A 56213-nucleotide genomic window follows, 5' to 3' on the forward strand; every position below is an offset into this window, starting at 1 on the left:
AGGGGGGAGGGGGCGACAACGTGGGGGAGGGTGGTGGGGTGTTGGGGGGTGCGGGTGGGGTTTGCGGTTTTTTTTTGGCTTTCCCTTTTTTTCCCTCCCCCCCCCCCCCCCCCCCCCCCCCACGGCCCCGTCGTGCGTCCGGCACCGTGGCATCCGGTTCTGGAAATGTCATCCAACTGTGAGTTAACCGAATGCAGGCTCGGATACGATCGTGGGCCAATGGCGAGTCCGCCAGCTCAGCCCCGCTACCGACCGGCCACTTAGGACCTCATTTGATGCCGACCCGCGTCTCCGTTCACCGTCGAGGAGTGCGGCTGCCGCTGCTCGCTTTTCCGGCCGCACTGGTCGTCACCGGCGGCGCCTGCCTGTGGGTCTCCCTCGCCGCACCGGTCGGTAGCCAGGCGCTCGTGGCCTGGTACGGCGGCGTCCTTTCGTTCCTGCTGTCCGCCGCGATCGCCGTCGCGATCCGCGGGGCGCAGCTTTTGCGCCAGGCGCGGGCGGATTCGGCGGCGCTCGACGCGGAACACGCGCGGCTCGCCGGTGAGGCGCTTCCGGTCTTGGCGCACCGGATTCGCGGCGGCGTCGCCGCGGACGCCGCTGCCGCCGAAGCGGCGCCGTCCTTCGGCATCGCGCACCAGCGCGTCATCCGGGCCATGGCGCAGGAAGTCGCCACCGGCGAACGCATGCGCGCCGCGGCCATGGCCACCTGCGCCAACGCGGCCGGTCGCATGCAGGCGCTGGCGACCAGCACGCTCGCCGACCTCCGCGAGATGGAGAACCGGCACGACGAGGACGTGCTCGCGGACCTGCTGAAGCTGGACCACAGCACGGCGCAGGCCGGGCGGCTCGCGGACAGCATCGCGGTGCTGACCGGCGCCCGCTCCGGCCGCCGCTGGACCAAGCCGATCGTGATGGAGAGCGTGCTGCGCGGCGCGATGGGCCGGATCAGCTCCTACCAGCGGGTCCGGCTGCATTCCACCAGCACGGTCGCGGTGGTGGGTTACGCCGCGGAAGGCGTCATGCACGCGCTCGCGGAGCTGATGGACAACGCGACCCGCTTCTCGCCGCCGGCGGAGGAGGTCCACGTCTACGTGGAGGAGCTCCACACCGGCGTCATCGTCACCATCGAGGACAGCGGCCTGGTCATGAGCCCCGCCGCGCTGGCCCGCGCCGAGCGCGCCGTGTCGGCGGAACCGCTGGACCTGGCCGCGATGTCGGGCACCCGGCTCGGGCTCGCCGTGGTGGGCCAGCTGGCCCGCAAGCACGGCCTGACCGTCTCCTTCCGGTCATCCTCGCGCGGCGGAACCGGCGTCGTCGTCCTGATCCCGCGGCAGCTGATCACGCAGCCCCGGCCGGAGTCCGCGCCCGCCCCGAGGCAGGAGTCGGAAGCCCCCACGATCACCACAGCGCCGGTCGCAGCCGAAAGCGCCGATCCGGCACCGGAAGCCGGCGAGCCGAACGCGCTGCCGAAGCGCCGCCGCGGCAAGACGCTGGCCGCGGCGCGACCGGCCGCCACCGCGCCGGAGGAGTCCGAGCCGCCCCGGCCGCGCCCGGACGCCGGGGCGCGGTTCGGCGCCTTCCGAAACGCCCGCCGCGATGCACCGTCCACTTCGGACGACGACTCTCGATGACGGCCTGACCGCCTGGACAACGGATTGGAGGCGCGGGTCGGTGCCGGGATCCCGGAGCACCGCCCCACAGCTGCGATGACCACGACAACTCGCGACCTCGATTGGTTGCTGGAGAACCTGCTGGAGCGGACGCCCGGCACCCGGCACGCCCTGGTGCTGTCCAAGGACGGCCTCAAGCTCTGCCACACGCCCGGCCTGTCGGTGGACCAGGCGGATCAGCTGGCCGCCATCGCCTCCGGCATCCAAAGCCTGTCCTACGGGGCGTCGGTCGAGTTCGGTGACGGCAGCGGCGGCGTCCGGCAGTCCATGACCGAGTTCTACGGCGGCGTGCTGTGCATCGTGGAGGCCGGGGTCGGCGCGCACCTCGCCGTGCTGGCCGCCGACGACGCGGACGTCGGCGTCGTCGGGCACAACATGAACGAGCTGGTGGAGCAGATCGGCGAGTACCTGAGCTCCCCGCCGCGCGACGACGACCCGGCCGAGGCGTGATGGCCAGGCGGTTGGTCGACGAGGAGGACCCGGACCGGCTCTACACCGTCACCGGCGGCCGCAGCCGGCCCACCGAGGACACCTTCGACCTGGTGACGCTGATCGTCGGCGAATCCGATCCGACCCCGGGAATGCAGTCCGAGCACGCCAAGATCCTGCGTTTGTGCCGCGAGCCGGTGGCGGTGGTGGAGCTGTCCTCGGACCTCGGGCTGCCGGTGAGCGTGGTGAAGATCCTGCTCTCCGACCTGCTCGACATGGGCAAGATCACCGCCCGCCACCCGTCCTCGAAGCGCGTCGAGGCGCAACTGCCCGCCCCCGAATTCCTCAAGCAGGTGCTCGTTGGACTCCGGAACATCTAGTCGCGTCCCGCTTCGCGACACCGCCGCGGACGGCCTGAAGATCGTGATCGTCGGCGGCTTCGCCGTCGGCAAGACCACCATGGTGCGCTCGGTCAGCGATATCCGGCCGCTGAGCACCGAGGAGACGATGACGCAGGCCGGCATCGGCATCGACGAGACCGGCGGTGTCGGCGGCAAGTCGACCACGACGGTCGCGTTCGACTTCGGCCGCATCACGCTGGACGAGCGCCTGGTGCTGTACCTGTTCGGCGCGCCAGGCCAGGAGCGGTTCTGGTTCGTGTGGGACCAGCTGTTCTCCGGGACGCTCGGCGCGGTCGTGCTGGTGGACGGCCGCCGCCTGGCCGATTCCTGGTACGCCATCGACCGCCTCGAACACCACGGGATGCCGTTCGTGGTCGCCTGCAACAACTTCGGCGAACCGGAGCACAGCCCGGCGCAGGTGCGCGACGCGCTCGACCTGTCGCCCGAGGTGCCGCTGATCGACTGCGACGCCCGCGACCGGGAGTCCAGCAAGGCCGTGCTGGTCGGGCTCGTCGAACACCTCCACGCCCTGTCGACCGCCCGGGAGGCCACGCGGTGACCAGTCCCAACAAGTCTTCGGCGGACGAGGACACGCACGCCGGGGCCGCGACGTTCTACGGTCCGCGGTTCCAGAACAACCCCGAGGAGGTCTACCGGGAGTTGCGGCGCGAGCACGGCACCGTCGCGCCGGTGCTGCTCGAAGGCAGCGTGCCGGCGTGGTGCGCGCTCGGCTACCGCGAGGTCCACCACGTCACCAGCAACCCCGACCTGTTCGGCCGCGATTCCCGCCGCTGGAACGGCTGGAACTCGGTGCCCCACGACTGGTCGCTGCGGCCCTACGTCGAGCCCCAGCCGTCGGTGGTCTTCACCGAGGGCGAGGACCACCGCAAGCGCGGCGGCGCGCTGGCCGAGGCGCTGGCCGATGTGGACGAATTCGACCTGCGGTCGCAGGTCGAGCAGATCTGCGACGGCCTGATCGACGGCTTCGCCGGCCGCGGCGAGGCGGATCTGATCGCCGAGTACACGCACCAGATCCCGCTGCTGGCGCTGCTGAAGATCTACGGGCTGCCGGACGAGGAGGCTCCGACGCTGGTCCGGGACGTGGCGCTGTCCGCCGAGGAGGGCGACGAGGCGGTCCGGGCGCACGAGCGGGTCGTCGCGCGGATGCTGGCGCTGGTGGGGGAGAAACGCGAGAACCCCGGCCGCGACGTGCCCTCGTTCCTGCTTGCGCACCCGGTGGGGTTCACCGACGAGGAGATCGCGACGGACCTGTTCATCACGATGGGCGCGGGCTATCTGACCACTTCGGACTGGATGGGCAACACCATCCGGCTGATGCTCACCGACGAGCGCTTCGCGGTGACCCTCGCGGGCGGCCGCCGCAGCGTCGGCCAGGCCCTCAACGAGGTGCTGTGGGAGGACACCCCGACGCAGAACTTCGTCGGGCGCTGGGCGACCCAGGACACGCGGCTGGGCGGCAAGCGGATCCGCAAGGGCGACCTGGTGGTGCTCGGGCTGGCGGCGGCGAACACCGACCCGCAGGTGCGGCCGGACTCCTACGCGGGCGCGGCGGGCAACCAGGCGCACCTGTCGTTCAGCCACGGCGAGCACGGATGTCCGTTCCCCGCACAGGAAATCGCGCGGATCATCACGACGACGGGCATCGAGGTGCTGCTGGACCGGCTGCCGGACGTGGCGCTGGCGGTGGCGCCGGAGGGCCTGGTGTGGCGCCCGTCGGTCTGGATGCGGGGCCTGACGGCCCTACCGGTCACCTTCACCTGGTACTGATCCCAGAGGTGCACGGCCCCGCCGAGCGCCCACCAGCCGCGCTCTGCGTGCCCACGCGGGCACCAACCCCCGCCAGACCGAGGTGGACCGCAATTTCAATGGAAATCAGAGGTTTGATTTCCATTGAAATTGCGGGAGTTGTCCACAGCCTTCGGTGTGTCGTGGGCCGGCGCGCCGGAGGTGTGCAGTTTCAACGGAAACTGTGGATGAACGGGTTCAGCGGGTCCAGTGGTAGCGGCGTTCCGGGCGGCCGGTGCCGCCGTAGCGGAGGCGGACCTCCGCGCGGCCCGAGGCCACGAAGTGTTCCAGGTACTTTCGCGCGCTCACGCGGGAAACGCCTGCGGCGTCCGCGCATTCCGCCGCCGACACGTCGCCGTCGGTCGCGGTCGTCTCGCGCAGGATGCGCTCGACGATCTGCGCCGTCTCGGTGGCCAGCCCCTTCGGCGGCGCCGCTCGGTGGGTCCGGGTGCCGAAGATCTGGTCGACGTCCTGCTGCGCGGCGGGGGAGTCGCCGGGCAGTCCGCTGAGCTTCTGGTGCAGGGCGCGGAAGTTCTCCAGCTGGTCGCGCAGCGCCTCGTAGCTGAACGGCTTGATCAGGTAATGCAGCGCCCCGCCGCGGATCGCGCCGCGCACGGTGTCCAGGTCGCGGGCCGCGGTGATCACGATGACGTCGGGGTCCGCCGACGGGCGAGCGGTGCTCGCGCGCAGCTCCCGCAGCACCGAGAGGCCGTCCATGTCGGGCAGGTAGATGTCCAGCAGCACGAGCTCCGGGCGCAGCTCGTCGACGGCGCGGATCGCGTCCGCACCAGTGTGCGCCACCCCGACGATCTCGAACCCGTCGACGCGGGCCACGTATCCACTGTGGATCTTCGCGACCATGAAGTCGTCGTCCACCACCAACACCTTGATCACGATCCCGGCCCTTCCAGCGGCAGCCGCGCGGTGAACACCGCGCCGTGCGCGTTGTGCACCTCCACCGAACCGCCGCGACGATGACAGATCTGCCTCGTCAACGCCAGACCCAGGCCGCGTTCGCCGCCGCGCGCGGCCTTGGTGGTGAAGCCGTGCCGGAACACCTCTTCGACGATCTCGGCGGCCACCCCGGGCCCGGAATCCCGCACCACCGCGGTGACTTCGTCGGTGCAGCGCAGGTCGATCTCGATCCATCGGTCCGCGTCAGCCGGACCGGCTTCGAGGGCGTCGAGCGCATTGTCGATCAGGTTGCCCAGCACCGTGACGAGGTCGGCGGACAGCTCTTCGTCGATCTCCGGCAGGTAGCTGCCCTCGTTCAGGCGCAGGCCGACGCCGCGTTCGGCGGCGAGGCTGGCCTTGGCGATCAGCAGCGCGGCGGTGGCCGGGTCGTGGACCCGCGCGGTGACCTCGGCGTGCCACTGCTCGCGGGTGTGGCTGACGCGGTGCACGTAGCGCTGCAGCTCCTCGTACTCGCCCAGCTCGACCAGCCCGGAGATGATGTGCAGCCGGTTGCTGAACTCGTGCGCCTGGGCGCGCAGGGTGTCGGTGGTGTCCCGGTGCACCGCGAGTTCTCGTTGCAGGTCCACGAGCTCGGTGCGGTCGCGCATGGTCACCACGGCGCCGACCGACGAGATCGGCATCCGGTTGAGCACCACGACCTTGCCGCGCCGCAGCACGATCTGGTCCACGCCGTCGGTGCGGCCGGTGAGCACGTCGCGGGCGCGGTCGTTGAGGTCCAGCGAGTCGATGTCGCTGCCCACGCAGTCGGCCGGCAGCGACAGCAGGCGCCGCGCCTGGTCGTTGACCAGCGTGATGCGGTTCTGCTCGTCGACGCCCAGCACGCCTTCGCGGACGCCGTGCAGCAGGGCCTCGCGGTGCTCGACGAGCCGGGTGATCTCCTGCGGTTCCAGGCCGAGCGTCTGCCGCTTCACCCGCCGGGCGAGCAGCACCGATCCGGCGATGCCGAGCACCGTTGCGAAGGCCAGCAGGGTCAGCGGGTTCTCCGGCGCCTGGCGCAGTCCCTGCAGCAGGTCCGGCGGATTGCGGCCGGCCGCGACGACGCCGAGGACGCGCGCGTCCTTGGAGATCACCGGCACTTGGGCGACGAGCGAATCGGCGCCGTCCACCTCGATCTCGCCGACCCACGAGCGGCCGCCCAGCGCGGTCTCGGACTTCGGCAGCAGCTGCCCACGCTGGCCGGGATCGGGCGAGGTGAGCACGATGCCGCGCTGGTCGGTGATGATCACGTAGTCGGCGCCGGAGAGGTTGCGGGTGCTCTCGGCGAAGATCGGCAGCGTGTCGCGCTTGTAGGGGTCTTCGAGGCTGACGCGCACCCCGGAGGTGGCGGCGAGGTCTTCGGCGACCGACAGCATCTTGCGGCCCTCGGTGGCGCGGAACGCGGCGTCGGTCTGCGCGACGGAGAACACCGCGATCGAGGCGAGCAGCAGGACGATGATCAGCAGCTGCCACCCGAGCAACTGCCGAGACAACGATCCCTGCACCCGCAACACCGCGCCCGCCTCCTCCACCGCCGGTCCGAACGTTAACCGCCGGGGTTCGGCGAACGCGCGGCACCCCGCCATCGCCGCAGGTCAGCGATCGATTTCCGGGTGTGATCACCGGGTGCGCCGCTCGCGGAGCGCTTCGGTCGCGCCGACGTACTTCAGCCGCAGGCGGGCGAATTCCAGCCGTTCCCGCTCGGGCCGGTCCCCGGGCGATGTGCTCGTGCGCTTCGCGCTGCTGCCGCCGGAATCGGTCCAGCAGCTCGGCGCCGTCCGGGCCGGTTCCGCGGGGAATCGGCCACCGCTCCCGGTTACAAAAGTGACAAAAGTTTCGTTATGCACGCAACGGCGACAGTGCGGTGGTGGCGGGGCAGCATGGCATCACTCGGCTCTCGACCGCGGCGACGAACTCCCCGTGCACGCAGTGCGTTCGTCGCCGTCGGCGGGTCCTCCGGCCGACGAATCCCGGGTGATTCCGCGGCGCGGTGCGCAGGCCGCGGAATCGCGGGAGGAGGAACGGGTGGACACCTGACACCCCCAGGTACCCACCTCGTGGTGGCCCGGTCGCACATCCCCCGGCGACCGGGCCACTGCTTTCCCGCCGGGTGCGGCTCGTCCCCCGAACTCGGGAACCGGTTGCACGGCACGGTGATGCATCCGGCGGCGGTGATCGAGTTGTGGTGGCGTCTCCCACGGCAATGCCCGACTCCAGGGAGGTTTTCCATGCGTCGTCCACTCATCACTGCGCTGCTCGGCGGTCTGGTCGTATTGGGGGCGTCCGGCACCGCCGTCGCGGCTGAAGGGACTAAACCCCTCGGGCTGGACAAGGTCCTCACCGCGACGGTGCTGGACGCGTCCTCGCACGACGGGGAGTCCCACGACGGAACCGCGCACACCACCAACTCGTCGCCGGACGAATCCGAGCCTCAGACCAAGCCGTACCCCAAGCCACAACCGCCGACCAAGCCCCAGCCCCAGCCCGAAACTCAGCCGCAGTCCGAAACTCAGTCGCAGGACTAGCACCCGGGACCGCGTCGCGCCCGGTCGGCTACGGGCGCGGCGCGGCGGTGCTCCTGACGAGCGATTCGAAGGCCGCGACGTCGCCGATGATTTCCTCGGCCCGCTCCGGCGATTCGTACAGTCCGAAGTAGCGTTCGCCCACCTCGGCGGCGTTTTCTGCGGTGACTCCGGTGGCGATCGTGACCGCCGCGGCGTGGACCCCCTTCGGTGCGAGCTCGATGTGCAGCGCGTGCGCCCAGTTCCGCAGGCCCGCCATCGCCAGCCCCACGTTGCCCAGGAAAGGCGCGGGCACCAGCGACGACACCCCGGTGGTCAGCAGCAGCGATCCGCGGCCGCGCGCCACCATGCCGGGGAGCACGTGGCTGACGGCGGTGACCGCGCCCAGCGCGCACAGCTCGAACTGCGCGCTCGCCGCATCGGGATCGGTCTCGGCGGCCGAGGTGATCGGCGCTTGCGGACCGGGGCTGTATTCGAGCACGTCGATCGGTCCGAGCGCGCGCTGCGCTTCGTCGAGCGCGCCGGTCAGCGCGTCGCGGTCCCGCACATCCGCCGGGTGCGCGGTCGCGGTGATGCCGCTGCTCTCCAGGTCCTGGACGGATTCGGCGAGCCGCGCCGCGTTCCGCGCGATCAGCCCGACCCGGAACCCGCGCCTGCCGAACGCCCGCGCGACGCCCATCCCGAGCCCCGGCCCGGCCCCGACGACCACCAGATTCTTGTGCACCAGCTTCCCTTTCCGCGTCACCGCTGGTCACCGGCCGGGTGCTTGTCGTGCCGCTATGGCGGCACAAGGCACACGCGGCCGTCCGCCAGCGGGAACGGCTGAACTTTCCAATGCTTATCTTTTGTGCGCAGGCACATCATTTGGTACCAACGGAGTCGGCACAAGACGGCACATTCCTGTCGGTGACGCACACGGAGGTAACCATTGACCCGCGCCGATGCAGTGGAAGCAGCGGCCTGCCAGGAGGTGCTGGGAATCCTGGCGCTGGTCGGGGACAAGTGGAGCCTGCTGGTCGTCGGGCAGCTCCGGGACGGGCCGCTTCGCTTCGGCGAACTGCACCGCGCCGTTCGCGGCATCTCGCAGCGGATGCTCACTCTGACGCTCCGCAAGCTGGAACGCGACGGCCTGGTCAGCCGCTCCGTGCACGCGAGCGTGCCGCCGCGCGTCGACTACGCGCTGACCGAGCTCGGCGACTCGCTGCTCGGCCCGGCGCTCGCGCTCGGCGAGTGGGCGATCGACCATCGCACCGAGATCGTGGCCAACCGGCTTCGCTACGACGCGCGCTGAGCCGGCCGGCGCGGTTGCGACGATCCGGTGATCGTGGTGATCCGCTGGACGAAGCCCCCTGCGCCAAGGGAATCTGGGGCGATCCGGGGCGACCGAGACTGGAGAGGTCAGGCGATGACGAAGCATCCGCTGGAACCGTTGAGCTCCGACGAGATCGTGCGCAACCGCGAGGTCCTGCAGGGCGCGGGACTCCTGCGCGATTCGATCCGGTTTCCCCTGGTACAGCTGGAGGAACCGGCGAAGGCCGTGGTGCTGGCGGGCGGCGACTTCGACCGCCAGGTGCGTTCGGTGCTGCTCGACACGAAGACGGGGGAGCTGACCACCACCGTGGTGTCGCTGACCGGCGATCGGGTGGTGGAGCGGCACACCGTCGACCCGGTCGAGCACGGCCAGCCGCCGGTGATGCTGACCGAGTACGAGCTGGTCGAGAAGATCGTGCGCGCCGACGAGACGTGGCGGCAGGCGATCCGCGACCGCGGCATCGACGACATCGACGAGGTGCGGGTCTGCCCGCTGTCCGCCGGCTGGTTCGGCGTCGCCGGGGAGACCGGGCGCCGGATGCTGCGCGCTCTGGCATTCGTGCAGAACGACCCGGACGAACTGCCGTGGGCGCACCCGGTGGACGGGCTGGTGGCCTACGTCGACGTCATCGAGCAGCGCGTGCTGGAGGTCGTCGACGACCGCCACCTGCCGGTCCCGGCGGAAAGCGGCAACTACCCCGACCAGGAGCTGTTCGGCCCGCGGCGCGACACGCTGAAGCCGATCGAGATCACCCAGCCCGACGGCCCGAGCTTCGCCGTCGACGGCCACGAGGTGCGCTGGGAGAACTGGCGCTTCCGCGTCGGTTTCGACCCGCGCGAAGGCCTGGTGCTGCACCAGCTGTCGTTCCGCGACGGCGACCGGGAGCGGCCGGTGATCTACCGCGCCTCGGTCGCCGAGATGCTGGTCAACTACGGCGATCCGGCCCCGGCGCGGTTCTGGCAGAACTACTTCGACTCCGGCGAGTACTCGCTGGGCAAGCTCGCCAACGAGCTCACCCTCGGCTGCGACTGCCTCGGCGAGATCCACTACTTCGACGCGGTGGTGGCGCAGGAGGACGGCGCGCCCCGGACGCTGCGCAACGCGGTGTGCATGCACGAGGAGGACTTCGGCGTGCTGTGGAAGCACACCGACGTGTTCACCGGATCGGCCGAGACCCGGCGGCAGCGGCGGCTGGTGATCTCCTTCTTCAGCAGCGTCGGCAACTACGACTACGGCTTCTACTGGTACCTCTACCTGGACGGCACCATCCAGCTGGAGGTCAAGGCCACCGGCATCGTGTTCACCTCGTCCTACCCGGCGGAGGGCTCGCGCTGGGCCAGTGAGCTCGCCCCCGGCCTCGGCGCGCCGTTCCACCAGCACCTGTTCAGCGCGCGGCTGGACATGATGGTCGACGGCACCAGCAATGCCGTCGACGAGGTGCAGGCGAAGCGCGAGCCGATCAGCGCGGCGAACCCGCACGGCAACGCCTTCACCCGCAGCGTCACCCGCCTGGCGCGGGAGAGCGACGCCGGACGGGAGGCCGACCCGGCCAGCGGACGGGCCTGGCACGTGGTCAACACCGAGCGCACCAACCGGCTCGGCCAGCCGGTCGGGTACGCGCTGCACCCGCAGGGCTATCCGGTGCTGCTGGCGGATCCCGGTTCGTCGATCGCGAAGCGCGCCGAGTTCGCGACCAAGCACCTGTGGGTCACCCGGTACGCGGCGGACGAGCGCTACCCGGCGGGGGAGTGGGTGAACCAGAGCCACGGCGGCGCGGGCATCCCGGCGTTCACGGCGGAGGACCGCGGTATCGACGGCGAGGACATCGTGCTGTGGCACACCTTCGGCCTGACGCACTTCCCGCGCGCGGAGGACTGGCCGGTGATGCCGGTGGACCTCTGCGGCTTCACCCTCAAGCCGGTCGGCTTCTTCGACCGGAACCCGACGCTCGACGTCCCGCCCGGCAACGGCACCGCGTCGCACTGCCGCGAGAGCTGACCGGGGGTCGTGAGTGCGGAAGCCGGTTCTTACCGGTTCTCGCACTCACGACCGTCGGTTCCCCGCGCTGATGAGAAGCTGTCGGGGTGAGCACCCCCAAGCGATGCCCCTGCGGCCTCGGCGAACCGTTTGCCGAGTGCTGCGCCCGCCTGCACGCCGGCGAGCGCCGCGCGGCCACGGCCGAGCAGCTCATGCGCTCGCGGTTCAGCGCGTTCGCGGTCGGCGACACGGCGTACCTGCTGGCCTCGTGGCACCCCTCGACCCGGCCGGACTCGCTGAGCCTCGATCCCGACCAGCGCTGGGTCCGCCTCGAAATCCTCGACCGCACCGGCGGCGGGCCGTTCGACGCGGAGGGCACGGTCCGGTTCGAGGCGCACTACCGCCTGGGCGGGCGCGCCGGAGTGCTGACCGAGGACAGCCGCTTCGTCCGGGAGGACGGGGCCTGGTTCTACGTCGACGGCGACCACGACTGACCGCAGTTTCCATTGAAACTGCGGTCACGACAGCTCGGACCCGCCCGCGCGGGGCGCTGTGCTAGGCTCCGCGTCGACATCTCACCGTGGGCACTTCCCATCGTGGACGTAGCCTCGCCGATCAGCTTTCCTCACGTCCGATGACGCGAGAAAGGTGGGAGTCACACCACATCGCAGCAAGGTGTTCTGAGATGGTTGTGACAATCGGGCGAGCAGACCTGCGTTTTGCCTTCGAATCACCGCATTCCGGCTCTCCGCGCGCCGAACTCGGCGCAGCTTCCGGCAATTCTCCGAAACCCGGGTTCTAGGGCGTCTCCGCGACGTCACCGGAACGCCCACATTTCCCGGACCGGTCATGGGATCCGGGCCCGAGGCCGCGTGCTTCGGCTCCCGGATCGCCGACCGGTGCCCGAATTCTCGGAGGTAATCGGAGTGCTGGAGAACAATTCCGCCGACCGGTCAGCGGCGCGACGCCCGTGGCTGGTGCTCGGCATCCTCTGCGTCGGCTTCTTCATGTCGTTGCTGGACGCGACGATCGTCAACATCGCGGTCCCGACCCTGATCGACGGCATCGGCGCCTCGTACGACCAGGTGCTGTGGGTGATCGATGCCTACCTGCTGGTCTTCTCGGCGCTGTTGATCACGACTGGACGGCTCGGGGACACCTTCGGGTACCGGCGCCTGTTCCTGATCGGCATCGCAGCCTTCACCGCCGCATCCGCGCTCTGCGGACTCGCGAGCACGCCGGGGCAGCTGCTCGGCGCGCGAGTGCTGCAGGGACTGGGCGGAGCGCTGCTGTTCCCGCAGGTGATCTCGTCGATCCTGAAGATCTTCCCGCCGCGGATGCGCGGCCGGGCGTTCGGCGTCTTCGGCGCGATCGCGGGTCTCGCGCCGATCCTCGGCCCGGTGTTCGGCGGGTTCGTCGTCGCCCACCTCGGCTGGCGCTGGATCTTCTTCATCAACGTCCCCATCGGGGTGGTCACCGCGGTGCTGGTCCTGGCGTTCGTCCCGGAACTGCGCGTCGCACGCCCGCACAAGATCGACCTGGTGGGCGTCGTGCTCGCCACCGCGGGCCTGAGCGGGATCGTGTTCGGCCTCATCGAGGGCGAGCGCTACGACTGGGGAACGATCAGCGGGCCGATCGGCATCCCGTCGGTCATCGCGGCCGGCATCGTGCTCCTGGCGCTGTTCGTCGGCTGGCAGCACGTTCAGCGCGGTGAGCCGCTGATGCCGCTCGGTCTGTTCGCCGGGCGGAACTTCGCGGCCGGGAACTGGATCGGCTTCGTCTTCCAGCTGGGCATGATCGGCACCGCGTTCGTGCTCGTCCTCTACCTGCAGATGGCGCAGGGGTATTCGCCGTTGGAAGCGGGGTTCGTCCTGCTGCCCAATGCCGTTCTCACCGCGATCGGCTCGGCGTATGCGGGGAGACTGGCCGACGAGATCGGGGGCAAGCGCGTCCTCGCCGCGGGGATGATCATGCTCGCGCTCGGTCTGGTGGTCATCGCCGCGATGGCGGGGCCGGACTCCGGGGCCTGGCCGCTCCTGCCCGGCCTGCTGATCATCGGCATCGCCAGCGGTGCGACGTTCGCGCCGTTGCAGCAGGTCACCATGGACGGCGTCGATCCCAGGTTCGCGGGTGCGGCATCGGGGGTCGCAGGCACCACGCGGCAGGTCGGCGGGGTGCTGGGCACCGCGTTGGTGGGCGCCGTCCTGGCCTCCTGCCTGAACTCGGCCCTGCGCGGCGAAGCGGAGCTGCGCGCGGACCAGTTGCCCGCGGGGTTGCGCGCGCAGTTCGTCGAGAGCGCGGTGGCCGGGGGAGGGCGGTTCAGCCCGCCGTCGGTGCCGGCTGGTCTGTCACCCGAGGACGCCGCCCTCTTCGCGCGGCTGGGCCAAGAGGCGTTCGCGGTGGGGTTCGTCAACGCGATGCAGGTGGTGCTGCTGGCGTCTGCCGGGGTGCTGGTGGTCGCCTCGTTGTTCTGCTTCGCGCTCAAGGGGAACGACCGAGCCCCGCGAGGCGAAGCGGCCAAGGCGGACGCTGGCTGACGTTCGACGGAGCAGCGGGCGCGGCGGAGGCCACGCCCGCTGCTCGGCGGCGAAGGGATCGTGCTCGCGCGGCGCTGCCGGCGTCCGTCGGCTTCGCCCCGTCCGAAGTCGGCCGGTTCGGGCGACGCACGGGCGCGGCCCAGGTCGCGGCGTGGTTCGAACAGGGGAACTAGACTTCGTCGAGTGGCGGACTACCGGATCGACGATCTTGCTCGGGCTGCGGGCACGACGGTGCGCAACGTGCGCGTCTACCAGGACCGGGAGCTGTTGCCGCCGCCTCGCCGGGAGGGGCGCACGGCGATCTACTCCGACGCGCACCTGGTGCGGCTGCGGCTGATCATCAACATGCTGGAGCGCGGCTACGCGTTCGCGCAGATCAAGGAGATGATCACGGCCTGGGAGTCCGGGCGCAGCCTCGGCGAGGTGCTCGGGCTGGAGGAGGTCGTCGGCGCGTCCTGGGCGGACGAGGCGCCCCGCGCCGTCACGGTGGGGGAGCTGCGCGAGAAGTTCGGCAAGCAGTTCTCCCCGTCGAACATCAAGCGGTCGATCGAACTGGGCCTGCTGGAGCGCCGCGGCCGCAGCTTCGTCTCGCCGAGCCCGCAGCTGCTGGACGCCGGAGCGGAGCTGGTCAGCCTCGGCGTGCCGCTCAACGAGGTGCTGGACCTCGCCGAGCAGCTGCAGAAGGACATCGACCACGTGGCGGAGATCCTGGTCGAGGTGGTGCGCAAGCACGTGCTGACCCGCCCGATGCCCAGCGACGACGAGATCCCGTACTACTCCGACGTCCTGCAGCGGCTGCGGCCGCTGGTGATGTCCGCGCTCAACGCGGCCGCGGCGCGCTCGGCGGAGCGGGTCATCCCGGGCGTGCTCGGCGACAAGCTGGTGGAGCTGCTGGTGAACACCGGCAAGCCCAGCGAGGCGTCCTGATCGGCGTGGCCGACCGCTCGTGAGCGGTTCGGATCGCCATGGCACTCCGAAGTGCTCATGAGGCACCCAGATCTGTCCCATGTGGACACCGGCGCGCGACGCCGTGACCTGAGCTCCAGAGGAACCCATGACCAACGCAGCACCCGAGACCGACCCCGTGCCGACCCGGCGGTCCGGCAAGGATCGCGCGGCGCGCCTGCTCACCGAGGTCTTCGCGCCGTGGGTGATCGTCGTGCTGCTGCCGCTCGCGGTGGCCTGGCAGGCCACCCGCGCCCTCGGCCCCACCCTGGGCTGGGGGCTGCTGGTGTCGGCCACGAGCAGCATCCTGCCGATGGGCGTGATCGTGTGGGGCGCGAAGACCGGGCGGTGGGACAGCCACCACGTGCGCGACCGCGCGGGCCGGTTCGTGCCGTTCGTCGCGCTGATCGTCATGAGCCTGATCGGGCTGGGACTGCTGGTCGCGTTCGGTGCGCCGTGGCTGCTGATCGCCCTGGACATCGCCATGATCGCCTCGCTGTTCGTCACGGGCGGCATCACGGTCTGGTGGAAGGTGTCCATGCACTCGGCGGTGGCCTCGGGCGCGGTGGTGATCCTCGCCGTGGTCTACCACCCGGCCTACCTGGTCCTGGTGCTGGTGGTGGCGGCGGTCTCCTGGTCCCGGGCGCAGCTCGGCGACCACACGCCCGCGCAGGTCACCGTGGGAGCGTTCGTCGGCGCGGTCGTCGGCGGCGGCGTGTTCGCGGCGCTGGTCTGACAGCCCGCGGCGGTTTCGCGCGAAAACGCGACCTGGCATGCATGGATGTTGGTGATTTCGCGCGAGATCGCCATCCGGCACGCGTGGGCGTTGGCGATTTCGCGCGAAACCGGCGTTCGCCGTGCCTGGTGGTGGCGGTTTCGCGCGAAAACGACGTCAGGCGAGCCCGGTCGCCGCTAGGGCGTCGGGTCCGGGAGGTCGGCGCGGGCGCGGTCCCGCACGGTCGACACGATCGGCGAGCGCTCGAAAGCGCGGCCGACCTGGATCAACCAGCGCGCCTCGGTGTGCAGGTCGGCGGCCACGCCCCGGTAGGGCGCGGTGGCCGCGCCCGGTTCGGTTCGGTGCCGGTGGCCCGCGGCGTGCGCGTCCAGCGCGGCTGCCAGGCCGGCCGCCTCCACCACCTGGTGGGTTGCCCGCTCGTCGAGCCCGGCCTCCTCGGCGGCCCGGCGGGCCCAGTGGCCCGCCTCGGGGTGGACGAAGGACCGCAGCACCAGCTGCGCGTCCCGGATCTCCACCACCCGCCGGTACAGCGCGAACTGCGCGTTCGAGGCGACCGCGCCTGCGGGCAGGGTGATCTGCGGCAGCTCGTCGGCCAGCCGACGCCACAGCGGATGCAGCTTCCGGGCCTGGAACTTGGCGCGGCACCAGGTGATCGGCATCGCCACCCGAGGGCCCCAGACCGGCATCGTCGCCCCGACGGCCACCAGCGCCACGCACGCCCCGGCGCACGCGCCGCCCAACGGGTCCAGCACGCCCGGGTCGTGCCCGGCCACCGCCGACACGGCGGCGGCGATCTTGGTCAGCGCCCAGCCCGCCGAAGCCACGCAGCCGGCCTGGATCGTGCGCAGCCCGGCGCGCAACCAGCGACGGCTGCTCTGGGCGATGTAGTGGCGCAGGAACCAACCGAACACCGAGGTGGCCCACCCGATGTAGAGCGCGAACACGGTGACGTAGGCGGCCACCGCCGGGCGGTCGGCAAACGCGGACAGGAACTCGGGGTGGAACGGGATGCCGGCGGCGATCATCAACGCCGTCATGGTGGCCGCGGCGACGGCGGCCACCAGCACCTGGGCGCGCATCATCCGCCGCGCCCGCGTGCCGTCGTGCACCAGGTGGGTCAGCAGTCCGTGGACGCACACACCGGCGACCATGGCCAGGATGTTGGCCACCAGCCGGCCGAGGTTCGGCATCGGTTCCCAGGCGGACACCCAGAGCAGCGAGGCCGGGGCCACCAGGGCCGCCGACAGGCCGACGAAGCCGATCGCGCCGCACAGGTAGACCACGCTCGGCGTCAACGAGCGCCGCGACTGCACGAGCTTCGTGATCGCCGCCAGCACGGCAACGATCCCCGCGCCTTGCAGGATGATGCTGATCATCGGAGTTTCTCGGGCCCTCGGCGGCGTGCGCTGTCGAACGTCGCCTGGATCTGGCGGAGCGTGCGGCCGCTCTTCGCGTCGAGCTTGCGCACGCCGCGGATCGGCGCGGGCACGCGGCCCGCGCGGTACAGGTACAGGCTCGCCACCAGCTCCGCTTCCTGCTCGGTGGTGGCATCGAATGCGGAGCGTCCCAGCACGCTCTCGACCAGCTCCCGCGGCAGGTCCGGCACCAGCGCGGCCACCATCGGCGAGTCGGCGAGCCTGGTGTCCGAGTGCCCGCACACCAGGTGGCCGACCTCGTGCAGGATGATGTGCTCCTCGTGCAGCGGGGTGCTGGTCACGTAGCCGATCACGTCCCGGTCGGTGAGCGAGACGAGCGCCCCGCAGGGGCTGTCGAAGTCCACGGTGGACACCTGGCGGAGCTCGATCGGCCGGCCGCGAGCCTCGGCCAGCTCGGCGATGAACGTCTGCAGGTCCCACGGCGCGGGCAGCGGCAGCGCGGCGGCCAGCTCCTGGCACCGCGCCGTCAGATCGCGATGGTCGGATCGTGTCACGTCCCGATCGTGGCTCACCGGCAGCACCAGCCGTGCGCAGCGGAACGATGTCGGATCCGAGTTGTGACCGCGCTCATGACTCATCGCGACCGGCGGTGCTGTTGGAGCGGCGCAGGTCTTCCACCACGCCCCGGATCCGGTCGGCCTGGGCGGCGGTCAGTCCGCGCAGGCTCACGGACTCCACGCCTTCTTCTTTCAGGGCGCGCAGTTCCACCAGCGTGGCCAGCTGCGCCCGGATCTTCTCGCCGTGCTCGCTGTTGTCGAACGTGTCCAATGGCACGCGGAAGAATGCGGCCAGCGCTTTCAGGTGTTGCCAGCCGGGATTGGGCGATTCGCCGGAAAGGATCTTGTAGAGCTGCGATACCGACATTCCCGTCGCCGCGGCGATCGTCTTGACGTCGTACGGTCTTCCCGTTTCGGGGCTGGGGAAGGATTCCCGCAGCCACGCCAGCCGCTCGGCCAGGGCGGCTCCTGGGTCAGCCATCGCACTCACTCCGAAATCACAGCACGCGTGCCCACCACGTCGTTGACGATTTCTCACATTCTAGACTACCGTCTGATCGGATTACACGATCGTGGAATTCCGGGGGGTCCGGAACCTGGGGGTGTGCCAGGCGGCGCACGGGTCGCGCGTCGACCCGTGCCCTGCCTGGCACCAGGGGCTGAACCGGCGGCCCGTCCCGGTGCCTTTCCCGAAGACGCCCGTCGGCTGGGCGTACTGCTGATCGCTACGCCGTCGCGACCTGGCGGGCCGGCGCGGTCGTGGTGGTGGGGAGCGGTCGTTCGCGGAGCAGGAGGATTCCTGCCACGACCACGACCACTCCCGTGGCCGCGTGGATGCCGAAGGCCGCCGCCGGTGTTCCGCCGTGGGTGAGGACCGCGATCGCGTCGCCGAACGCGATCATCGCGTCCGCCAGCGCCACCCAGCCCAGGGCTCGGCGTTGGCGCAGCGCTAACAGGATGAAGATGATCAGTGCGCAGGCCAGGTCGCGCACTCCCTTGACGACGAGGTAGCCCGCCGCGTCGCCCTGCGGCCAGTCGGGGATGCCGAAGCCCTCCGCCGCTCCGGTCGGGTCGATCACGAACCTCGTTCCGAAGGAGACCACGAAGAGGCCGAGCGCGATCATCAGGCCGGTGTTGAAGCGTCGCAGCGCCATGGCTGACTCCCTGTTGTCTAGCGGTGATCTGTTCTCTAGCGACGCTAGCAGTAGCTCTGCTTGATTGTCTAGCAGTGCTAGGATTTGGTCATGTCCGTGAGAGAGCGCAAGGAACGGGAGCGGGCCGAACGGCACCGGCTGATCATCGAGTCGGCGCGCGAGCTCGCCGAAGCCGAGGGCTGGGACGCCGTCACCACGCGGCGGCTGGCGGAGCGCGTCGAGTACAGCCAGCCGGTCCTGTACAGCCACTTCAACGGCAAGGACGCGATCATCGCTGCCGTCGCCATCGAGGGCATCGCCGAAATGACCACCGAGTTCCGCCGGGCTCGCCAGGGGCGTCGCGCCCCCAAGGCGGCGTTGCGCGCGCTGGCCGACGCCTACCTGAACTTCGCCCGGGACCGGCCCGCGCTCTACGAGGCGATGTTCGTGCGGCCCGTCGACATCCCGTTCGGCACGGAGGATTCGCCCGCCGCGCTCAAGGAGGCGTTCGGCGAGCTCATCGCGGTGCTCGAACCGCTGGCCGGTGACCGCGATCTGGAAACCCTCGCCGAGGTGTTCTGGAGCGCCTTGCACGGCCTGGCCATCCTGACCCGCGGCGACCGGCTCCGGGCCAGTCACCACAAGGCCCGCCTGGGCCTGTTGATCGACCAGTTCGCCTAGGGCCCCTCTGCCGGATCGCGGTCGGTCCTGCCGAAGCCCGGTGGTCGTCCGCCGACCGGCGGTAGCCTCGGCCCTTATGGCTTGGCTCCCCGACGACTTCGTCCACCCCGTCCACGTGCTCGTGCCCGGCACCGCGTTCCATCTGCGGCCGATCCGGGAGGAGGACGCCGTGCGCGACTACCCCGCCGTGATGGGCTCCCGAGAGCGCTTGTGGGAGATCTTCGGGCCGGCTTGGTCCTGGCCAAGGGAGACGATGACCTATGAGGAGAACCGCGCCGACCTGCTGCGGCACGAGAAGGAGATAGCCGCGCACCAGTCGTTCAACTACGCGCTGCTGGACGAGGGCGAGACGGCGCTCTTCGGCTGCGTCTACATCGACCCGCCCGAGCGCGCCGGCTCCGACGGCGAGGTGGCCTGGTGGGTGGTGGACGACCTCGTCGGCGGCGAGGTGGAGCGCGCGTTCGACGCGCTGGTTCCGCAGTGGATCGCCGCCGACTGGCCCTTCCGGCAGCCCCGCTACCTGGGCCGCGACATCACCTGGCAGGACTGGCTCGCGCTGCCGCGCACCTCCTGACACGCCCGGAGCGCGCAGTCGGTCGCCGCGAAAGCACCGAGGGGTTTCCGATTTTGCCTAGAATTGGGAAGTTCTGAACCTTGCCCTCTGGAGGAGAGATGACCGTTCTGATCGCTCAGATCAGCGATCTGCACCTGGACGGCAGCCAGTGGGCGACGCAGCGCGCCACCCGCGTGATGGACCACCTCCGGGCCTTGCCCCGTCCGGTGGCTGCGCTGCTGGTGACCGGGGACATCGCCGATCACGGTGCGGAGGCCGAGTACGAGGAGGCGGCGCGGATTCTCGCCGCTCCGTTCCCGGTGCTCATGTGCCCGGGCAACCACGACGCGCGCCCGGAGTACCGGAAGGTCCTGCTCGGCGGGGATTCCGGCGGCGAGCCCGTCAACCAGGCCCACCACGTCGCCGGGACCGCGATCCTGATGTGCGACTCCACGATCCCGGGTCGCGACGACGGGCGGCTCGACGCGCCGACGCTCGACTGGATCGGCGCCACGCTCGACGAACTGCCGCCGGATGTCCGGGCGCTGATCGCGTTCCACCACCCGCCGGTCGGGCTCCACCACCCGTTCATCGACGGAATCCTGCTGGAACAGCCCGAAGAACTGGCCGCCGTGCTCGAAGCGCGCCCGCAGGTCGCCGCCGTGCTGACCGGGCATGCCCACACCGCGGCCGCCTCGACCTTCGCCGGGCGGCCGCTGCTCGTCGGGTCGGCGGTCAACTGGAACCTGCGCATGGCTTGGGAAGGCGACCGCCCGGACGATCGCGACGTGCCGCCCGGCATCGCCTTCCACGTGCTGGCCGACGATGGGCGCCTGACCACCCACTTCCGGGTCGTGCCCTGACCGCGGCGATGGCCAGCGGCTAGTAATACCGGATCGCAGCATCCACTGTGGATTCCCAGTGGGGTGCGGCCGGGCGGCGCCTGGGGGAGGGGGCGGTGCGCCGCCCGGCCGCGTCGGCTCGACGCCTCGGGGTCGGGGAAGGTGGCATCGAGCCGGGTCAGGTGGTCAGAGGCGTTGCAGGGCTTCTAGAACCCGGTGGTGGAGCTCGAACGACGGCGGCTCGTGGATCGGCACCGTGTCCAGTGTGGAATGTTCGGTCGGCTCCCGGGGTTCTCGCAGGTGGTGCCTGCCGGTCGGGGTGTCGTTCCGCTTCGCTTCGCCTTCCACGTGGTCGATCAGCTGCCAGACGTTCGTCGTGCCTTCGCCCGCTCCCGCGTGCTGGGGCAGGCGCCTGCGGTAGACGTACATCAGGGACATGCCGAGCAGCATCGAGCCCAAGCAGGACAGGGTGGTCCAGAACGGGTGCATCGCGCGATTCCTTTCCCAAGCAGGTGAGCGACTTCTTCGAGGGCTGCGGTCTTCGCGCTCAAGGCTCGATACCGGCGAGCCGCCGAGCCTCGCGGTTGCACTCGGGGCAGGTGTCCCAGAACCAGGCCAGCTCGCTGTCATCGGCGGAAAGCTGCTGAAGGCACAGAGTCAGCACCTGCGTCCCGGTCGGATACGAGCAACCACAAGGCTTTTCGTCCAAGCTCGCATGCCGCTGCCCAGCAGCAGGCACCCAATGAAACGGATACATCCACGACCCCCACTCATAGGATGGTGCATCTGGTGTGCACCAGCATGCACCAGATTGTTTTGCCTGCACAATGCCACTATTCGGTGATCCAAAAACGCGAATCCGAAGATAAGATTGGTGCATGACGCGCACCACTGGAGGAAGTCCGAAAGCACGGATCGTCGGCGCTGAACTGCGAAAAGCACGAGAGGCGCACGGCATAGGTGTTCGCGAATTGGCGCGCAGGCTCGGTATGGACCACTCAAAGTTGTCTCGCTGCGAGAGTGGAAGAACCACCGCCACGCCTGAGTTTGTAGCGAGTGTGCTCGCAGCTGTCGGCGTGCCAGAACCCGAACGTGAACGGGTGATCGAGCTCGCGCGTGGAACTGAGCGGACCAACTGGCTCGCGCCTGGTGTTCCTGGTGTGCACCACGAGCTGACCACGCTGATCGAGTTCGAGAAGACTGCCAAGCAGATTACGGAGGTGTCGCCGTTCGTCATCTCTGGCCTGCTTCAAACCGCCGACTACGCGCGTGCCCTGATGAGTGCAGGTGTTGGTGCCCCGCCTGACGATCTAGAAACCCGCGTGACACTACGTGTTGGACGTCGTGACGTTTTGACCCGCAAGGAGGGGCCGCACTTCACGTTCCTCGCGTTGGAGACCGCGCTACGCACCACGATCGGTGGGCCAGCGGTCATGGCTGACCAGCTCCAGCAGATCTTGACCATGTCCGAGTGGTCAAGTGTCACGGTTCAGGTGATCCCAGCCGACCTCGATGTCTGGCATCCCGCACTGCTTGGGTCATACATCTTGTTTGAGTTCCCCAAGTCAGATCCGATCGTTCACTTGGAGCAGTACGCCTCTGCAGTATTCCTGCACGAGCAAGAACAAACGGACGCATATCGCGAGGCGACCGATACGCTGCGCGAGTTGGCGATGAGTCCGGTCGAGTCGGTGAACCTCATTGCCAAGGTCACTGAGGAGATGGAGAGCAAGACATGACTCGAGAACCCAGCAGCTGGCGAAAGGCAAGCCGTTCGCACCAGCAGACTGCGTGCGTCGAGGTCGCGCCGACCGCCGTCGGTGCGGCGGTTCGGGACTCGAAGGACCGGGGTGCCGGGTACTTCACCACGACCGGCCGGCAGTGGCGGTTATTCGTCACCGCCATCAAGGCCGGGCGGTTCGAGCGCTGAGCGCACTGGGCCCGTGCGTACTTTTTGTCGCTATAGCAACCCAAAGTACGCACGGGCCCTGACCAGCTGAAACGGCTACTTGCCGAAGCCCGCCTTGCGGAGGGCGTCGGCCATCGATCCGGACGGGGCATCGTTGCGCTGACCGCGTCCGCCGCGTCCCTGGCCGCCTCGGCCCTGACCGCCCTGGCCGCCGCCCTGGCCGCCCCGGCCCTGACCGCCGCCGCCCTGACCACGCCCGCCGCCGTTGCGGCCGCCGCCGCCCTGGCCGCGTCCGCCGCCCTGGCCCCGGCCGGAGTCGCGGTCCTGGCGACCGCCGGCGCCCGGCTCGTCGTCCAGGCGCAGCGTCAGCGAGATCCGCTTGCGCGGGATGTCCACGTCCAGGACCTTCACGCGCACGATGTCGCCCGACTTCACCACGTCGTGCGGGTCGTTGACGAAGTTCTTCGACATCGCCGACACGTGCACCAGGCCGTCCTGGTGCACGCCCACGTCCACGAACGCGCCGAACGCCGCCACGTTCGTGACCACGCCCTCCAGCGTCATGCCCGGCTTCAGGTCGGCGATCTTCTCGACGCCGTCCGCGAACGTCGCCGTCTTGAACTCCGGTCGCGGGTCGCGGCCCGGCTTGTCCAGCTCCGCCAGGATGTCCGTGACCGTCGGCAGGCCGAAGCTGTCGTCCACGAAGTCCTGCGGCCGCAACGACTTCAGCACCTTCGCGTTGCCGATCAGCCCGGTCATCTCACCGCCGGTGCTGCCCAGGATCCGGTGCACCACCGGGTAGGCCTCCGGGTGCACCGCCGAGGAGTCGAGCGGGTCGTCGCCGTCCGGGATCCGCAGGAAGCCCGCGCACTGCTCGAACGCCTTCGGGCCCAGCCGCGCCACGTCCTTGAGCGCCTTGCGGGTCCGGAACGGGCCGTTGGTGTCGCGGTGGTGGACGATGTTGTCCGCCAGCCCCTCGCTGATGCCCGACACGCGCGTCAGCAGCGGCGCCGACGCCGTGTTCACGTCCACGCCGACCGCGTTCACGCAGTCCTCGACCACCGCGTCCAGCGAACGCGACAGCTTCGTCTCCGAGATGTCGTGCTGGTACTGGCCGACGCCGATCGACTTCGGGTCGATCTTCACCAGCTCCGCCAGCGGGTCCTGCAGGCGCCGGGCGATCGACACCGCGCCGCGCAGCGACACGTCCAGCTCCGGCAGCTCCCGCGACGCGTAGGCCGACGCCGAGTACACCGACGCGCCCGCCTCCGACACCGAGATCTTGGTGAGCTTCAGGTCCGGGTTCTGGCTGATCAGGTCGCCCGCCAGCTTGTCCGTCTCGCGCGACGCCGTGCCGTTGCCGATCGCGATCAGGTCCACGTTGTGCGCCTTGGCCAGCGTCGCCAGCTTCGCCAGCGCCTGGTCCCACTGCCGCTGCGGCTGGTGCGGGTAGATCGTGTCGGTCGCGACGACCTTGCCGGTGCCGTCGACGATCGCGACCTTCACGCCGGTCCGGAAGCCCGGGTCCAGGCCCATCGTGGCGCGCGAACCGGCCGGCGCGGCCAGCAGCAGGTCGCGCAGGTTCGCCGCGAACACCCGGACCGCCTCGTCCTCGGCGTTCTGCCGCAGCCGCAGCCGCAGGTCCACGCTCAGCCGCGTCAGGATGCGGGTGCGCCACGCCCAGCGGACCACATCGGACAGCCACTTGTCGGCCGGGCGGCCCTGCGCGGCGATGCCGAACTGCTGCGCGATCCGCAGCTCGTAGTCGGTCGGGCCCACCTGCTCCGCGCCGTCGTCGGGCTCCAGCGCCAGCTCCAGGGCCTCCTCGTTCTCGCCGCGGAACAGCGCCAGGATGCGGTGCGACGGCAGGTCCGCGAAGCCCTCGGAGAACTCGAAGTAGTCGGCGAACTTCGCGCCGTCCTCCTCCTTGCCCTCGCGGACCTTGGAGACCATCCGGCCGCGCGTCCACACCCGCTCGCGCAGCTCGCCGATCAGGTCGGCGTCCTCGGAGAACCGCTCGACCAGGATCGAGCGCGCGCCGTCCAGCGCGGCCTGGGCGTCGGCGACGCCCTTCTCGGCGTCCACGAACCCGGCCGCGGTCTCCTGCGGGTCGTTGCTCGGGTCCGACAGCAGCCGGTCCGCCAGCGGCTCCAGGCCCGCCTCGATGGCGATCTGGGCCTTCGTGCGGCGCTTGGGCTTGTACGGCAGGTAGATGTCCTCCAGCCGCGCCTTCGAGTCCGCTGCGTTGACCTGAGCCTCCAGCTCGTCGGTCAGCTTGCCCTGCGAGCGGATCGATTCCAGCACCGTCGCGCGCCGCTCTTCGAGCTCGCGCAGGTAGCGCAACCGCTCTTCGAGCGTGCGCAGCTGGGCGTCGTCGAGGGCGCCGGTCGCTTCCTTTCGGTAGCGCGCGATGAACGGCACAGTCGCCCCGCCGTCGAGCAAGTCGACGGCAGACTGCACCTGGCGCTCGCGGACGCCGAGCTCCTCGGCGATCTTCTGATGAACAGTCGTCACGATGCTGATTCCGCCTTCTCTGCGATCTTCGCCAGATCCGACCGAGCATTCTGCCGGACACCGCCCGCGCGCAACGTCGGCACTCACGTCGGCGTGTCGGAACGTCGCCCATCGAGACCGCGCGATCACCCGGGGTGCGTCCGGGTGACCGTGACGTTTTCGCGCGAAACCGGCGTCTTGCCTCAGGAGAAACGCCGGGTTCGCGCGAAAACGCCGTCCTCCGGCGCCGGGGCCTACCGCGATTCGAGCGCGCGGCGCGCCCGCCACCTGCGCAGCGACCGGATGAGTTGGCGGGTCAGGTTGGTGAGCACCAGCGCGAGGCCCGCCCACGGCAGCACCAGCAGCGCGAGCCGGAGCACGCCGACCGCCGCCGCGGCGGCGTCGCCCGCCCGCACCGAGGAGCCCACGCCGTTCCACTGCAGGACCAGCGCTTGCCACACGGTGGGCAGCACGTGCGGCGCGAGCAGCAGGAAGGCGATGATCCAGTACGCCATGAACGGGATCACCAGCACGACCCACACCGTGATCACCCGGCGGACCCACGGCTTGAGCTCCTGCACGCGCGGGTGCGGGCGGCGGCCCGGGAGCAGGCTGCGCAGGACCGGCCCCATCCGGTCGAACAGGTCGGGCACGCCCACCAGGTCGCTCAGGATGTAGTAGCCGTCGAAGCGGACCGACGGCAGGAGCTGCCAGAAGGTGGTCGCCTGCCACGCCAGGAACGCGGCCAGCAGCCACGCCGAACCGGTCGGCGCGTAGGCGGCGATCATGACGAGCATCGCGATCACGTTGAAGTAGATGCCGCCGAGGTCCGTGCGCAGCCGGCCGCCGCGGCTGAGCCGGTAGGAATCGGTGACCGTGCTGTACATCGCGGGCCACACCAGGTAGATGCCCACGCCCATCGCGCCCGGCCGCGCGCCGCCGTAGCGGCAGGCGGCTACGTGACCGCACTCGTGGAACATCCCGGAGACGATCAGCACGCCCAGCACCAGCAGCATCTGCTCCGGCCGGTTGAGCAGCTCCTTCGCGCCCGCGACGACCTGTTCGGCGCCGCCGTTGACGGCCAGCCAGACATCGGCGAAGACGAAGGCCGCGAGGACGACGATCACCACCGGCGGCCAGAACAGCGGCTGGAAGATCCGGGCGATGACCGCCACGGTGCGCTCCGGCACCAGTGCGACGCGGAACCTCAACGCCAGCAACCGATCCCGGCCCTTCGGGATCTTCTCCGGCGGCGCCCCGGACTCCGAAACGGCCACGATCCCGGCGGGCCGCAACCGGTTCTCGACGAGGTAGAACGCCTGCCCGGCGGTGACGGTGCGCGCCGATTCGACGCTGAGGCGCGCGGCGAGTTCCGCGAAGCTGCGCCGCCCGTCGAGCCCCGCCGCCGCCAGGTACAGCAGGTGCGAGAGCTGGAGCACCTGCCCGTCGCGGCGGCGCACCAGGTACGGCGCCTCGCGGTGGCCGGAGCCCTGGTAGCGGCCGATCAGCTCGGTGCCCGCCACGAGCGCGGGCACCGGCAGGTGCGCTACGTCCTCGTCCGCCGGGGGCGACCCGGCCTGGTGCGGGGCGGCCATCGCGACTCCTGATCAGGTCCGAACGTGGCCGACGGGCGCGACATCCTCGCTGGTGGGGGAGGTCGCGCCCGCCGGTGGTGGTGCTGTCGAACGATCCGCGGCGTCAGCCCACGTTGCCGCCGCCGTTGCCGCCGGTGCCGTTGCCGCCGATGCCGTTGCCGCCGATGCCGTTGCCGCCATCGCCGCCGTCGCCGCCGTCGCCACCGAGGCCGCCTGCGCCGCCGGCACCGCCGTTGCCGCCGCCCTGACCGCCACCGTTGCCGCCGCCGGTGCCGCCGTTGCCGCCGGTGATGTCACCGGTGGTGATGACGTTGGCGTCGCCGGTCACGGTGTGGGTGTGCGTGGGCGGGTCGTACGGGGCCAGGACGTCGGTGCCGCTCCAGGGGAGCCAGAACGTCGACATGACCGTGCGCGCCGGCAGGAACTCGACGCGCTGGTCGTCCAGTTCGGCAGCGCTCAGCGACCGAGAGGTCTGTGGCATCTGGTGCTCCTTCTCAATTCGAGGGGATTCACAGGGGAAAACCGGAGTTCGGCCGCCCCGCTGGAGCGCCGCTGCGGCACGATCCCGGCGCACGGGCCAGAACCTAGAAGCACCGGACGCCCGCTGCACTTTGATTCACTCCCACGGGGTGCATCTCGACGGAGCGGGCGGGGATCTGATCCGCCGCAGTCGGCTCGGGGTGTTCATCAGGAGCCCTGGCGGGCCGCCTCTTCGGTGCCGATGCGGCCGCCGGCCCCGCCGGTGCCGCCGACTCCGCCGGTGCCCGCGATGGCGTTGAGGCCGCCCTGGCCCTGTAGCCCGGCCGTGCTGCCCATGCCGCTGCCGTCGCCGCCGTCGCCACCGCCGCCGCCGTCGCCGCCAGGGCCCTCGAGGACGTGGACCGCGGACCGGCCACCGTTCTCGGACATGATCTTGCCGGCGTTGGCGGTCCCGCCGCTGCCGCCGATTCCGCCGGCCCCGCCGTCGCCTTCCACGTCAACGCCCCCGCGGGAGCTGGTGGCGCTCGGCTGGCCGTCGCCGCCCTTGCCACCGACACCGCCCCGGCCGCCCTTGCCGCCTTGCACGGTGATGTCGTCGTCGCCGATGCTGACGATCGTGCCGGTGGGGCCGTTGCCGACGCCGCCGGGTCCGTTGGCCGCGAGGGCGCCACCGCCGCCGTTGCCGCCGACACCGCCGTTGCCGCTGCGCGTTTCCGCGGTGCCGGGTCCGCCGCGGCCGCCCGTGCCGCCGTCGCCGTTGTTCCCGCCGGTGATGGTGATCGTGTTGTTGCCCTCGCCGGGGTTGATGCGGCCGAGGTTGCCGATGCCGCCCTGGCCGCCGTTGCCACCGGCGCCGCCGCGCGCGTCGGCCGGGTTGGTGCTGCCCGGCCCGCCGTCGCCGCCTTCACCGCCGTTGCCGCCGGCACCGCCGAGGATGGTGATCGTGTCGTCGCCCAGCCCGGCGTTGAGCACGCCGGTCTCCGCCACGGCAGGACCGCCGACGCCGCCGGGGCCGCCCTTGCCCGCGCTGCCTCCGGCCCGTGCGCTGGTCCTGGCGTCGGTGCCGCTCAGACCCGCGATGCCGCCGGTTCCGCCGCCGTTCTTTCCGCCGCTGGTGCCGTCGATGTCCCGGTCGCTGCGGGCCCAGCCGAGGTAGCCGTTGCCGCCCTTGCCGCCGGTGCCGCCGCTGCGGCCGGTGATGGTGATCGTGTCGTCGCCCCCGCCGGCGTTGATGGTGCCCGCCAGCGCCCCGGTGAGCACGATCCGGTCGTTGCCCTCGGTGCCGTCGACCGTCATCCCGGCCGGGATTCCCCGGCTGCAGAAGATGTTCACCCCGGAACCGTTGTCGGTCCGGGTGCAGGACGGGGGGGCGGCGTCGGCCGGCTGGACCGCGATGAGGCTGAACGCCGCGGCGAGCACGGCGGCGCCGGGCAGCGGCCATCGCGTTCCGGGGTTGTGGCCGCCGCCGAAGGCGCTCGGCACCTCGGCGGGAAGGGCCCGACGTGGACGGTTACTCATCGACGCAACTCCTAACCGGGTGTGATCATGGCTGGGCCAAACGGTGGCAGAGTTCGAGGCGAAAGAACTACTGACTCGCTGGATTCGAAAGGGTGATTCCGAGTTGCGCGGGATCCGCTCGCGTGCCCTCGGTGGTCCGGGGTGCCGCAAACCTGATCTTGGCGCGGGGCGGTGATCTTCTCGTCGCGCGGAATGCGAGCTATTTCGTTCCGGCAGGTTTGTGTGACCGGATTTCGCCGGACGCGATCGGTCGCCGGATATTACGCGACGCGGTGTTTTTGGAAGTTGATTTAGCTGGAGAACGACAGCTGGGAGTGCGATGTCATTGTCCGGAAGAAAGGATCTCGACCGATTTCAATTTGATATTGCCTGGAGATCACGGACTGCGTTGATGCAGGTGGGAGGGCATGTTTATGGATATTGGTCGGAGTTTTACGGCATGGCCACCCGGGCTGGCGGAGGTTTTCGTGCTGCGCGGCATTGCGGCTGCCCCTACCCTCCGTGCTGATGCCGACTAATCTGGGGCATTGGAACGGGGATCTGGGGGTTTGGACCTTGTTTGGGCATCGATCTCCACTGGATTCCGAGCCCTTTTCCGGACTGAGGGAGGATCAGGTGTTCGAAAAGGATGAAGTGTTGAGTTCGGAGGAGCTCGGCGAGCAGCGCGTGGAGTTCCTGCCCGCGCGCACGGTCATGACCGCGTTCGCGCCCACCGGCGGCCCCGTCGTGATCAACGGCGGCGACGGCGGTGACGGTGGCGGTACCGGTGGCGGTACCGGCGGTGGCGATGGCGGCGACGGTGGCGACGGCGCACCCGACAACGGCACCGGCGGCATCGGCGGTCCGGGTGGCCACGGCGGCCCCGGCATCGGCGGCAACGGCTGGGGCGGTGGCGGCATCGGCGGCATGGGTGGCGGCAACGTGAAGTGGTGGTGATCCGCCCCCGGCTGCATCGGCGGGCCCGCGTAGTTCTCGCGGGTCCGCCGCTTGCCGCCTGATCCCGTGCGGTGATCCGGTTTGAGTACGGTACGCGGATGGCTAAGTCGCGGACGCCGGGCGGCGCGTCGATGGACAGCGAGCAGACCGCGCGCTCCCTGGAACGGGCGGCGCTGGAACTGCTGGCCCGGGACGGCGTGCTCAAGGGTCTCAACCTGCGCGAGGTCGCCGATCACGCCGGCGTGAACCGGGCGCTGGTGTACCACTACTTCGGCTCGCGGCGCGATCTGCTGCGCGCGGCGCTGCGGCACAACGTGCGGCAGCGGATCATGAGCGCGCGGGTGCAGGACGAGCCGTTGGGCTTCGGCGACCGGATGAAGCACGTGCTGCGCGGCTGCATCCGGTACGTGTCGATGTACCGGCTGGTCGCGCTGCTGGTGCTGGACGGCGACTCGACGCTGCGGTTGATGCCCGACCTGCCGCGCACGCAGCAGCGGTTGAAGCAGGACCAGGCCGAGGGGGCGCTGGATTCGGAGATCGATCCGGTGGCGCTGCACGCGATGATGGTTTCGCTGTCGCTCGGGTACGCGATGTCGCGCACGCGGCTGGCCAAGGAGTTCGGCATCGGCGTGCGCGAACTGGACGAGCGGATGCTCGCGGTCGCCGAACGGCTGGGGCCGCAGGCGCCCGAGAAGCCCTGAATTACCTGTTCAGGATGTCTGAGTAGATCATGAAAGAGCTTGCTGTTGAGGGAAAGTCTGTCTCCACAGGATTGACGAAACGTTAAACACGCGCTTTCCTCTGTGGGTCGGCGCGGCCTCGCCGTTGAGGCCGCCGCCGCGAGGAGGCGAGTTCATTGGCGGTTCCCCAGACCACCGAGTTTGCCGGCAGCGGCACGCGCCAGACGCAGCCCGGGAGCGTGCGGGCCTGGCTGGTCGTGGCGATGGTCGTCACCCTCATGGTGATCAACTTCGGCGACAAGGCGGTGCTCGGGCTCGCGGCCGGGCCGATCATGCGGGAGCTCGGGCTCAGCGCCGCCGAGTACGGCGCCGTGGCCAGCAGCTTCTACCTGCTGTTCAGCGTGTCCGCGGTGCTGGTCGGCTTCCTGTCGAACCGGGTCAAGACCACCTGGATCCTGGGCATCCTGGCGGTGCTGTGGTCGCTGACCTCGGTGCCGCTGCTGCTCGCGGCCAGCGTCTCCACCCTGTACCTCAGCCGGATCGCGCTCGGCGCGGCCGAAGGGCCGACCGCGCCGATGGTCGTGCACGCCGTGCAGAAGTGGTTCCCGGAGGACCGCCGGTCGGTGCCCACGGCGCTGACGCAGATGGGCGGCGCGCTGGGCCTGGTCATCGCGTCGCCGACGCTGGTCTACCTGATCACCAACCACGGCTGGCGCGCGGCGTTCGTCGCGTTGGCGCTGGCCGGCGTGGTGTGGGTGGTGCTGTGGACGTTCATCGGCCGCGAAGGGCCGCTGACCACCTATGACGCCGGGCAGCACGGCGTCGTGCAGGCGGGCGGCGAGCCGGACGTGCCGTACCGGAAGCTGTTCTTCAACGGCACCTTCGTCGGCGGCCTGCTGGCCGGGGTCGGCGCGTACTGGGCGCTGGCGATGAACACCGCCTGGCTGCCGATGTACCTGGAGAACGCGCTCGGGTACGAGCCGCACCAGATCGGCGTCGTCGTGGTGATCCCGAACGTGCTGAACGCGCTGGTGATGCTGGTCGTCCCGTGGCTCTCCGGGCGCTGGATGCGCCGTGGTGCCACCGGCCGGGTGGCCCGCGGTGTCGTCGCCGGGCTGGCCGTCACCTTCGCGGGCGGCTGCATGCTGCTCCTGCCGCACACCAGCGGTGCCGCCGCTCTGGTGCTGATGACGCTGGCGTTCGGGCTGCCGAGCGTGGCGTTCCCGCTGGGCTACCTGACTGCCGCGCAGATCGCGCCGGTCCGCAAGCGCGGGGCGGTGATCGCATCGAAGACGGCGCTGGTGACCCTGGCCGGGGTGTTCGCGCCCGCCGTGACCGGCGCGCTCGTCCAGGCCGCCGGTTCGGGCGGGGCGGGATTCCAGACCGCGTTCGGCCTGTGCGCCGGGCTGATGATCGTCGGCGGCCTGCTCGCGGTGCTGGTCGTGAACCCCGAGCGCGACGCCCGCCGCCTCGGCCTGCTGTCGGCCGCAGCCGACCGCCCCTGAGTTTGACGACCTGTGCAGCAGCAAGAAGCACGCACGAGCCGGAGAGTTGAGATCGCGAGGAGGCCGCATGCCGCTGGATTCGTTGTTCTTCCCCAAGGCGATCGGGGTGATCGGGCTGTCCGCCCGGCCCGGGTCGTGGGGGAGCCGGGTGGTGGAGATCCTGCGCTCCGGCGGGTTCGGCGGCGAACTGTACGCCGTGGAGCCCCGCAACCGCGACGTGGACCTGCCGATCCTCGACGACCTGGCGGAATCCGGGAAGCTGCTGGACATCCTGGTCGTGGCCGTGCCGGCCGAGGCCGCCATCGAGGTGATCGAGCGGGCGCGGCGCGGTGGCGTCGGAGCCGTCGTGCTGTTCTCGTCCGGATTCGCCGAGGACGGCGCCGACGGCCGGGAGCGGCAGCAGCGGTTGCGCGAGGCCGCCGGGGACATGCCGGTGCTCGGGCCGAACTGCCTCGGCGTGATCAGCAAGCCCGCCTCTGCGAACGTGACGACCACCGCGTACGTGGCGCGGCCCGCGCCGCCGCCGGGTCCGGTGTCGCTGGTGTCGCAGAGCGGTGCGGTCGGCTTCGTGCTGGCCAGCCTGCTCGACGCCCGAGGTGTGGGCTTCACCTACTACGCCAGCGTCGGCAACGAAGCCTGCCTGGAGGTCACCGACATCGGCGGTTACCTCGTCGAACGCCCCGACGTGCGGGTGCTCGGGCTGTACGTGGAGCAGATCCGCGACCCGGAGGCGCTGGAGCGGCTCGGCAGGCGGGCGGTCGAACTCGGCAAGCGCATCGTGGTGCTCAAGGCCGGTGCCAGCGAGGCCGGGCAGCGTGCGACGCTCTCGCACACCGCGGCCGTGGCCGGGGATCAGCTGCTGTTCGACGCGCTGTGCCGGGACGCGGGAATCGTGGTGGCCGAGGACGACGAGTCGTTCGCCGATCTCGTCGTCGCGCTGCAACGCGAGGTGTCGCTGCCGCCGCGACCGAACATCGCGGTGCTGTCGATGTCGGGCGGCGCCGGGGCGATCATCGCCGACCGGCTGGCCGCGCTCGGCGCGGAAGTCCGGCCGTTGAGCGGGAAGACCCGGGACCGGATCGAGGAGCTGGAGCTCGCGGGCGTCGCGTCGACGGACAACCCGATCGACCTCGGCGGGCAGTTCTACCGCAGCTCCGACGCGTTCGGGCAGCTGCTCGCGCTGCTCGACGAGGATCCCGAGGTGGACGGCGTCGTCTGCTGCTTCACCTTCGGCGACCTGTTCCCGGAGCTGTACCGGGACCTCGCCGAGAAGATCGCCGCGCTGGACTCGCCGAGCTGGCTGGTGTGGGCGTGCCCGCCGCCGGGCGCGCTGGCCGGCACGCCGCCCGGGGTGGTGTACCCGAGCATCGCCGGGCTGATCCGCGCGCTGCCCGGCGTGATCCGCCCGGCGCAGCTGGACGTCGAGATCGGTGAGCAGGACGTGTCGGCGGCGGTGGAGCTGCTGAAACCGCACACCGGCGTGGTCACCGAGATCGATGCCCGCGAGGTGCTGCGCGAACTCGGCGTGCGCTACGTGGACACCGCCGTCGCGGGCGAGGACCTGCCACCCGCCGATCGGTACGTCGTGAAGATCGACTCGCCGGACGCGCCGCACCGCGCTCGCCTCGGCCTGGTCAAGCTGGGCGTCGCGGCGCCGGACGTCGCCGCTACCTGCGCGGAACTGCTTGCCAGGGCTGGCGAACTGGGCCTCGCCGGGGCGCGCGCGGTGATCCAGCCGCAGCTCGCGCACCAGGGCGAGATCGCCGTCGGGGCGGTGCGCGATCCGCACTACGGGCCCGCGCTGCTGATCGGACCCGGCGGCTCGCGCGTCGAGGAGGCGGGGCTGGCGCGCCAGGTGATCCGCCTGCCCGCGCGTCCCGGGGCGATCGCACGCGCCCTCGCCGACGCGGATCCACAACTGTCCACTGAGGAGTTCGCCGCGGTGCTGGCCCGGCTCGGCGAGCTCGTCGTGCGGGTACCGGCGCTCGCCGAACTCGACATCAACCCGCTGCTGCTGACGGCGGACGGCGCGCCCGTCGCCGTCGACTCGCTCATCGTCGTACCGGAGGAAGCATGACCGACACCGCCGAACGCAACCCGCTTGAGAAGCGCCGGCCGACCCAGGTCGTCGCCCCGGGGGTCTACCAGCTGGGATTGCAGGGCAACAGCTTCGTCGTCGAAACCGAGCAGGGGCTGCTGGTGGTCGACACAGGGCCGAGTCCGAAGTTGGTCCCGGACGCGCTCGCCGACCTGCGGCAGCACACCGACGCCCCGATCCGCTGGATCGTCTACAGCCACGGGCACATGGGCTACAACTACGGCGTGCCCGGGTTCCTCGCCGACGCCGAACGCCGCGGCGACCCGCGGCCGACGATCATCGCGCACGAGAACGTGGTCCGCCGCTACCGCCGGTACGCCGAGACGGGCGGGCTGCAGTCCCACCTCAACTCGATGCAGTTCCGCCGCGCCAAGGAGGACTTCCCGGCGGTACCCCCGCAGACGTTCCCGGACCAGACCTACGCCGAGTCGTTGACGCTCGGCACCACCGGCCGCGTGGTGCAGCTGCTCTGGGCGCCGTCGGAGACCGACGACGTGACGGCGGTGTGGCTGCCGCAGGAGCGCATCCTCTACGGCAGCGCGGCGTTGATCGAGTCCATCCCGAACGTCGGCACGCCGCTGCGCACCCTCCGCGACCCCGTGCGCTGGGCCGACACCCTCGACCGGTTCGCCGCGCTCGACCCCGCCGTGGTGGTGCCGGAGTGGGGCAAGCCGCGGCGCGAGCAGGTCGGGGAGATGCTCACCGGGACAGCGCGGGCCCTGCGCTGGCTGCGCGCCGAAGTGGTGGCGCGGCTGAACAAGGGCATGGTGGTCGGCGAGATCCTGCACGACCTCGACTACCCGGCGGAGCTGTTCGAGCAGTCGTGGATGGCCGAGACCTACGGGCACCGCGACTACGTGGTCCGGGACATCGTGCGGTCCGAGACCGGCTGGTGGGACTTCAACCCGACCAACCTGCACCCGTCCCGCCCCGACGTCGCCGCGGCAGCGGTCGCGGACGCGATCACGGACCAGGCGGCGGTGCTGGCCAGGGCCCGCGAGCTGCGCGACGCGGGGGAGGTGCAGCAGGCGCTGCACGTGATCGACCTGCTCGCGCTGGCGCCGGGGAACCAGCCGGAGGTCGTCGAGGCCCGCGAGCTGAAGGCGGAGCTGTGCGAGCTGCGCGCGAAGCAGGCATCGAGCTACGTGTCCCGGAGCCTGTACCGGATCTAGCGCGCAGCTCCGGGCGCAGGTGCCGAGGCACAACGCCACCGACATCCCCACTTGTCACATGCGCCCCGCGGGTTGTCGCCCCCCGCGGGGCGGGGCTTGTGAGCTGAGCCGCTAGGCTGCTGCCGCCGAACGCCGCGCAGTCACAAATCGTGACGGATCAAGCGGCGCGCGTACCCGATAGGGTTAATCCAGGTACCCGCGTACGTACAAACCGCGATGCATGCACACGCTCCGTGCTGGAGTGTGGTGACTCGTGAACCCCGAATCCTCCGACCAACCAAGATCCCCCGAAAACAACGATCACGCCTCCACCCCGAACGAGGCGACTGACCGCGGGTTGCGTTCCGCTGCGCTGCGTGCCGACCAGGCCCTGCGCACGGCAGTGGATCGCGTGCGGCCGGCGGCGCACCGCGTCGGCGAGTGGCTCGCCCCGCTGATCCAGCGCGTCCTGCAGTGGCTCGCACCGCTGCTGCAGCGAATTCAGGAAGCACCCGTGGTGCGGCGTCTCCGGGAGAGGGTTGCGCCGCACGTCGAGAAGCTCCCCGAGTCCGTGCGGCGGGCGCCGCGGACCCGGTCCATGCAGGTGGGCGCCGCCGTCGCCGCAGTCGGCGTGGTGGGCCTCGTGATCGGCAGCGCGACCTCCGGCCCGACCGAGACCGAGGTCCACGAAGCCGCCGTGGAAGCCCCGATCCAGCAGCCGCAGGCCCAGGTCGCTCCCGAGCAGGCCGCCCAGGCCCCGGCTCCCCAGGCCGCGCCCGCCCCGCAGGCGCAGCCGGCTCCGGAGGCCCCGCTGGGCCCGCCGGTCGAGGGCATCGACGTGTCCAACCACAACGGCGACATCGACTGGCGCCAGGTCGCGGCCGACGGCAAGAAGTTCACCTTCGTGCTGGCCACCGACGGCACCAGCTTCACCAACCCGCGCTACAGCGAGCAGTACCACGGCGCCAAGGACGCCGGCCTGATCGCGGGCGCCTACCACTTCGCGCGGCCGGGTTCGTCCTCGGCGGAGGTGCAGGCCGAGCGGTTCCTGAACACCGCCGACTACCAGTCCGACGGCAAGACCCTGCCGCCCGTGCTGGACCTGGAAGTGGACCCGAACTCCGGCGGCTGCTACGGCCTGTCCGTGTCCGACATGCACCTGTGGACCAAGACCTTCAACGACAAGGTCAAGGAGCGCACCGGCAAGGAGCCGATCATCTACGCCAACCCGTCGTTCTGGCGGCAGTGCATGGGCGGCACCGACACCTTCGACGGCCACCCGCTGTGGCTGGCCTCCTACGAAGTGGACAGCCCGGCGGTTCCCGGCGGCTTCTCCGACTGGGACTTCTGGCAGTACACCGACAAGGGCGATGTCGCCGGCATCGGCGGCAACACCGACCTGAACCAGTACCAGCAGGGCTTCGAGCGGCTCAAGCAGCTGGCCGGCTGACCCCCGGCGTTCGCCGGAATTTCGACGGGAGCGGGCCGTCCGCGCAAGCGGGCGGCCCGCTCCTTTTCGTGCGCCGCCCGGCTCAGCGACGTGGCCTCGAGTCAACGGCCTGTTCGCCTCGTCTATCGAGGTGAACGGGCCGTTCGCTCGTCGCCGGTCGTGCGTACTGGTGTTGGGCGGTTGAGGTGAACGGACCGTTTGCCTCGTCTACCGGGGTGAACGGGCCGTTCGCCCCGGGCGGCCGGCGACCCAGAGTCCTGTTTGGACGGAAGTGCGGCATCGTGGGACGCACGAGCCCGGCCTCGGGTTGCTGTCGCGATGGGTGATCTTCGTCGTGCCCCGGATGGAGGGGATTCGCCCGAAGCCCGGGTGCCGGACCGATATCCTCGCCGCGATCGATGATCACCTGATCGGAGGCACGGCATGTCACTCTGGGAACAGCGGGTCACCCGAGCTCGGCAGCTGTGGATCAGCGGTGATCAAGCCGCCGCCGAGCACGAATTGCGGACCGTCCTCGACGACGGCGACTTCGACAGCTCCGTGCACGCGGCGTGCCTGCTCGGCGGTCTGCTCGACGAGCGCGACGACGCCGCCGGTGCCCGCGCGATGTACCAGCGGGCGCTGGACTCCGGGCACCCGATCTACGCCCAGACGGCCGCGATCTCGCTGGGCCTGCTGCTCTTCGACGCCGACGACCTGACCGCCGCCCAGGCGGTCCTGCACTTCTCCGCCTACGGCGCCGACCCGGACGCGGCCGGGCGCGCCAACGCCCTGCTGGCGCAGGTGCTGCACATGCTCGGCGACACCGAGGGCGCGCGCGAGGCCCGAGACCGCGCACTGGCCTGCAACGATCCCGCCGTGGTCGAGCTCGCCCAGGAGCTGGACCTGCCGGGCCCCGGCGAGCGGTCCGCCGACGAGTACCTCCAGGTCGCCTACGAGCAGGCGTGCCTGCTGCTGGACCAGAGCCGGGACCACGACGCCGAGCCGATCCTGCTGCGGCTGCTGGACAGCGGGCACCCGAAGTACGGATCGCTGGGCGCGGCGAAGCTGTACACGCTGCACGTCGACGACTCCGCGATGGCGCGCCGGATGGCCGAGCGGATGATCGCCTACCGCCATCCCGAGCACCTCGGCTGGGGCTACGTGCTGCTCGGCGGCGTGCTGGAGGACCTGGCCGACCTGCCCGGTGCGGCCGACGCGTTCCGGCAGGCAGCCGACGACCCGCGCCCCGACGTGCGGCTGCACGCGCTGATCCACCTGGGCATGGTGCACCGCGAACTCGGCCGGGCCGACCAGGCCCGCGAGACCTACCAGCGGGTGATCAATACCCGCCACCCGCGCTACTCGACCGAGGCGCTCGGCGTGCTCGCCGAGTTGCAGCGCGACGAGGGCGACATCGCCGGAGCCGTCGAGACGTTCGGCAAGGTGGCCGATTCCGGGCATCCGGAGAAGGCGCCGCTCGCCGCGTACAACATGGGCGTCCTGCTCTACGAGCACGGAGACCAGGCGGCCGCCGCCGAGGCGTTCCGGAAGGCCGCCGACGCCGACGACCCGCACGTCGCGCACCAGGCCGAGCTGGCACTGTCCATGATGGACGTGATCGACGCGCAGGAAGCCCCGGAAGGCGGCGACGCCAAGCAACTCGCGCAGCGCGCCCGCGAGGCGGCCGCGGCGGGCGACCTCGCCGCCGCGCGAGCCGCGTACCAGCAGGTCATCGAGATGGAGGTGCGCATCTGGTCGGTGATGGCGGCCAACTCGCTCGGCCTGGTGGAGGCGACCGCGGGCGAGCCCGACCGGGCGCGGCGGGCGCTGCGCTGGGCCGCGACATCCGACGAGGGATCGCTGGCGCAGGACGGCGCGTTCCGCCACGCGCTGCTCGACGAACCGGCCGCGCAGCCGGTGCTGCAAGCGCTGCTGCAGTTCGAGCACGGCGACGGCAGCATGATCGACGCGCTCATCGCCGGCGCGGAGCCGGAGGCCCGCGACCTGGCGGCGGTGATCAAGGCCGAGCACGTGATGACCATCGACGTGCCGGAAGCGGTGGAGATGCTCACCGGGCTCGCCGAATCGCCGAACCGGCTGGTCTGGACGAAGGCCGGTCACCTGCTGGCCCGCTGGCTGGTGCGGGAGCAGCGGCTGGAGGACGGGCTGCGGATGCTGCACCGGGTCGTCGGCGAAGGACATCCCGCACTGCGGCCGTGGGCGGCGTCCGAGCTCGGCGATCTGCTGCTGGACCAGGGAGATCTCGAAGGCGCCATCGCGGCGTTCGAGACCGCGGCGGCCACCGGGCACTCCGTCGTGCTGGGCGAGGTGTTCGGGAAGCTCGCGCTGATGTACCGCACCTGGGACCGGCACGACGAGCTGCTGGACCTCTACCGCCGCACCGCGGCCGGCAGCCACCCCGAGTTCGGTCCGCGGGCGGCGTTCCTGCTCGGCGAGGAACTGGTCGAGGCAGATGACCTGGAGTCGGCGCTGGAGCTGTTCACCAAGGCGGCCGACTCCACCTCCGCCGCCGCGCCGGTCGCGTCCTTCGGCATGCACGCCATCCGGCAGGAACTGGACGCCGCGCGGGCGAGCTTCCTCGCGCTGACCGACGACGAGAAGCCGCACTACACGGCCACGCAGCTGTGCCTGAACCTGGCGCACCGTTACCAGGGCCGGGGCGCCGCCGAGTTCACCGACTGGGCGTTGCGGCTGGTGGTCGAGGCCGGCCACCCGGAACGGGTCCAGCAGGGCTGGCTCTTCCTCGGCGCACTGCGCAACGAGAGCGGCGACGTCGACGGCGCGGTCGAGGCGTGGGAGCACGCGGCCCGGAGCACGGACGACGACGAAGCCGCGGTCGCGAAGTGCAGCCTGGCGGATCTGCTGCAGGACCGGGGAGAGCTCGACCGCGCCGATGCGCTGCTGGACGAGGTCGCCGCGGGCGACACCGCCAACACCGTGAACGCCGCTCTGAGGCTGGGCGCACTCCGCTTCGAGCGGGACGACACCGACGGCGCGATGGAGGCGTTCCGTCGCGCGGAGTCGGTGGGAACCCGCGTCGAAGCCGCTCACGCCACCGCCAGCATCGCTGTTCTGCTTTCCCGGCGCGGAGAAACCGAGCGCGCGCGGGAAACGTTCGAGCGCGTGATCGCCTCGGGCGTGCCCAATGTGCAGGCCCAGGCCGCGCTGGACCTGGGCAACATGCTCCGGGACAACGGCGACGCAGCGGGCGCGAAGGACGCCTACGAGCGGGCTCTGGAGTTCGGCGACCCCGACGTCACGCCGTACGTGTACCAGCAGATGGGCGTCGAAACCGCCGAGCAGCGGGGATTCCGGCTGATCCAGGACGGCGACGTCGAAGGCGCCCGGGCGGCGATCCGCGAGCACTTCGGCTCGGCGCGCGTCGCCGACTACTGGTGCACCTCCTGGAGCGACCCGGCGGCCGCGGCGTCGATCCTGTCCGGCGCCTTCGGCGACGACCTGCAGACCTGTTCCGAGCTCGGGCTGGACTTCGGCCGGGCGCTGGCGAACAACGACGACCCGGCGGCCCGGGAGTTCTTCCGGATGGTCGCCGACCACGGGCATCCCGCGCTGGTGCCGAAGGCCCAGATCGCGCTCGGGGAACTCGCCGAAGGCGAGCGGGAGCACGCGATGGCGCTGGCCTGGTACCGCCGCGCGAGCTCCGCCGACGAACCGGAGGCCACCGCGAAGGCCGGTGTGCTGCTGGCCCAGCTGCTGACCCGGCTGCACGACCAGGAAGGCGCGAAATCCGCGTGCCGGCACGCGATCGCCGCGGGCTCCGGCATCTGGGCGGTGGACGCGGGCGTGCTGCTCGGCCACCTGCACCTCGTCGCCGGGGAGGTCGCCGAGGCACGCGAGATCTGGGACCGGGCCGAGGAAGGCGCCGAAACCCCCGAGCAGTTCGGGGCCGTGCTGCACCACCGCATCGAGCAGCTCGGCGAGACGAGCGACGAGGCGTTAGAACTGCTGCGCCGGGCCGCGCACTCCACCGACCCGAAAACGGCGGTCATCGCGATGGGCCTGCTCGGCGAGCGCGCCGAGGACCCGGCCGAGGCCATCCGCTGGCTCGGCGAGGCCGCGGAACTCGGGATTCCCGGGCATTCCGACGCCGTGCGCGGGCGGCTCGGCGAACTGCTGCTGTCGCAAGGAGACCGGGACGCGGCGCGAATCCAGTTCGAGCGGGTCAGCCGCAGCGACGAGCCCGACATCGCGGCGCGCGGCGAGTTCGGGCTGGGCCTGATCCGCTACGAAGCGGACGATTTCACCGGTGCCGTAGCCGCTTTCGTCAAGACCGCGTCCTACACCTCCGACGACGACATGGCGGAGGACGCGCTGAACAACGTCCGCGTCGTGCTCGACGGGCAGCGCGCCGCGGGCGATCATCTCGGCGCCGCGAACACCCTGCGCCGGCTCGCCGAAGTGGTGCCCGAATCCCACGTCGCGGAGTGGGCCCACGAGACCGGCGTGGAGTTCCTGGAGACCGAGGACCCCGACGCCGCGCTGATCTACCTGCGGTGCGCGGTGGAGATCGGCGCCCCGGAGCCCGCGCCGGAGGCGGTGCTCGCGCTGGGCGAGGCGCTGCAGCTGCGCGGCGACTCGGCGGGCGCGCGGCAGGCGTACGAGCGGGTGCTCGCCACCGGCGACGAAAACCGCGCCGCGATGGCGAAATACCGGCTGGTCGAACTGCTCAAGGACGACGACCCGGCCGCCGCCGAGGAACTCATGCGGAGCCAGGACGGCGTCCTGGCTCCGGCGATGAAGGCGATGCTCGGGCTCAAGCGGCGCGAGGAGGGCGACACCGCCGGGGCGATCGAGGCGTTCCGGGAAGCGGCGGGCAGCGCCGACGACCGGTTCTCGCCGATGGCCACCTACGCGCTGGCGCAATCCCTGCGCCAGGACGGCGATCTCGACCAGGCCCGGCAGACCTACCTGCGGCTGATCGAGTCCGCGCCGGAGGACCACTACGCCGGGGAGGCGCTGCTGGAGCTGGCGTCGATGGCCTTCCAAGCCGAGGACTACGCGGAGGCCCACGACTGGAGCCTCCGGGCGTGGGAATCCGACGACGCGGAGCTGTCCGCGAAGGCGGCGATGAACCTCGGGGTGATCGCCAAGCGCCGCCGCGACATCGCCGCCGCGGCGCCGTGGTTCCAGGCGCTGATCGACCTGGGACATCCCAACGCCGCGCTCGCCGCCGCCCACCTCGCGGAAATGCACTACTGGCGCGAAGATCACGCCGAGGCCGTCCGGCACTACGAGTACACCCTGGCGAGCACCGAAGACCCGGAACTCATCGCCGAGGCCGCCTACCGGGTCGGCGAGATCCGCTACCGGCGCGGCGAAGTCCAGCAGGCGCGCGAACTCCTGAACCGGGCGGTGCGCACCGAGGACCCGTCCTTCGCCGACCAAGCCACGAAGCTGCTGACCGAGCTGGGCGCGTAGCGGACTCGTGAGTGCTTTGGTCCGCCATGGCGGACCAAAGCACTCACGAGCGCGGGAAACCGAAGGTCAGGCGCGCACCGTGATGAGGCGTTCCGGGAGCGCGAGGACCTGGTCGAGCACGTCGCACGCCGAACCGGCCGTGCGCCACTGCGCCTCGGCCCGGTCGTCCCGGAAGTCGGCCCCGCGGGAAACCCGCGCGGCGCGCACATCGTCTTCGCCGCGGAGCTCGACCACGTCGACGATGTCGGCGTGCGGGCGCACGTAGATCAACGCCATGAGCTCGCCGTCGGTGTCGCGCACCGGCGGCATCAGCCGGAAGCCCCGCGCCACCAGCTTGCGCAGGCGGATGCTGGAAGCGTCCTGGTCCTCAACTTCAACTGACGAGGTCATCGAACTCACCGTCCTTGGCGCCGCGCACGAAAGCGGCCAGCTCGGCTCGGGTGTAGATCAGCGCGGTGCCGTGTACCTGGCGAGACTGGCGCATCGCGATGGTGCCGTCGTCCAGGGCCGCGACCTCTACGCAGTTGCCCCACTTACCGCTGTGGCGCGACTTCTGCCAGGTCACATCGCCCAGCGCGGAGACCGGGACCTCGAACTGACCGTGCATCAGATCTCCCTCGGTCGACTGCACATGCAATTGCATTCGCCATTGCGCCGGACCGTACCACAGCTCTGCGCACACGCGCGATCACTGTGCGTACTCGAACTATTTCGGCGTCAGAGCGCTTCGCGGGCTTTTCGCAGCAACTGGCGGGTTTGCTCCGGAGTGCGGGCGTCCACCATCAGTCGATCGAGTGTCCTGCCGTACCACTCGATCTCCTCCCGCTTGTCCAGGTACAGCGCGCCGCCCAGGTGCTCCAGGTAGACCACGTCCGGCAGTTCGGGCTCGTTGAAGCGGAGCATCGTGAACGAGCCCTCCGCCGCGTACCCGCTGAGCGAGAACGGCACCACCTGCAGCGCGATGTTCGGCAGCTTGGTCATCTCCAGCAGGTGGTCGATCTGCGCGCGGAGCACGGCGGCGCCGCCGATCGGCCGGTGCAGCACGGATTCGTCGATGACCGCCCAGAGCCGGGGCGCGTCCGGGCGGGCGAGCAGCCGCTGCCGCTTCATGCGCAGCGAGACCCGGCGCCGGGTCTCGTCATCGGCCAGCTTCGGGTGTCCCGAGCTCGCGATCGCCATCGCGTAGGCCTCGGTCTGCAGCAGGCCCGGCACGAACTGCAGCTCGTAGGTCTGGATCCGGGAGGCGACCCCTTCGAGCCCGACGTAGTCCTGGAACCACTGCGGCATGGCCTCCGCGTACCGGTTCCACCAGCCGGGCTGCCTGGATTCGGAGACCAGCCGGAGGAAGTGCTCGCGCTCCGCCGGATCGGTCACGCCGTACATCGTGAGCAGGTCCGCGACGTCGCGTTCCTTGAACCCGACCCGGCCCAGTTCCATCCGGCTGATCTTGGATTCCGAGCCGCGGATGGCGTAGGCGGCCTCGGCGGGCAGGATCTCCGCGGCCTCCCGCAGCCGGCGCAGCTGCGCGCCCAGGATGATGCGCCGGGCCGTCGGGCTGCCGTCCGGTCCGGTCGCGTCGCCGTCGGCGGATCCCGCTTCCCGAGCCATCGCCGCACCTCCTGGTCGAATTTCCGCCCGATTCTCGCACCGCCGCGGTGGATGCACCCGCACCGATCGATCCACTCGTTCGGCTCAAGATCGACTTGCGCGACCTCACATTCTTAGCACGCCGGACGTTTACTCCCCGAAATGAAGCTCGTACTCTGTGCAACCCCGAGGCACCTGACATCATCCCTAAGCGAGGAACCATGGCAGCCGACCTCACCGCGTCCGACGGGGAAGCGACCCCGGTCCACATCGACACGAGCAAGGCCAGCATCGCCCGCGTCTACGACGCTTTCCTCGGCGGGAAGGACAACTACGAGGTGGACCGCGAGGTCTTCCGGCGCGTCCGGGAGGTCACGCCGGAGGCCGCGCAGCTGGCCTGGGACAACCGCCAGTTCCTGATCCGGGTCAGCCGGTTCATCGCCGCGGAAACGGGGATCACGCAGTACCTCGACTGCGGATCGGGCCTGCCCACCGCGGAGAACACCCACCAGGTGGTGCAGCGGATCAAGCCGGAGTCGCGGGTGGTCTACGTGGACAACGACCCCGTGGTCCTCGCCCACGGTCGCGCGTTGCTGGAGGAGAACTCGCAGACGCACTTCAGCCCCGCCGACATCTTCGAGCCGGCGCGCATCCTGCAGGACGAGGTCGTCAACCGGCACCTGGACCTCTCCGAACCGGTCGCGCTGTTCCAACTGGGCACGCTGCACCACTACGACGGCGAGCGACCACCGGCCGACATCATGCGGGAATACGTCGACGCGCTGCCATCGGGGTCCTACGTGGCCATCAGCCACTTCCTCGACCCGGAGACCGAGGAGTACAACGAGCTGGCCCGGCGGATGGAGCAGGCGTTCCTGCACAGCCCGATGGGCACCGGGGTGTTCCGCACCCGCGCCGAGATCGAGGCGATGTTCCCGGGCCTGGATTTCATCGACCCGGGCCTGGTGAAGTGCGCGGACTGGTGGCCGACCGGTCCCCGCCTCAACCCGCTCTACCCCGTCCAGCACTGCATCGCAGGAGCGGTGGCCCGCAAACCCTGACGCCGCAACGTTCTTCGTCTCTACCAAACACTTGCTTGTTAGGTTAGACTCCGGCTGCCGCTGGTGTCCAGCGGATCGAGCCTGCCCGGCCGGCGCCTCTCCCGGATCAGCCGACCGGTGCCTGCGACGGAGGGACGGTCATGGCGGAGGCGTACATCATCGACGCGGCGCGGACCCCGGTGGGCCGGCGCGGCGGTGGGCTCAGTGGCATCCACCCGGCCGACCTGTCCGCGCACATGCTCCGAAACCTGGTGGCCCGCACCGGGATCGACCCGTCGGCGGTCGACGACGTGGTGTGGGGATGCGTCGACGCGGTCGGCGCGCAGGCGGGCAACATCGGCCGCACCGGGTGGCTGGCGGCCGGGTTCCCGGAGCACGTCCCGGGCGTGACGATCGACCGCCAGTGCGGTTCTTCCCAGCAGGCGGTGCACTTCGCCGCCCAGGCGGTGCTCAGCGGCACGGCCGAGCTGGTGATCGCCGGCGGCGTGCAGAACATGAGCGCCATCCCGATCGGCAGCGCGCTGCTGGGCGGTGCGGAGCTCGGATTCCCCGTCGCCTACGGCCCGAACTCCGGTTCCGCGGGCTGGCAGGACCGCTACGGCGATGTTGAGGTGACGCAGTTCCGCGGTGCCGAGCTGATGGCCGAGAAGTGGGACATCTCCCGTTCGGACATGGAGGAGTTCGCGCTGACCAGCCACCGGCGGGCGATCGACGCGATCGACGCGGGCCGGTTCGACGAGGAACTCGCGCCGGTAGCGGGTGTCGAGCGCGACGAAGGTCCGCGCCGCGACACCAGCAAGGAGAAGCTCGAAGGGCTCAAGGCGCTGCGCGAGGGCGGCCGCATCACCGCCGGGCTGGCCAGCCAGATCTCCGACGGGTCCTCGGCGCTGCTGATCGCCTCCGAGCAGGCCGTCGCCGACCACGGCCTGACGCCGCGAGCGCGCATCCACCACATGAGCGTGCGCGGCGACGACCCGGTCTTCATGCTGTCGGCGCCGATCCCGGCGACCCGGCACGCCCTGGCGAAGGCCGGGCTGAGCGCCTCGGACATAGATGTGGTGGAGATCAACGAGGCCTTCGCGAGCGTGGTGCTGGCCTGGCTGAAGGAGATCGACATCGACCCGGCTCGGGTCAACCCCAACGGCGGCGCGATCGCCCTGGGCCATCCCCTCGGCGCGACCGGGACCAAGCTGATGACGACGATGCTGGCGGAACTGGAACGCACGGGCGGTCGCTACGGACTGCAGGCGATGTGCGAAGGCGGGGGCACGGCGAACGTGACGATCATCGAGCGCCTCGGCTGACGGGCGCCGCGGGAGCACGGATTTCGGCGGTGTGGGAGGAGTTTCATGGCCATCAACCGGGAATTCGTCGGGCATACCTTCGGTTCCGGTGAACCGTACGAGGTGACGCGCGGCAAGATCCGCGAGTTCGCCGACGCCATCGGCGATGCCAACCCGGCCTACCGCAGCCCGGATGCTGCTCGCGAGCTCGGGCATCCCGACGTGATCGCGCCGCCGACCTTCGGCATCGTCGCGGCCGGCGCCGCGTCGTCGGGCAACCCGATCCGGCGCCCCGAGTTCGGCCTCGACTACCGGATGGTCGTGCACGGCGAGCAGGAGTTCCGCTACCGGCGGCCGATCCGCGCCGGTGACGTGCTCACCGCGACGGGCCGGATCGCGGAGATCCGCGACGCCGGGCGCAACGAGCTGGTGCGCATCGAGACCGACATCCGCGATGGCGCCGGCGAGCTGGTGTGCACCGCGGTGAACGTCATCGTGTCGCGGGGCACCGCGGCCGGAGGGGAGTGAGGCATGCCGGCGAGCGTGCGCTACGACGACGTCGAGGTCGGCACCGAGATCGGTCCCGAGCGCTATCCGATCCACCGGCTGACGCTGGTGAAGTACTGCGGGGCTTCCGGTGACTTCAACGTGATCCACTGGAACGAGCGGATCGCCAAGCAGGCGGGGCTGCCGGACGTGATCGCGCACGGCATGCTCACCATGGCGGAGGCGGCACGGCTGGTCACGGACTGGGTGGGAGACCCGGGCGCGGTGCTGGAGTACGGCGTCCGCTTCGCGAAGCCGGTCGTGGTCCCGGACGACGACGAAGGGGTCGAGGTCGTGGTCGCGGGTCGGGTGGCGGAGAAGCTCGGCGACAAGCAGGCCGTGATCGAGCTCGCGGCCACCGCTGGGGGAGTCGACGTCCTGGCCAAGGCCAGGGCCGTCGTCCAGCTCACCTGACCCTGTTCCCGTTGTCAGGCAGCGGGAACAGGCGCCTCATTCGGTCACGGCATGGTCGCGCTCCGGTCGGTGAGTCGCTGCAGTGCCGGGCGATGCTTTCCGGGTGACCGTCGATTTCTCGCGAAATCGGTCACCTCCGGCGGTGCGGTCGGGAGTGTTCTGCGAAGATGGCGTCGTGGCTTCGACCAAGCGCTTGTCCGCCCGTGGCCGCGCGGCGCGGGATTCCGGCGGCTCCGGGCGGCGGGCCGAACTGCTGGCCATCGCCGGCGAGCTGTTCGCCACCCGCGGTTTCCTCGCCACCACCGTGCGGGACATCGCCGACGCCGCCGGGATCCTCTCCGGCAGCCTCTACCACCATTTCGACTCCAAGGAGTCGATGGTCGACGAGATCCTGCGCGAGTTCCTCGACGCCCAGCGCGAGACCAACGAGCAGGTGCTGCGGGAGGCGAGCGACCCGCGCGCCGCGATCACCGAGCTCATCCGGCGGTCCTTCGGCGCGATGCGGCAGTACCGGGCGGCGATCGCGATCTTCCAGAACGAGTCGAAGTACCTCGGCGGGTTCGAGCGGTTCGGCTACCTGCAACAGGCGGCCGAGGACTTCGAGCGGGTCTGGACTCGCGTGTTGCAGGACGGCCGGAGCGCCGGGGTGTTCCGCGAGGACCTCGACCCCAAGGTGACCTACCGCTTCATCCGCGACATGGTGTGGACGGCGGTGCATTGGTACGACCCGAGTGGAACGCTCACCGCGGACGCCATCGCGGACCAGTACATCAAGATCCTTTGCGGCGGCATCGCGTCGCGGGAGTGACGACGCGGTCGCATTCGTCGTCGTGGCACCAGGATTCTGAAAGTCTAAATTGGATTGGGCTCGCGCGGTCGCCGGGCTTCGTCCCTTGAGCGTCGTCCCCAATGGACACTTCGGTCCGCTGCGGCCTCACGAGCCCTGAACGGCCGAGCTGTTTCGCCCAGGTTTCGAGGAACGGGGAAGCTTCTCCGCGCCGCAGAGGCCCGGGTTATCCTCGCGGGAGCAGTGTGCTGCGGATGGCTGGAGGTCAACGGTGAACGACGGTGCGGCAGAAGCACGGCACGCCTGGATCAACTCGGGGGTGTTCGAGGTGGCGCCGGGCGTGCACCGGATTCCGCTGCCGCTGCCCAACGACGGGCTGCGCGCGGTCAACGTCTACGCCATCGAAGACGGCGACGGGCTGGTGCTCATCGACTCCGGCTGGGCGCTGGACGAAGCCCGCGACCAGCTCGAATCCGCGCTCGGCGAGCTCGGATTCGGCTTCGAAGACGTGCAGCGCTTCCTGGTCACCCACGCCCACCGCGACCACTACACGCTCGCCGTCGCGCTGCGCCGCAACTTCGGTTCCCGGATCAGCCTCGGTGCGGGCGAACAGCCCTCCGTGGAGGCGCTGCTGGCCAACCGGCAGGAAGCCGAGGCCGAGCGGCTGCGGCGCTGGGGCGCGGACGAGCTGCTCGTCAAGCTCGCCGAGGCGTACGGCGGCAAGGCGCCGAAGTCCCGCAGCAGCTACGAACTCCCGGACGAGTGGCTGGAGGGCAAGGTCGAGATCCCCCTGCAGTCCCGGACCCTGCTCGCCGTGCCGACGCCGGGGCACACCCGGGGCCACGTGGTGTTCCTGGATTCCGAGTCGTCGCTGATGTTCTCCGGCGACCACATCCTGCCGCACATCACGCCGTCCATCGGCGTCGAACCGGCGCGCGCCGACCTCCCGCTGGGCGAGTACCTGGACTCGCTGCGCCTGATGCAGTCCTACCCGGACATGCGGCTGCTGCCGGCGCACGGCCCGACGGGCGGGAGCTCGCACACCCGGGCCGCGGAACTGCTGCAGCACCACGAGGAACGGCTGGACCAGACGGCCGAGGCGATCCGCGACGGGGCGGGCACCGCGTACGAGGCCGCGCTGAAGCTGGGCTGGACCCGCCGCAACCGCAAGCTGCTCGACCTCGACCTGTTCAACCAGGTGCTGGCCGTCGGCGAGACCAACGCGCACCTGGATGTCCTTGTCACCCGCGGAATCCTGACCTCGTCCGCGACGGACGGCATCGTCGAGTACGCGGTGCCCGGCCCGGCCTGACGCGACCGCCGGCGCGGGTCTTCCGGGGCGGACCCCGGAAGGCTCACGCCAGCAGCAGGCGGACGGTGAGCTCCAGGCGGTTGGAGACGTCGGACGCGGATGCGCGGCGGGTCACCCAGGCGACCAGGTTGGACAGCCACACGTCGCCGATCACCCGCGCGATCGCCTTCTCCTCTTCGGTGGGATCGTCGACGGTCATGGCGTTGGTGAAGAACCGCTCGACCAGCGCCGCGACGGTGTCGACCTCGGCCGCCGCCGAGGTGTCGGCGAACATGAACGCGCGGGTCATCGCCTCGGTCAGCTGCGGGTTGCGCTGCAGCGTCTTGGTGGTGCGGTTGAGCACGAACATGACCCGCTCGTAAGGCGTTTCGCCGGGGATCTTCGTGCGGTCCATCTTGTCCTGAGCCCGCTCGAACTCCCTGGCCAGGCCGGTCACCAGCAGGTGGATCTTGGACGGGAAGTACCGGTACAGCGTCCCCAGCGCCACGTCGGCCTTCTCCGCGACGGTGCGCATCTGGACCGCGTCGTAGCCACCCTTGGTGGCCAGCGCGATGGTGGCGTCGATGATTCGCTTGCGGCGTTCGTGCTGAGCAGTGGAACCGGTCTCGTCGTCCCGGAGCGCCTGCAGCACATTCCGCGAGGTGCTTGCCATGCAGCGTCGGTCCCCTCGAAGACTCGTTGGTCGAAACGCGTGGTGGTCACCACGCGGCTCGTCGCCGCACCACCCTGACGGGTTAAGGTGATCGACGTGGTTCGATCGAAACATGTTCCAGTCTACCCAGCCCGCCGGGCGCTGGCTGTGTGAGGTGAGTCGTGCGGATCGCGTTGCTGTCCTACCGGAGCAAGCCGCACTGCGGCGGGCAAGGCGTCTACGTCCGGCACCTCAGCCGAGGGCTGGCGGAACTGGGCCATCACGTCGAGGTGTTCTCCGGCAAGCCGTACCCGGAGCTGGATCCCGGGGTGGATCTGACCGCGGTGGACAGCCTCGACCTCTACGACGACGCGGACCCGTTCCGCACCCCGCACTGGCGGGAACTGCGTGACGCCGTCGACCTGCTGGAGGTCGGCACCATGTGGAGCGCCGGCTTCCCCGAACCGCTGACCTTCAGCCTGCGGGCGGCGAAGCTGCTGCGCGCCCGGCGCCACGAATTCGACGTGATCCACGACAACCAGTGCCTCGGCTACGGCCTGCTCGCCTTGCAGCGAGCCGGGATTCCGCTGGTCGCGACCGTGCACCACCCGATCACGCACGACCGCCGGGTCGACCTGGCCGGGACCACCGGCTGGCGGCGGGTCGGCGTGCGCCGCTGGTACGGGTTCACCCGCATGCAGGCGCGGGTGGCCCGCCGGATCCCGCAGCTGCTGACCGTTTCGGAGTCTTCGGCCGCCGACATCCGGCGCGACTTCGGCGTGGCCGCGCAGCAGCTGCAGGTGGTTCCGCTGGGCGTGGACGCCGAGGTGTTCAAGCCGCCGACCGCGCCCCGGGTGCCCGGCCGCATCGTGGCGATGGCCAGCGCGGACACCCCGATGAAGGGCATCGGCACGCTGCTGGAGGCGGTCGCGAAGCTGCGCACCGAACGCGCCGTGGAGCTGGTGCTGGTCGCGAAGCCGACGCCCGGCGGGCCGACCGAGCAGCGCATCGAAGAGCTGGCCATCGGTGACGTGGTGCGCACCGTCAGCGGCATCAGCGACGCCGAGCTCGCGGAGCTGCTCGGCTCCGCCGAGGTGGCCTGCGTGCCGTCGCTCTACGAGGGGTTCTCGCTGCCGACGGTCGAGGCGATGGCCTGCGCGACGCCGCTGGTGGCCAGCCGCGCCGGGGCGATCCCGGAGGTAGCCGGGCCGGACGGCGAGTGCGCCGACCTCGTCCCGCCCGGCGACGCCGAGGCGCTGGCGACGGCGCTGGCCCGGCTGCTCGACTCGGCCGATCGGCGGCAGCGGCTCGGCGCGGCCGGCCGGGCTCGGGTTTTGGCGAAGTACAGCTGGAAATCGGTGGCAGCGGCGACGGTCGACTGCTACGCCGAGGCGATCGCGCGGAGGGCGCGCGCCGGGGAGGGAGCAACTTGCTGACGGTGGACTTCGACAAGCTCGGCGTGCAGCCGGGCCAGCGGGTGCTGGACCTGGGCTGTGGCGCGGGGCGGCACGCCTTCGAGCTCTACCGGCGCGGGGCGGACGTGATCGCGTTCGACCAGGACGTCGAGGAGCTGGAGAACGTGGCGGCGATGTTCGCCGCGATGAAGGCCGAGAACCAGGTGCCCGACGGCGCCGCCGCGCAGACCGTCTCCGGTGACGCGCTCGCATTGCCCTTCCCGGACGAGCATTTCGACTGCGTGATCGCCTCGGAGATCATGGAGCACGTCCCCGAGGACGAGAAGGCGATGCGCGAGCTGGTGCGCGTCGTCAAGCCCGGCGGCCGGGTGGTCGTGACGGTCCCGCGCGCGTGGCCGGAGAAGATCTGCTGGGCCCTGTCGGACGAGTACCACCAGGTCGAGGGCGGCCACGTGCGGATCTACTCCGCCGACGAGCTGATCGGCAAGCTCCGGAACGCGGGCCTGCGCCCGGCGTTCCACCACTACGCGCACGCGCTGCATTCGCCGTACTGGTGGCTGAAGTGCGCGGTCGGCACCGACAACGACGATCATCCGCTGCCCAAGCTCTACCACCGGATGCTGGTGTGGGACCTGATGAAGGGGCCCTGGATCACCCGCACCGCCGAGCGCCTGCTGGACCCGGTGATGGGCAAGAGCATCGCCGTCTACCTGGGCAAGCCGGGATCGGCCCGTGCCGGGGCCTGAGGTTCCGGGCGTGCTGTCCGCCGAGGCGGCCGCCCAGACCGGCAAGGCCATCGCCGCGACGCAGCTGGCGTCCGGCGCGGTGCCGTGGTTCCCGGGCGGGCACGTGGACCCGTGGGACCACGTCGAGTCGGCGATGGCGATGGCCGCGACCGGGCTGCTCGCCGAGGCCGAGCGCGCCTACGAATGGCTGCGCGCGACCCAGCGCCCGGACGGCTCCTGGCCGTTGCAGGTGCGCGACGGGCGGATCGAGGACGCCGGATCGGACACCAACTTCTGCGCGTATCCGGCCGTCGGCGTCTGGCACCACCTGCTGATCAGCGGCGACGACGGGTTCGCGGAGCGGATGTGGCCGGTGGTGCGGGCCGCGATCGACTTCGTGCTCACCGCGCAGCGGGAGCGGGGCGAGATCGACTGGGCCGTGGGGGAGTCGGGCATCCCGACCGGCGAGGCGCTGCTGTCGGGTTGCTCCAGCATCCACCACAGCCTGCGCTGCGCCCTCGCGCTGGCCGAGTACCTGGACCAGCCGCAGCCGGGCTGGGAGGTGGCGCTGGGCCGGCTCGGGCATGCGCTGCGCCACCACCCGGAGGCGTTCACGCCGAAGCACCGGTACTCGATGGACTGGTACTACCCGATCCTCGGCGGGGCGGTGCGCGGCGAGGCCGGGCGGCAGCGGCTGTTCGCGCGCTGGTCGGACTTCGTCGTGGACGGGCTCGGGGTGCGCTGCGTCGATGACCACCCGTGGGTCACCGGCGCGGAGACCTGCGAACTGGTGCTGAGCCTGGATGCGCTGGACGAGCACGACCGGGCCCGCGACCTGCTCGCGGCGATGCAGCACCTGCGCGACCCGGACGGCTCGTACTGGACGGGCCTGGTCTACGCCGACGGCAAGCGCTGGCCGGAGGAGCGCTCGACCTGGACCGGAGCAGCGGTGGTCCTGGCGGCGGACGCGCTGTCCCGCGCGACGCCGGGCAACGGCATCTTCCGGGGCGAGAAGCTCCCGGCGGGCCTGCCGCTGGAGAACGTCCCCTGCTGCGAACTCGAAAACGTCTCGGGCACCTGATCCACCGCGCGCCTCGCCGACCACGTGTGTCCGCAATTTCAATGGAAATCGGACCTCTGATTTCCATTGAAATTGCGGAAGTTGTCCACAGCCTTCGGCGTGTCGTGGTCCGACACGCCGAAGGAGTCCAGTTTCAATTGAAACTGGACCTCAGGTTTCAATTGAAACTGCGGGCCTCGGAGCCGGGGATGCCTGGGGGCGGAGCCGGGGATGCCTGGGGGCGGAGCCGGGGATGCCTCGGGACCGGGGTCGGTGATGTTCGGGGTGGGGGTCCGGTGAGCTTCAGGGGTTCGGTTCAGGGGTGGGAGCCGGGTTCGCCCGTTGTGCGTTGGAGGACTCGGAGGGAGCCGACGACTCGGGTTTCGCGGAACGCTCCCGTTTCCAGGGCTCGGCAGTAGATCCGGTAGGGCGCTTGGCCGCCGTCTTCCGGGTTCGGGAAGACGTCGTGGATGACCAAGGCTCCGCCCGGCGCCAGCCAGTGCGCCCAGCCCTCGTAGTCCGTGCTCGCTGCCGCGTCCGTGTGGCCGCCGTCGATGAACAGCAGCGACAGCGGCGTTCGCCAGAACTCCGCGACCGCTCCGGAGCGGCCGACGATGGCCGTGACCTCGTCCTCCAGACCGGCCGCGGCGATCGTCCGGCGGAATTCGCCCAGCGTGTCCAGCTTGCCGACGACCGGGTCGACCAGGTTCGGGTCGTGGTACTCCCAGCCCGGCTGGTGCTCTTCGGAGCCGCGGTGGTGGTCGATCGTGACGATCCGGCCTCCGGTGCGGCGGGCCGCGGCGCCGAGGTAGATGGCGGACTTGCCGCAGTAGGTGCCGATTTCGGCCGCCACGCCGGTGCCGAGGTGCTCCAGCGCCGCCTCGTAGAGCGCCTGTCCCTCCTCCGGCGGCATGAATCCGGTGGCCCGCTCGGCGAGCTCGCGCAGATCCGCCGGGATCGGGGGGTGCTGCTCGCGGTCGGTGGCCGATCCCTGCGTCACGTGCGTCCTCCGTCTGGTCGGTTCGGTGCCGCCGGAATCCTACCTCCTGAACTGGGCAGTTCCGGTAGAACCTGTTGTCTTTCGCCGGGCCTGGGGTGCGGTCGTCAACGTTGTCGGGGCATCCGACCGCTTGCATTGCGGCCCGGCCGCCGGTACTACTAGAACAAGTTTCAATACTGGGCGATGGATGAGGCGGGTCGGATGGAGTTCGCCTTCGGGGAAACGCAGCAATCCGTGCAAGATCTGGCCGCCGAGGTGCTGCGACGTGAATCCGGTCGCGGTGCACCAGGCGATGGAACCCGTTACGACGAAGCGATCTGGAAGGCGCTGGGCGACGCGGGACTGAGGTCCCTGGCGGTGCCGGAGCGGCTGGGCGGGGCGGGACTCGGCGTGCTGGAGACGGCGATCGTCCTCGCCGAGATCGGGCGCGCGGCGGCCGACGTCCCCGCTCTGAGCACGCTGGCCTTCGGCGTCCTGCCGGTCGCGCGCCACGGCACGCCCGTCCAGCAGGACGAGCTGCTGGACGGCAGGATCCTCACCGCCGCGCTGAACGAGCCGTCGTCGCCGCTGCCGGACGAGCCGCGCACCGAGGCGGTGGACGGCCGGGTTTCCGGTACGAAGACCGGTGTTCTTCATGCCGACCTCGCGCACCGGATCCTGGTCTCCGCGAGCACGCCCGACGGTCCCGGCGTCGTCCTCGTCGATCCGGCAGCGCAAGGCGTGACGCTGCACCAGGTGCGGTCGTCGTCCGGCATCGAATGGTCCGTCCGCCTCGACGACGCGCCCGGCGAGTTCCTCGGCGGCGCGCCGGACCGCGCGGTGCTCGCCGACCTGCACGCATGCGCGCTCGCGGGGATCTGCGCAGTGGGTGACGGCGCGGTGGCCGGCGCGCTCGGCCACACCGCGGAACACCTGCGCACCAGGCACCAGTTCGGCAAGCCGCTGGCCGCTTTCCAAGCCGTCGCCCAGCAGATCGCCGACGTCTACATCGCCGCCCGAACCCTGCACCTGGCCGCGCAGTCCGCGTCCTGGCGGCTGGCCGCCGGGCTCGACGCGGCCGAGGACCTGGCGGTCGCCGCGTGGTGGCTCGCCGAGGAGGCCCCGCCCGTGCTGCAGACCTGCCACCACCTGCACGGCGGCCTCGGCCTGGACATCACCTACCCGCTGCACCGCTATTCGTCGTTGATCACCGACCTCGCCCGGCTGGCAGGCGGCGCGCAGCACCGCCTGGACGTGCTCGCGGCACGAGCCTGAGGAGGGGCATGTTCATCGAACTCACCGCCGGGCAACGCGCCCTGCAGGACGAACTGCGGGCCTACTTCGGCGATCTCGTGACGCGTGACGAGCGCGAGCGGATGGCGGTGGACCGGCACTGCTCCGCGCACCGCGACGTGGTGCGCCGGATGGGGCGGGACGGCTGGCTCGGCGTCGGCTGGCCAGCCGAGTACGGCGGGCGCGGCTTCGGCGACGTCGAACAGCTGATCTTCGCCAACGAGGCCGCCCGGGCGGACGTGCAGTTGCCCGCCGTGACGCTGCAAACGGTCGGGCCGACCCTGCAGGCCTACGGCACGCCCGAGCAGAAGGCGTTCTTCCTGCCCAAGATCCTGGCCGGCGAGATCCACTTCGCGATCGGCTACACCGAGCCCGACGCGGGCACGGACCTGGCCTCGCTGCGCACCGCGGCGGTCCGCGACGGCGACTCCTACGTGGTCAACGGGCAGAAGATCTTCACCACCGGCGCGCACGACGCCGACTACATCTGGCTGGCCTGCCGGACCGACCCCGATGCGCCCAAGCACAAGGGGATCTCGATCCTCATCGTGGACACCCGCGATCCCGGCTACTCGTGGACGCCGATCATCACCTGCGACGGCGCGCACCACGTGAACGCCAGCTACTACCAGGACGTCCGGGTGCCGGCGGACATGCTGGTGGGGGAGCAGGACAGGGGCTGGAGGCTGATCACCACCCAGCTCAACCACGAGCGCGTCATGCTCGGCCCGGCCGGGCGCATCGCGGGCATGCGCGACCGGGTGCGCGGGTGGGCGCGGGGCCGGGCTGCGCCGGACGGCACGCCGCTGCTCGAACTGCCCGACGTGCGCCGGGTCCTCGCGCGGGTGCGCGCCTGCGAGCGGGTCAACGAGCTGCTCAACTGGCAGGTCGCGGCGGCGGCCGCGCTCGGACCGGTGGCCGTCGCGGACGCCTCGGCGACCAAGGTGTTCTCCTCGGAGCGCATCCAGCACCTGGGCCGGCTGCTGGCCGAGGTCGTCGGCCGGCACGGCGATCCGTCCGATGTGGACACCGCGGACCTGCTCGCCTGGCTCGACGTGCAGTACAAGCGCAACCTCGTGCTCACCTTCGGCGGTGGGGTCAACGAGGTGCAGCGCGAACTGATCGCCACTGCCGGACTCGACCTGCCACGCGTGCCGCGCTGAGCCGGAGGGAACATGACCAGCACTGCCACCGCGGCGGAGGCCATCCTGGCCGCCGCCGACCGCATCCAGCAGCGCGGGCCCAGCGCCCCGCGAGCCGCGCGCGATCCCGTGAACCTCCCGATGATCAACAACTGGGTGGAGGCGATCGGCGACGCCAACCCCGTCTACACCTCGGCGGCCGACGCGGCCGCATCGGTCCACGGTGGACCGGTCGCGCCCCCGGCGATGGCGCAGGTGTGGACGATGGGCGGCCTGCACCCGGACCGCGACAC

Annotated in this window: 54 protein-coding genes (1 of these 54 running past the window's edge); 36 read left to right on the forward strand and 18 right to left on the reverse strand. The window is 70.8% G+C overall.

Translation table 11 applies throughout. The annotated features are described in order from the left end of the window. Positions 1-308: 308 nt before the first annotated feature. The 5 genes from AC07FN_RS10245 (at position 309) to AC07FN_RS10265 (ending at position 4288) form a co-directional block, all read left to right on the forward strand. Positions 309-1631 carry a sensor histidine kinase gene (locus AC07FN_RS10245; protein WP_478395340.1) on the forward strand — a complete coding sequence of 441 codons (1323 nt, stop codon included), beginning with the start codon at positions 309-311 and terminating at the stop codon, positions 1629-1631. Positions 1632-1706: 75 nt separating this feature from the next. Continuing rightward, on the forward strand, positions 1707-2120 hold the full coding sequence (locus AC07FN_RS10250; protein ID WP_358394275.1) for a roadblock/LC7 domain-containing protein: 414 nt from the start codon (positions 1707-1709) through the stop codon (positions 2118-2120). Then, positions 2120-2479 (forward strand): DUF742 domain-containing protein, encoded by a 360-nt coding sequence (locus AC07FN_RS10255; RefSeq protein WP_478395341.1) that lies wholly within the window; start codon positions 2120-2122, stop codon positions 2477-2479. The genes AC07FN_RS10250 and AC07FN_RS10255 overlap by 1 nt, the downstream gene beginning before the upstream one ends. Before the next feature lie 43 nt (positions 2480-2522). Continuing rightward, on the forward strand, positions 2523-3059 hold the full coding sequence (locus AC07FN_RS10260) for a GTP-binding protein (protein WP_478395494.1): 537 nt from the start codon (positions 2523-2525) through the stop codon (positions 3057-3059). Beyond that, positions 3056-4288: a cytochrome P450 gene (locus tag AC07FN_RS10265; RefSeq protein ID WP_478395342.1), complete on the forward strand. Its 1233-nt coding sequence runs from the start codon at positions 3056-3058 to the stop codon at positions 4286-4288. Before AC07FN_RS10260 ends, AC07FN_RS10265 begins: the two co-directional genes overlap by 4 nt. A 216-nt stretch (positions 4289-4504) precedes the next feature. On the opposite strand, the gene AC07FN_RS10270 is transcribed toward AC07FN_RS10265, so the two are convergent. Together AC07FN_RS10270 and AC07FN_RS10275 are read right to left on the reverse strand one after the other, a co-directional pair. After that, positions 4505-5200 carry a response regulator gene (locus tag AC07FN_RS10270; RefSeq protein WP_452615771.1) on the reverse strand — a complete coding sequence of 232 codons (696 nt, stop codon included), beginning with the start codon at positions 5198-5200 and terminating at the stop codon, positions 4505-4507. After that, a complete protein-coding gene (locus AC07FN_RS10275; protein WP_478395343.1) occupies positions 5197-6771 on the reverse strand; it encodes a sensor histidine kinase in 1575 nt (524 codons plus the stop codon). Before AC07FN_RS10275 ends, AC07FN_RS10270 begins: the two co-directional genes overlap by 4 nt. A 714-nt stretch (positions 6772-7485) precedes the next feature. Between AC07FN_RS10275 and AC07FN_RS10280 the strand changes: the two genes are divergently transcribed. After that, a complete protein-coding gene (locus AC07FN_RS10280; protein ID WP_478395344.1) occupies positions 7486-7782 on the forward strand; it encodes a hypothetical protein in 297 nt (98 codons plus the stop codon). Positions 7783-7810: 28 nt separating this feature from the next. On the opposite strand, the gene AC07FN_RS10285 is transcribed toward AC07FN_RS10280, so the two are convergent. Beyond that, positions 7811-8503, reverse strand: a complete 693-nt coding sequence (locus AC07FN_RS10285) for an SDR family NAD(P)-dependent oxidoreductase (RefSeq protein WP_478395345.1) — start codon at positions 8501-8503, stop codon at positions 7811-7813. A 204-nt stretch (positions 8504-8707) separates the two neighbouring features. Here AC07FN_RS10285 and AC07FN_RS10290 point away from each other — a divergent pair, with 204 nt between their 5' ends. The 6 genes from AC07FN_RS10290 to AC07FN_RS10315 all read left to right on the forward strand — a co-directional run bounded on the left by AC07FN_RS10290 (position 8708) and on the right by AC07FN_RS10315 (position 15286). Then, positions 8708-9070, forward strand: a complete 363-nt coding sequence (locus AC07FN_RS10290) for a winged helix-turn-helix transcriptional regulator (RefSeq protein ID WP_452615774.1) — start codon at positions 8708-8710, stop codon at positions 9068-9070. A 114-nt stretch (positions 9071-9184) separates the two neighbouring features. Then, positions 9185-11089, forward strand: coding sequence for a primary-amine oxidase (locus AC07FN_RS10295; protein WP_478395346.1), 1905 nt, complete (start codon positions 9185-9187; stop codon positions 11087-11089). A gap of 86 nt (positions 11090-11175) precedes the next feature. After that, positions 11176-11562, forward strand: a complete 387-nt coding sequence (locus AC07FN_RS10300; protein WP_358572664.1) for a YchJ family protein — start codon at positions 11176-11178, stop codon at positions 11560-11562. 432 nt (positions 11563-11994) lie between these two features. Beyond that, positions 11995-13605: a DHA2 family efflux MFS transporter permease subunit gene (locus AC07FN_RS10305; RefSeq protein WP_478395347.1), complete on the forward strand. Its 1611-nt coding sequence runs from the start codon at positions 11995-11997 to the stop codon at positions 13603-13605. A gap of 183 nt (positions 13606-13788) precedes the next feature. Beyond that, positions 13789-14532, forward strand: a complete 744-nt coding sequence (locus AC07FN_RS10310; RefSeq protein WP_478395348.1) for a MerR family transcriptional regulator — start codon at positions 13789-13791, stop codon at positions 14530-14532. A gap of 127 nt (positions 14533-14659) precedes the next feature. Further along, positions 14660-15286, forward strand: a complete 627-nt coding sequence (locus tag AC07FN_RS10315) for a hypothetical protein (RefSeq protein WP_478395349.1) — start codon at positions 14660-14662, stop codon at positions 15284-15286. A gap of 176 nt (positions 15287-15462) precedes the next feature. Here AC07FN_RS10315 and AC07FN_RS10320 read toward each other — a convergent pair whose 3' ends face one another. The 4 genes from AC07FN_RS10320 to AC07FN_RS10335 all read right to left on the reverse strand — a co-directional run bounded on the left by AC07FN_RS10320 (position 15463) and on the right by AC07FN_RS10335 (position 18373). Next, complete coding sequence (locus tag AC07FN_RS10320) at positions 15463-16662, reverse strand: MAB_1171c family putative transporter (protein ID WP_478395350.1); 1200 nt, start codon at positions 16660-16662, stop codon at positions 15463-15465. Beyond that, positions 16659-17216, reverse strand: coding sequence for a M48 family metalloprotease (locus tag AC07FN_RS10325; protein ID WP_132490478.1), 558 nt, complete (start codon positions 17214-17216; stop codon positions 16659-16661). Before AC07FN_RS10325 ends, AC07FN_RS10320 begins: the two co-directional genes overlap by 4 nt. A 73-nt stretch (positions 17217-17289) precedes the next feature. Further along, a complete protein-coding gene (locus AC07FN_RS10330; RefSeq protein ID WP_452615780.1) occupies positions 17290-17700 on the reverse strand; it encodes a helix-turn-helix domain-containing protein in 411 nt (136 codons plus the stop codon). A gap of 244 nt (positions 17701-17944) precedes the next feature. Next, positions 17945-18373 carry a DUF4267 domain-containing protein gene (locus tag AC07FN_RS10335; RefSeq protein ID WP_478395351.1) on the reverse strand — a complete coding sequence of 143 codons (429 nt, stop codon included), beginning with the start codon at positions 18371-18373 and terminating at the stop codon, positions 17945-17947. A 90-nt stretch (positions 18374-18463) separates the two neighbouring features. Here AC07FN_RS10335 and AC07FN_RS10340 point away from each other — a divergent pair, with 90 nt between their 5' ends. The 3 genes from AC07FN_RS10340 (at position 18464) to AC07FN_RS10350 (ending at position 20449) form a co-directional block, all read left to right on the forward strand. Beyond that, positions 18464-19033: a TetR/AcrR family transcriptional regulator gene (locus tag AC07FN_RS10340; protein WP_478395352.1), complete on the forward strand. Its 570-nt coding sequence runs from the start codon at positions 18464-18466 to the stop codon at positions 19031-19033. A 76-nt stretch (positions 19034-19109) separates the two neighbouring features. Next, on the forward strand, positions 19110-19607 hold the full coding sequence (locus tag AC07FN_RS10345; protein ID WP_478395353.1) for a GNAT family N-acetyltransferase: 498 nt from the start codon (positions 19110-19112) through the stop codon (positions 19605-19607). A 98-nt stretch (positions 19608-19705) separates the two neighbouring features. Beyond that, positions 19706-20449: a metallophosphoesterase gene (locus AC07FN_RS10350; RefSeq protein WP_478395354.1), complete on the forward strand. Its 744-nt coding sequence runs from the start codon at positions 19706-19708 to the stop codon at positions 20447-20449. 165 nt (positions 20450-20614) lie between these two features. On the opposite strand, the gene AC07FN_RS10355 is transcribed toward AC07FN_RS10350, so the two are convergent. Together AC07FN_RS10355 and AC07FN_RS10360 are read right to left on the reverse strand one after the other, a co-directional pair. Continuing rightward, positions 20615-20917, reverse strand: a complete 303-nt coding sequence (locus AC07FN_RS10355; RefSeq protein ID WP_478395355.1) for a hypothetical protein — start codon at positions 20915-20917, stop codon at positions 20615-20617. A gap of 58 nt (positions 20918-20975) precedes the next feature. After that, positions 20976-21386, reverse strand: a complete 411-nt coding sequence (locus AC07FN_RS10360) for an HC3 family zinc finger protein (RefSeq protein WP_478395356.1) — start codon at positions 21384-21386, stop codon at positions 20976-20978. Between AC07FN_RS10360 and AC07FN_RS10365 the strand changes: the two genes are divergently transcribed. After that, a complete protein-coding gene (locus AC07FN_RS10365) occupies positions 21307-22167 on the forward strand; it encodes a helix-turn-helix domain-containing protein (protein WP_478395357.1) in 861 nt (286 codons plus the stop codon). The genes AC07FN_RS10360 and AC07FN_RS10365 overlap by 80 nt on opposite strands. Further along, positions 22164-22358 (forward strand): DUF397 domain-containing protein, encoded by a 195-nt coding sequence (locus tag AC07FN_RS10370; protein WP_478395358.1) that lies wholly within the window; start codon positions 22164-22166, stop codon positions 22356-22358. The genes AC07FN_RS10365 and AC07FN_RS10370 overlap by 4 nt, the downstream gene beginning before the upstream one ends. 75 nt (positions 22359-22433) lie before the next feature. Here AC07FN_RS10370 and AC07FN_RS10375 read toward each other — a convergent pair whose 3' ends face one another. The 4 genes from AC07FN_RS10375 to AC07FN_RS10390 all read right to left on the reverse strand — a co-directional run bounded on the left by AC07FN_RS10375 (position 22434) and on the right by AC07FN_RS10390 (position 28423). After that, a complete protein-coding gene (locus AC07FN_RS10375) occupies positions 22434-24854 on the reverse strand; it encodes a Tex family protein (protein ID WP_478395495.1) in 2421 nt (806 codons plus the stop codon). 230 nt (positions 24855-25084) lie between these two features. Beyond that, positions 25085-26425 (reverse strand): hypothetical protein, encoded by a 1341-nt coding sequence (locus AC07FN_RS10380; protein ID WP_478395359.1) that lies wholly within the window; start codon positions 26423-26425, stop codon positions 25085-25087. A gap of 103 nt (positions 26426-26528) precedes the next feature. After that, the gene (locus AC07FN_RS10385; RefSeq protein ID WP_478395360.1) at positions 26529-26906 is read right to left on the reverse strand and encodes a hypothetical protein; all 378 of its coding nucleotides are present in this window, start codon (positions 26904-26906) and stop codon (positions 26529-26531) included. A 206-nt stretch (positions 26907-27112) separates the two neighbouring features. Beyond that, on the reverse strand, positions 27113-28423 hold the full coding sequence (locus AC07FN_RS10390) for a hypothetical protein (RefSeq protein WP_478395361.1): 1311 nt from the start codon (positions 28421-28423) through the stop codon (positions 27113-27115). Between the two features lie 633 nt (positions 28424-29056). Between AC07FN_RS10390 and AC07FN_RS10395 the strand changes: the two genes are divergently transcribed. From AC07FN_RS10395 to AC07FN_RS10425, 7 genes are all read left to right on the forward strand, one after another. Next, on the forward strand, positions 29057-29359 hold the full coding sequence (locus tag AC07FN_RS10395) for a hypothetical protein (RefSeq protein WP_478395496.1): 303 nt from the start codon (positions 29057-29059) through the stop codon (positions 29357-29359). Positions 29360-29457: 98 nt separating this feature from the next. Continuing rightward, a complete protein-coding gene (locus AC07FN_RS10400) occupies positions 29458-30060 on the forward strand; it encodes a TetR/AcrR family transcriptional regulator (RefSeq protein WP_478395362.1) in 603 nt (200 codons plus the stop codon). A gap of 155 nt (positions 30061-30215) precedes the next feature. Beyond that, positions 30216-31544: an MFS transporter gene (locus tag AC07FN_RS10405; RefSeq protein WP_478395363.1), complete on the forward strand. Its 1329-nt coding sequence runs from the start codon at positions 30216-30218 to the stop codon at positions 31542-31544. A 67-nt stretch (positions 31545-31611) separates the two neighbouring features. Beyond that, positions 31612-33621, forward strand: coding sequence for an acetate--CoA ligase family protein (locus AC07FN_RS10410; protein ID WP_478395364.1), 2010 nt, complete (start codon positions 31612-31614; stop codon positions 33619-33621). Next, complete coding sequence (locus tag AC07FN_RS10415) at positions 33618-34814, forward strand: alkyl sulfatase dimerization domain-containing protein (RefSeq protein ID WP_478395365.1); 1197 nt, start codon at positions 33618-33620, stop codon at positions 34812-34814. Before AC07FN_RS10410 ends, AC07FN_RS10415 begins: the two co-directional genes overlap by 4 nt. A gap of 337 nt (positions 34815-35151) precedes the next feature. Beyond that, positions 35152-36243: a lysozyme gene (locus AC07FN_RS10420; RefSeq protein WP_478395366.1), complete on the forward strand. Its 1092-nt coding sequence runs from the start codon at positions 35152-35154 to the stop codon at positions 36241-36243. Between the two features lie 423 nt (positions 36244-36666). Next, positions 36667-41685 (forward strand): tetratricopeptide repeat protein, encoded by a 5019-nt coding sequence (locus tag AC07FN_RS10425; protein WP_478395367.1) that lies wholly within the window; start codon positions 36667-36669, stop codon positions 41683-41685. A gap of 66 nt (positions 41686-41751) precedes the next feature. Here AC07FN_RS10425 and AC07FN_RS10430 read toward each other — a convergent pair whose 3' ends face one another. The 3 genes from AC07FN_RS10430 to AC07FN_RS10440 all read right to left on the reverse strand — a co-directional run bounded on the left by AC07FN_RS10430 (position 41752) and on the right by AC07FN_RS10440 (position 43293). Continuing rightward, positions 41752-42075: a hypothetical protein gene (locus AC07FN_RS10430; protein ID WP_132490443.1), complete on the reverse strand. Its 324-nt coding sequence runs from the start codon at positions 42073-42075 to the stop codon at positions 41752-41754. Continuing rightward, the gene (locus AC07FN_RS10435) at positions 42059-42292 is read right to left on the reverse strand and encodes a DUF397 domain-containing protein (RefSeq protein WP_478395368.1); all 234 of its coding nucleotides are present in this window, start codon (positions 42290-42292) and stop codon (positions 42059-42061) included. Before AC07FN_RS10435 ends, AC07FN_RS10430 begins: the two co-directional genes overlap by 17 nt. Before the next feature lie 110 nt (positions 42293-42402). Further along, positions 42403-43293: a helix-turn-helix domain-containing protein gene (locus tag AC07FN_RS10440; protein ID WP_478395369.1), complete on the reverse strand. Its 891-nt coding sequence runs from the start codon at positions 43291-43293 to the stop codon at positions 42403-42405. Positions 43294-43493: 200 nt separating this feature from the next. On the opposite strand from AC07FN_RS10440, the gene AC07FN_RS10445 reads away from it, so the two are divergent. From AC07FN_RS10445 to AC07FN_RS10470, 6 genes are all read left to right on the forward strand, one after another. Continuing rightward, positions 43494-44333: an SAM-dependent methyltransferase gene (locus tag AC07FN_RS10445; RefSeq protein ID WP_478395370.1), complete on the forward strand. Its 840-nt coding sequence runs from the start codon at positions 43494-43496 to the stop codon at positions 44331-44333. Positions 44334-44473: 140 nt separating this feature from the next. Further along, positions 44474-45637: an acetyl-CoA C-acetyltransferase gene (locus tag AC07FN_RS10450; protein ID WP_478395371.1), complete on the forward strand. Its 1164-nt coding sequence runs from the start codon at positions 44474-44476 to the stop codon at positions 45635-45637. Positions 45638-45682: 45 nt separating this feature from the next. Continuing rightward, complete coding sequence (locus AC07FN_RS10455) at positions 45683-46144, forward strand: MaoC family dehydratase N-terminal domain-containing protein (protein WP_478395372.1); 462 nt, start codon at positions 45683-45685, stop codon at positions 46142-46144. Between the two features lie 3 nt (positions 46145-46147). Beyond that, entirely contained in the window at positions 46148-46576 is a 429-nt protein-coding gene (locus AC07FN_RS10460) for a MaoC family dehydratase (RefSeq protein WP_452615805.1), read from the forward strand. Positions 46577-46751: 175 nt separating this feature from the next. Further along, positions 46752-47384, forward strand: coding sequence for a TetR/AcrR family transcriptional regulator (locus AC07FN_RS10465; protein WP_478395373.1), 633 nt, complete (start codon positions 46752-46754; stop codon positions 47382-47384). Between the two features lie 250 nt (positions 47385-47634). After that, a complete protein-coding gene (locus AC07FN_RS10470) occupies positions 47635-48675 on the forward strand; it encodes an MBL fold metallo-hydrolase (protein WP_478395374.1) in 1041 nt (346 codons plus the stop codon). 43 nt (positions 48676-48718) lie between these two features. Here the strand turns inward: AC07FN_RS10470 and kstR are convergent, their stop codons facing one another. Continuing rightward, on the reverse strand, positions 48719-49327 hold the full coding sequence (gene kstR / locus AC07FN_RS10475; RefSeq protein ID WP_478395375.1) for a cholesterol catabolism transcriptional regulator KstR: 609 nt from the start codon (positions 49325-49327) through the stop codon (positions 48719-48721). A 161-nt stretch (positions 49328-49488) separates the two neighbouring features. Between kstR and AC07FN_RS10480 the strand changes: the two genes are divergently transcribed. The 3 genes from AC07FN_RS10480 to AC07FN_RS10490 are packed head-to-tail and all read left to right on the forward strand — an operon-like array spanning position 49489 to position 52527. Beyond that, entirely contained in the window at positions 49489-50742 is a 1254-nt protein-coding gene (locus tag AC07FN_RS10480) for a glycosyltransferase family 4 protein (RefSeq protein WP_478395376.1), read from the forward strand. A gap of 2 nt (positions 50743-50744) precedes the next feature. Then, positions 50745-51467, forward strand: a complete 723-nt coding sequence (locus AC07FN_RS10485; protein WP_478395377.1) for a class I SAM-dependent methyltransferase — start codon at positions 50745-50747, stop codon at positions 51465-51467. Then, entirely contained in the window at positions 51454-52527 is a 1074-nt protein-coding gene (locus AC07FN_RS10490) for a prenyltransferase/squalene oxidase repeat-containing protein (protein WP_478395378.1), read from the forward strand. The genes AC07FN_RS10485 and AC07FN_RS10490 overlap by 14 nt, the downstream gene beginning before the upstream one ends. A gap of 295 nt (positions 52528-52822) precedes the next feature. Here the strand turns inward: AC07FN_RS10490 and AC07FN_RS10495 are convergent, their stop codons facing one another. After that, positions 52823-53506 (reverse strand): class I SAM-dependent methyltransferase, encoded by a 684-nt coding sequence (locus AC07FN_RS10495; protein WP_478395379.1) that lies wholly within the window; start codon positions 53504-53506, stop codon positions 52823-52825. 201 nt (positions 53507-53707) lie between these two features. Between AC07FN_RS10495 and AC07FN_RS10500 the strand changes: the two genes are divergently transcribed. The 3 genes in view from AC07FN_RS10500 to AC07FN_RS10510 are tightly spaced (at most 12 nt apart) and all read left to right on the forward strand, a layout consistent with a single transcriptional unit that may run on beyond the window. Beyond that, the gene (locus tag AC07FN_RS10500; RefSeq protein WP_478395497.1) at positions 53708-54760 is read left to right on the forward strand and encodes an acyl-CoA dehydrogenase family protein; all 1053 of its coding nucleotides are present in this window, start codon (positions 53708-53710) and stop codon (positions 54758-54760) included. An 8-nt stretch (positions 54761-54768) separates the two neighbouring features. Continuing rightward, entirely contained in the window at positions 54769-55941 is a 1173-nt protein-coding gene (locus tag AC07FN_RS10505) for an acyl-CoA dehydrogenase family protein (protein ID WP_478395380.1), read from the forward strand. A gap of 12 nt (positions 55942-55953) precedes the next feature. Then, on the forward strand, positions 55954-56213 hold the 5' portion of the coding sequence (locus AC07FN_RS10510) for a bifunctional MaoC family dehydratase N-terminal/OB-fold nucleic acid binding domain-containing protein (protein WP_478395381.1). It continues 697 nt past the right edge of the window; only the first 260 of its 957 coding nucleotides appear in the window; its start codon is at positions 55954-55956; its stop codon lies off the right edge, out of view.

The organism is Saccharopolyspora sp. NPDC045941 (assembly GCF_056431445.1).

Excerpts from the sequence above, each read along its gene's own strand:
- AC07FN_RS10250 (WP_358394275.1), top strand. The coding sequence starts at position 1,707 with ATGACCACGACAACTCGCGACCTCGATTGGTTGCTGGAGAACCTGCTG.
- AC07FN_RS10255 (WP_478395341.1), top strand. The coding sequence starts at position 2,120 with ATGGCCAGGCGGTTGGTCGACGAGGAGGACCCGGACCGGCTCTACACC.
- AC07FN_RS10280 (WP_478395344.1), top strand. The coding sequence starts at position 7,486 with ATGCGTCGTCCACTCATCACTGCGCTGCTCGGCGGTCTGGTCGTATTG.
- AC07FN_RS10295 (WP_478395346.1), top strand. The coding sequence starts at position 9,185 with ATGACGAAGCATCCGCTGGAACCGTTGAGCTCCGACGAGATCGTGCGC.
- AC07FN_RS10315 (WP_478395349.1), top strand. The coding sequence starts at position 14,660 with ATGACCAACGCAGCACCCGAGACCGACCCCGTGCCGACCCGGCGGTCC.
- AC07FN_RS10320 (WP_478395350.1), bottom strand. The coding sequence starts at position 16,662 with ATGATCAGCATCATCCTGCAAGGCGCGGGGATCGTTGCCGTGCTGGCG.
- AC07FN_RS10330 (WP_452615780.1), bottom strand. The coding sequence starts at position 17,700 with ATGGCTGACCCAGGAGCCGCCCTGGCCGAGCGGCTGGCGTGGCTGCGG.
- AC07FN_RS10335 (WP_478395351.1), bottom strand. The coding sequence starts at position 18,373 with ATGGCGCTGCGACGCTTCAACACCGGCCTGATGATCGCGCTCGGCCTC.
- AC07FN_RS10340 (WP_478395352.1), top strand. The coding sequence starts at position 18,464 with ATGTCCGTGAGAGAGCGCAAGGAACGGGAGCGGGCCGAACGGCACCGG.
- AC07FN_RS10345 (WP_478395353.1), top strand. The coding sequence starts at position 19,110 with ATGGCTTGGCTCCCCGACGACTTCGTCCACCCCGTCCACGTGCTCGTG.
- AC07FN_RS10350 (WP_478395354.1), top strand. The coding sequence starts at position 19,706 with ATGACCGTTCTGATCGCTCAGATCAGCGATCTGCACCTGGACGGCAGC.
- AC07FN_RS10355 (WP_478395355.1), bottom strand. The coding sequence starts at position 20,917 with ATGCACCCGTTCTGGACCACCCTGTCCTGCTTGGGCTCGATGCTGCTC.
- AC07FN_RS10365 (WP_478395357.1), top strand. The coding sequence starts at position 21,307 with ATGACGCGCACCACTGGAGGAAGTCCGAAAGCACGGATCGTCGGCGCT.
- AC07FN_RS10360 (WP_478395356.1), bottom strand. The coding sequence starts at position 21,386 with ATGCCGTGCGCCTCTCGTGCTTTTCGCAGTTCAGCGCCGACGATCCGT.
- AC07FN_RS10370 (WP_478395358.1), top strand. The coding sequence starts at position 22,164 with ATGACTCGAGAACCCAGCAGCTGGCGAAAGGCAAGCCGTTCGCACCAG.
- AC07FN_RS10380 (WP_478395359.1), bottom strand. The coding sequence starts at position 26,425 with ATGGCCGCCCCGCACCAGGCCGGGTCGCCCCCGGCGGACGAGGACGTA.
- AC07FN_RS10385 (WP_478395360.1), bottom strand. The coding sequence starts at position 26,906 with ATGCCACAGACCTCTCGGTCGCTGAGCGCTGCCGAACTGGACGACCAG.
- AC07FN_RS10390 (WP_478395361.1), bottom strand. The coding sequence starts at position 28,423 with ATGAGTAACCGTCCACGTCGGGCCCTTCCCGCCGAGGTGCCGAGCGCC.
- AC07FN_RS10400 (WP_478395362.1), top strand. The coding sequence starts at position 29,458 with ATGGCTAAGTCGCGGACGCCGGGCGGCGCGTCGATGGACAGCGAGCAG.
- AC07FN_RS10410 (WP_478395364.1), top strand. The coding sequence starts at position 31,612 with ATGCCGCTGGATTCGTTGTTCTTCCCCAAGGCGATCGGGGTGATCGGG.
- AC07FN_RS10415 (WP_478395365.1), top strand. The coding sequence starts at position 33,618 with ATGACCGACACCGCCGAACGCAACCCGCTTGAGAAGCGCCGGCCGACC.
- AC07FN_RS10425 (WP_478395367.1), top strand. The coding sequence starts at position 36,667 with ATGTCACTCTGGGAACAGCGGGTCACCCGAGCTCGGCAGCTGTGGATC.
- AC07FN_RS10430 (WP_132490443.1), bottom strand. The coding sequence starts at position 42,075 with ATGACCTCGTCAGTTGAAGTTGAGGACCAGGACGCTTCCAGCATCCGC.
- AC07FN_RS10435 (WP_478395368.1), bottom strand. The coding sequence starts at position 42,292 with ATGCACGGTCAGTTCGAGGTCCCGGTCTCCGCGCTGGGCGATGTGACC.
- AC07FN_RS10440 (WP_478395369.1), bottom strand. The coding sequence starts at position 43,293 with ATGGCTCGGGAAGCGGGATCCGCCGACGGCGACGCGACCGGACCGGAC.
- AC07FN_RS10445 (WP_478395370.1), top strand. The coding sequence starts at position 43,494 with ATGGCAGCCGACCTCACCGCGTCCGACGGGGAAGCGACCCCGGTCCAC.
- AC07FN_RS10450 (WP_478395371.1), top strand. The coding sequence starts at position 44,474 with ATGGCGGAGGCGTACATCATCGACGCGGCGCGGACCCCGGTGGGCCGG.
- AC07FN_RS10455 (WP_478395372.1), top strand. The coding sequence starts at position 45,683 with ATGGCCATCAACCGGGAATTCGTCGGGCATACCTTCGGTTCCGGTGAA.
- AC07FN_RS10460 (WP_452615805.1), top strand. The coding sequence starts at position 46,148 with ATGCCGGCGAGCGTGCGCTACGACGACGTCGAGGTCGGCACCGAGATC.
- kstR (WP_478395375.1), bottom strand. The coding sequence starts at position 49,327 with ATGGCAAGCACCTCGCGGAATGTGCTGCAGGCGCTCCGGGACGACGAG.
- AC07FN_RS10500 (WP_478395497.1), top strand. The coding sequence starts at position 53,708 with ATGGAGTTCGCCTTCGGGGAAACGCAGCAATCCGTGCAAGATCTGGCC.
- AC07FN_RS10505 (WP_478395380.1), top strand. The coding sequence starts at position 54,769 with ATGTTCATCGAACTCACCGCCGGGCAACGCGCCCTGCAGGACGAACTG.